This is a genomic window from Halomonas sp. WWR20, assembly GCF_054602495.1.
Genome location: NZ_JBTRHR010000002.1, coordinates 226,638 through 283,441 on the forward strand (window position 1 = coordinate 226,638; position 56,804 = coordinate 283,441).

At 59.1% G+C, this 56,804-nt stretch carries 54 protein-coding genes and 1 pseudogene (2 of these 55 cut by a window edge); 22 read left to right on the top strand and 33 right to left on the bottom strand.

What is annotated here, in order from left to right; genetic code table 11:
* Window positions 1-893 carry the 3' portion of a 15-cis-phytoene synthase CrtB gene (crtB, locus tag ACW4DH_RS04365; RefSeq protein WP_459635140.1) on the top strand. The gene continues 49 nt to the left of window position 1, outside the view, so only the last 893 of its 942 coding nucleotides appear in the window; its start codon lies beyond the left edge, outside the window; it ends in the stop codon at window positions 891-893.
* Here crtB and ACW4DH_RS04370 read toward each other — a convergent pair.
* The 13 genes and pseudogenes from ACW4DH_RS04370 to ACW4DH_RS04430 all read right to left on the bottom strand — a co-directional run bounded on the left by ACW4DH_RS04370 (window position 890) and on the right by ACW4DH_RS04430 (window position 12,144).
* Window positions 890-1,399 carry a sterol desaturase family protein gene (locus ACW4DH_RS04370; RefSeq protein ID WP_459635141.1) on the bottom strand — a complete coding sequence of 170 codons (510 nt, stop codon included), beginning with the start codon at window positions 1,397-1,399 and terminating at the stop codon, window positions 890-892. The genes crtB and ACW4DH_RS04370 overlap by 4 nt on opposite strands.
* Complete coding sequence (locus ACW4DH_RS04375) at window positions 1,396-1,872, bottom strand: hypothetical protein (protein WP_459635142.1); 477 nt, start codon at window positions 1,870-1,872, stop codon at window positions 1,396-1,398. Before ACW4DH_RS04375 ends, ACW4DH_RS04370 begins: the two co-directional genes overlap by 4 nt.
* A 44-nt stretch (window positions 1,873-1,916) precedes the next feature.
* Window positions 1,917-3,392 carry a protein adenylyltransferase SelO gene (locus tag ACW4DH_RS04380; RefSeq protein ID WP_459635143.1) on the bottom strand — a complete coding sequence of 492 codons (1,476 nt, stop codon included), beginning with the start codon at window positions 3,390-3,392 and terminating at the stop codon, window positions 1,917-1,919.
* 315 nt (window positions 3,393-3,707) lie between these two features.
* On the bottom strand, window positions 3,708-4,151 hold the full coding sequence (locus tag ACW4DH_RS04385) for a hypothetical protein (RefSeq protein WP_459635524.1): 444 nt from the start codon (window positions 4,149-4,151) through the stop codon (window positions 3,708-3,710).
* A 15-nt stretch (window positions 4,152-4,166) separates the two neighbouring features.
* Window positions 4,167-4,361: pseudogene (locus ACW4DH_RS04390) on the bottom strand (TetR/AcrR family transcriptional regulator); the annotation flags it as partial.
* A 117-nt stretch (window positions 4,362-4,478) separates the two neighbouring features.
* Complete coding sequence (locus ACW4DH_RS04395) at window positions 4,479-5,111, bottom strand: isochorismatase family protein (protein ID WP_459635144.1); 633 nt, start codon at window positions 5,109-5,111, stop codon at window positions 4,479-4,481.
* A complete protein-coding gene (locus ACW4DH_RS04400) occupies window positions 5,108-6,151 on the bottom strand; it encodes a M29 family metallopeptidase (RefSeq protein ID WP_459635145.1) in 1,044 nt (347 codons plus the stop codon). Before ACW4DH_RS04400 ends, ACW4DH_RS04395 begins: the two co-directional genes overlap by 4 nt.
* Before the next feature lie 18 nt (window positions 6,152-6,169).
* Window positions 6,170-6,970, bottom strand: a complete 801-nt coding sequence (locus ACW4DH_RS04405) for an alpha/beta fold hydrolase (protein WP_459635146.1) — start codon at window positions 6,968-6,970, stop codon at window positions 6,170-6,172.
* A gap of 18 nt (window positions 6,971-6,988) precedes the next feature.
* Window positions 6,989-7,741, bottom strand: a complete 753-nt coding sequence (locus ACW4DH_RS04410; protein WP_459635147.1) for a maleate cis-trans isomerase family protein — start codon at window positions 7,739-7,741, stop codon at window positions 6,989-6,991.
* A gap of 147 nt (window positions 7,742-7,888) precedes the next feature.
* Window positions 7,889-9,118 carry an FAD-dependent monooxygenase gene (locus tag ACW4DH_RS04415; RefSeq protein ID WP_459635148.1) on the bottom strand — a complete coding sequence of 410 codons (1,230 nt, stop codon included), beginning with the start codon at window positions 9,116-9,118 and terminating at the stop codon, window positions 7,889-7,891.
* A gap of 188 nt (window positions 9,119-9,306) precedes the next feature.
* On the bottom strand, window positions 9,307-10,596 hold the full coding sequence (locus ACW4DH_RS04420; RefSeq protein ID WP_459635149.1) for a TRAP transporter large permease: 1,290 nt from the start codon (window positions 10,594-10,596) through the stop codon (window positions 9,307-9,309).
* Complete coding sequence (locus tag ACW4DH_RS04425; RefSeq protein ID WP_459635150.1) at window positions 10,586-11,110, bottom strand: TRAP transporter small permease; 525 nt, start codon at window positions 11,108-11,110, stop codon at window positions 10,586-10,588. The genes ACW4DH_RS04420 and ACW4DH_RS04425 overlap by 11 nt, the downstream gene beginning before the upstream one ends.
* A gap of 11 nt (window positions 11,111-11,121) precedes the next feature.
* The gene (locus tag ACW4DH_RS04430) at window positions 11,122-12,144 is read right to left on the bottom strand and encodes a TRAP transporter substrate-binding protein (protein ID WP_459635151.1); all 1,023 of its coding nucleotides are present in this window, start codon (window positions 12,142-12,144) and stop codon (window positions 11,122-11,124) included.
* A gap of 523 nt (window positions 12,145-12,667) precedes the next feature.
* Here ACW4DH_RS04430 and ACW4DH_RS04435 point away from each other — a divergent pair.
* From ACW4DH_RS04435 to ACW4DH_RS04450, 4 genes are all read left to right on the top strand, one after another.
* Complete coding sequence (locus ACW4DH_RS04435) at window positions 12,668-13,621, top strand: siderophore-interacting protein (protein ID WP_459635152.1); 954 nt, start codon at window positions 12,668-12,670, stop codon at window positions 13,619-13,621.
* A 611-nt stretch (window positions 13,622-14,232) separates the two neighbouring features.
* Complete coding sequence (locus ACW4DH_RS04440) at window positions 14,233-18,087, top strand: hypothetical protein (RefSeq protein ID WP_459635153.1); 3,855 nt, start codon at window positions 14,233-14,235, stop codon at window positions 18,085-18,087.
* A 134-nt stretch (window positions 18,088-18,221) separates the two neighbouring features.
* The gene (locus tag ACW4DH_RS04445; protein ID WP_459635154.1) at window positions 18,222-19,445 is read left to right on the top strand and encodes a hypothetical protein; all 1,224 of its coding nucleotides are present in this window, start codon (window positions 18,222-18,224) and stop codon (window positions 19,443-19,445) included.
* A 27-nt stretch (window positions 19,446-19,472) separates the two neighbouring features.
* Window positions 19,473-19,925 (top strand): hypothetical protein, encoded by a 453-nt coding sequence (locus ACW4DH_RS04450; RefSeq protein WP_459635155.1) that lies wholly within the window; start codon window positions 19,473-19,475, stop codon window positions 19,923-19,925.
* Window positions 19,926-20,135: 210 nt separating this feature from the next.
* Here ACW4DH_RS04450 and ACW4DH_RS04455 read toward each other — a convergent pair whose 3' ends face one another.
* The gene (locus ACW4DH_RS04455) at window positions 20,136-21,551 is read right to left on the bottom strand and encodes a hypothetical protein (RefSeq protein WP_459635156.1); all 1,416 of its coding nucleotides are present in this window, start codon (window positions 21,549-21,551) and stop codon (window positions 20,136-20,138) included.
* A 108-nt stretch (window positions 21,552-21,659) separates the two neighbouring features.
* Here ACW4DH_RS04455 and ACW4DH_RS04460 point away from each other — a divergent pair, with 108 nt between their 5' ends.
* Entirely contained in the window at window positions 21,660-21,941 is a 282-nt protein-coding gene (locus tag ACW4DH_RS04460; protein ID WP_459635157.1) for a hypothetical protein, read from the top strand.
* 110 nt (window positions 21,942-22,051) lie between these two features.
* Here ACW4DH_RS04460 and ACW4DH_RS04465 read toward each other — a convergent pair whose 3' ends face one another.
* Complete coding sequence (locus ACW4DH_RS04465) at window positions 22,052-22,672, bottom strand: tyrosine-type recombinase/integrase (RefSeq protein ID WP_459635158.1); 621 nt, start codon at window positions 22,670-22,672, stop codon at window positions 22,052-22,054.
* On the opposite strand from ACW4DH_RS04465, the gene ACW4DH_RS04470 reads away from it, so the two are divergent.
* The 3 genes from ACW4DH_RS04470 (at window position 22,671) to ACW4DH_RS04480 (ending at window position 25,431) form a co-directional block, all read left to right on the top strand.
* Window positions 22,671-23,489, top strand: coding sequence for a GIY-YIG nuclease family protein (locus ACW4DH_RS04470; protein WP_459635159.1), 819 nt, complete (start codon window positions 22,671-22,673; stop codon window positions 23,487-23,489). The genes ACW4DH_RS04465 and ACW4DH_RS04470 overlap by 2 nt on opposite strands.
* A 688-nt stretch (window positions 23,490-24,177) precedes the next feature.
* Window positions 24,178-24,402 (top strand): hypothetical protein, encoded by a 225-nt coding sequence (locus ACW4DH_RS04475; RefSeq protein ID WP_459635160.1) that lies wholly within the window; start codon window positions 24,178-24,180, stop codon window positions 24,400-24,402.
* Between the two features lie 159 nt (window positions 24,403-24,561).
* Complete coding sequence (locus ACW4DH_RS04480) at window positions 24,562-25,431, top strand: sirohydrochlorin chelatase (RefSeq protein WP_459635161.1); 870 nt, start codon at window positions 24,562-24,564, stop codon at window positions 25,429-25,431.
* A gap of 44 nt (window positions 25,432-25,475) precedes the next feature.
* Here ACW4DH_RS04480 and ACW4DH_RS04485 read toward each other — a convergent pair whose 3' ends face one another.
* On the bottom strand, window positions 25,476-25,820 hold the full coding sequence (locus tag ACW4DH_RS04485; protein WP_459635162.1) for a hypothetical protein: 345 nt from the start codon (window positions 25,818-25,820) through the stop codon (window positions 25,476-25,478).
* Window positions 25,821-25,827: 7 nt separating this feature from the next.
* Complete coding sequence (locus ACW4DH_RS04490) at window positions 25,828-26,124, bottom strand: YciI family protein (protein ID WP_459635163.1); 297 nt, start codon at window positions 26,122-26,124, stop codon at window positions 25,828-25,830.
* Between the two features lie 287 nt (window positions 26,125-26,411).
* Between ACW4DH_RS04490 and ACW4DH_RS04495 the strand changes: the two genes are divergently transcribed.
* Both ACW4DH_RS04495 and ACW4DH_RS04500 read left to right on the top strand, forming a co-directional pair.
* On the top strand, window positions 26,412-26,987 hold the full coding sequence (locus ACW4DH_RS04495) for a hemerythrin domain-containing protein (RefSeq protein WP_459635164.1): 576 nt from the start codon (window positions 26,412-26,414) through the stop codon (window positions 26,985-26,987).
* 168 nt (window positions 26,988-27,155) lie between these two features.
* The gene (locus ACW4DH_RS04500) at window positions 27,156-28,127 is read left to right on the top strand and encodes a YihY/virulence factor BrkB family protein (RefSeq protein ID WP_459635165.1); all 972 of its coding nucleotides are present in this window, start codon (window positions 27,156-27,158) and stop codon (window positions 28,125-28,127) included.
* A 144-nt stretch (window positions 28,128-28,271) separates the two neighbouring features.
* Here the strand turns inward: ACW4DH_RS04500 and ACW4DH_RS04505 are convergent, their stop codons facing one another.
* Genes ACW4DH_RS04505 through ACW4DH_RS04525 form a run of 5 tightly spaced genes read right to left on the bottom strand, consistent with a single transcriptional unit; the run spans window position 28,272 to window position 33,724 of the window.
* Entirely contained in the window at window positions 28,272-29,099 is an 828-nt protein-coding gene (locus ACW4DH_RS04505; protein WP_459635166.1) for an HpcH/HpaI aldolase/citrate lyase family protein, read from the bottom strand.
* Between the two features lie 10 nt (window positions 29,100-29,109).
* Window positions 29,110-30,315, bottom strand: coding sequence for a CaiB/BaiF CoA transferase family protein (locus tag ACW4DH_RS04510; RefSeq protein WP_459635167.1), 1,206 nt, complete (start codon window positions 30,313-30,315; stop codon window positions 29,110-29,112).
* A complete protein-coding gene (locus tag ACW4DH_RS04515; RefSeq protein WP_459635168.1) occupies window positions 30,312-31,712 on the bottom strand; it encodes an MmgE/PrpD family protein in 1,401 nt (466 codons plus the stop codon). The genes ACW4DH_RS04510 and ACW4DH_RS04515 overlap by 4 nt, the downstream gene beginning before the upstream one ends.
* A gap of 12 nt (window positions 31,713-31,724) precedes the next feature.
* On the bottom strand, window positions 31,725-32,888 hold the full coding sequence (locus tag ACW4DH_RS04520) for an acyl-CoA dehydrogenase family protein (RefSeq protein WP_459635169.1): 1,164 nt from the start codon (window positions 32,886-32,888) through the stop codon (window positions 31,725-31,727).
* Complete coding sequence (locus ACW4DH_RS04525) at window positions 32,888-33,724, bottom strand: HTD2 family dehydratase (protein ID WP_459635170.1); 837 nt, start codon at window positions 33,722-33,724, stop codon at window positions 32,888-32,890. Before ACW4DH_RS04525 ends, ACW4DH_RS04520 begins: the two co-directional genes overlap by 1 nt.
* Before the next feature lie 141 nt (window positions 33,725-33,865).
* On the opposite strand from ACW4DH_RS04525, the gene ACW4DH_RS04530 reads away from it, so the two are divergent.
* From ACW4DH_RS04530 to ACW4DH_RS04565, 8 genes are all read left to right on the top strand, one after another.
* Window positions 33,866-34,810 carry a LysR substrate-binding domain-containing protein gene (locus ACW4DH_RS04530; RefSeq protein ID WP_459635171.1) on the top strand — a complete coding sequence of 315 codons (945 nt, stop codon included), beginning with the start codon at window positions 33,866-33,868 and terminating at the stop codon, window positions 34,808-34,810.
* Window positions 34,811-34,940: 130 nt separating this feature from the next.
* A complete protein-coding gene (locus tag ACW4DH_RS04535; protein WP_459635172.1) occupies window positions 34,941-35,939 on the top strand; it encodes a TRAP transporter substrate-binding protein in 999 nt (332 codons plus the stop codon).
* Window positions 35,940-36,010: 71 nt separating this feature from the next.
* On the top strand, window positions 36,011-36,568 hold the full coding sequence (locus tag ACW4DH_RS04540) for a TRAP transporter small permease (RefSeq protein ID WP_459635173.1): 558 nt from the start codon (window positions 36,011-36,013) through the stop codon (window positions 36,566-36,568).
* Entirely contained in the window at window positions 36,565-37,947 is a 1,383-nt protein-coding gene (locus ACW4DH_RS04545; RefSeq protein ID WP_459635174.1) for a TRAP transporter large permease, read from the top strand. Before ACW4DH_RS04540 ends, ACW4DH_RS04545 begins: the two co-directional genes overlap by 4 nt.
* A gap of 267 nt (window positions 37,948-38,214) precedes the next feature.
* Window positions 38,215-38,619 (top strand): hypothetical protein, encoded by a 405-nt coding sequence (locus tag ACW4DH_RS04550; RefSeq protein ID WP_459635175.1) that lies wholly within the window; start codon window positions 38,215-38,217, stop codon window positions 38,617-38,619.
* Window positions 38,616-40,862, top strand: coding sequence for a pyrroloquinoline quinone-dependent dehydrogenase (locus tag ACW4DH_RS04555; RefSeq protein WP_459635176.1), 2,247 nt, complete (start codon window positions 38,616-38,618; stop codon window positions 40,860-40,862). Before ACW4DH_RS04550 ends, ACW4DH_RS04555 begins: the two co-directional genes overlap by 4 nt.
* Before the next feature lie 78 nt (window positions 40,863-40,940).
* Window positions 40,941-41,936, top strand: coding sequence for a complex I NDUFA9 subunit family protein (locus ACW4DH_RS04560; RefSeq protein WP_459635177.1), 996 nt, complete (start codon window positions 40,941-40,943; stop codon window positions 41,934-41,936).
* Window positions 41,937-42,023: 87 nt separating this feature from the next.
* Entirely contained in the window at window positions 42,024-42,569 is a 546-nt protein-coding gene (locus tag ACW4DH_RS04565) for a YgjV family protein (protein ID WP_459635178.1), read from the top strand.
* A gap of 118 nt (window positions 42,570-42,687) precedes the next feature.
* Here ACW4DH_RS04565 and ACW4DH_RS04570 read toward each other — a convergent pair whose 3' ends face one another.
* From ACW4DH_RS04570 to ACW4DH_RS04585, 4 genes are all read right to left on the bottom strand, one after another.
* Window positions 42,688-44,193 (bottom strand): c-type cytochrome, encoded by a 1,506-nt coding sequence (locus ACW4DH_RS04570; protein ID WP_459635179.1) that lies wholly within the window; start codon window positions 44,191-44,193, stop codon window positions 42,688-42,690.
* Window positions 44,190-45,848, bottom strand: a complete 1,659-nt coding sequence (locus ACW4DH_RS04575) for a GMC family oxidoreductase (protein WP_459635180.1) — start codon at window positions 45,846-45,848, stop codon at window positions 44,190-44,192. Before ACW4DH_RS04575 ends, ACW4DH_RS04570 begins: the two co-directional genes overlap by 4 nt.
* Window positions 45,845-46,558, bottom strand: coding sequence for a sugar dehydrogenase complex small subunit (locus tag ACW4DH_RS04580; protein ID WP_459635181.1), 714 nt, complete (start codon window positions 46,556-46,558; stop codon window positions 45,845-45,847). The genes ACW4DH_RS04575 and ACW4DH_RS04580 overlap by 4 nt, the downstream gene beginning before the upstream one ends.
* Window positions 46,559-46,878: 320 nt before the next feature.
* Entirely contained in the window at window positions 46,879-47,331 is a 453-nt protein-coding gene (locus tag ACW4DH_RS04585; protein WP_459635182.1) for a DUF2501 domain-containing protein, read from the bottom strand.
* Window positions 47,332-47,899: 568 nt separating this feature from the next.
* Here ACW4DH_RS04585 and ACW4DH_RS04590 point away from each other — a divergent pair.
* Complete coding sequence (locus ACW4DH_RS04590; RefSeq protein WP_459635183.1) at window positions 47,900-49,648, top strand: sensor domain-containing phosphodiesterase; 1,749 nt, start codon at window positions 47,900-47,902, stop codon at window positions 49,646-49,648.
* A gap of 32 nt (window positions 49,649-49,680) precedes the next feature.
* Here the strand turns inward: ACW4DH_RS04590 and ACW4DH_RS04595 are convergent, their stop codons facing one another.
* From ACW4DH_RS04595 to ACW4DH_RS04615, 5 genes are all read right to left on the bottom strand, one after another.
* Window positions 49,681-50,148: a COG4315 family predicted lipoprotein gene (locus ACW4DH_RS04595; protein ID WP_459635184.1), complete on the bottom strand. Its 468-nt coding sequence runs from the start codon at window positions 50,146-50,148 to the stop codon at window positions 49,681-49,683.
* 89 nt (window positions 50,149-50,237) lie between these two features.
* Complete coding sequence (locus tag ACW4DH_RS04600) at window positions 50,238-50,660, bottom strand: YqaA family protein (protein WP_459635185.1); 423 nt, start codon at window positions 50,658-50,660, stop codon at window positions 50,238-50,240.
* A 140-nt stretch (window positions 50,661-50,800) separates the two neighbouring features.
* Window positions 50,801-51,742 carry a DUF808 domain-containing protein gene (locus tag ACW4DH_RS04605; RefSeq protein WP_459635186.1) on the bottom strand — a complete coding sequence of 314 codons (942 nt, stop codon included), beginning with the start codon at window positions 51,740-51,742 and terminating at the stop codon, window positions 50,801-50,803.
* Window positions 51,743-51,802: 60 nt separating this feature from the next.
* Window positions 51,803-52,420 (bottom strand): cyclodeaminase/cyclohydrolase family protein, encoded by a 618-nt coding sequence (locus ACW4DH_RS04610; RefSeq protein WP_459635187.1) that lies wholly within the window; start codon window positions 52,418-52,420, stop codon window positions 51,803-51,805.
* A gap of 26 nt (window positions 52,421-52,446) precedes the next feature.
* Window positions 52,447-53,421, bottom strand: a complete 975-nt coding sequence (locus ACW4DH_RS04615; RefSeq protein WP_459635188.1) for a ribonuclease Z — start codon at window positions 53,419-53,421, stop codon at window positions 52,447-52,449.
* Window positions 53,422-53,600: 179 nt separating this feature from the next.
* On the opposite strand from ACW4DH_RS04615, the gene ACW4DH_RS04620 reads away from it, so the two are divergent.
* On the top strand, window positions 53,601-55,319 hold the full coding sequence (locus ACW4DH_RS04620) for a putative bifunctional diguanylate cyclase/phosphodiesterase (protein WP_459635189.1): 1,719 nt from the start codon (window positions 53,601-53,603) through the stop codon (window positions 55,317-55,319).
* Window positions 55,320-55,328: 9 nt separating this feature from the next.
* Entirely contained in the window at window positions 55,329-55,781 is a 453-nt protein-coding gene (locus ACW4DH_RS04625; RefSeq protein WP_459635190.1) for a BLUF domain-containing protein, read from the top strand.
* 2 nt (window positions 55,782-55,783) lie between these two features.
* On the opposite strand, the gene ACW4DH_RS04630 is transcribed toward ACW4DH_RS04625, so the two are convergent.
* Together ACW4DH_RS04630 and ACW4DH_RS04635 are read right to left on the bottom strand one after the other, a co-directional pair.
* Window positions 55,784-56,401: a TPM domain-containing protein gene (locus ACW4DH_RS04630; protein ID WP_459635191.1), complete on the bottom strand. Its 618-nt coding sequence runs from the start codon at window positions 56,399-56,401 to the stop codon at window positions 55,784-55,786.
* Between the two features lie 37 nt (window positions 56,402-56,438).
* Window positions 56,439-56,804, bottom strand: partial view of a TPM domain-containing protein gene (locus ACW4DH_RS04635; RefSeq protein ID WP_459635192.1) — the final stretch only. It continues 396 nt past the right edge of the window; only the last 366 of its 762 coding nucleotides appear in the window; the start codon falls outside the window, past its right edge — the gene reads right to left on this strand; its stop codon occupies window positions 56,439-56,441.

Sequence of the window (56,804 nt, forward strand, 5' to 3'; positions counted from 1 at the left end):
CCATCCAGGCCGGCTCGAAGAGCTTCGCCACCGCCTCGCGGCTGTTCGATCCCGCCACGCGACGCAGCGCCGTGATGCTTTACGCCTGGTGCCGGCATTGCGACGACGTGATCGACGGCCAGGAACTGGGCTTCGGGCAGATTGACGGCGAGCGTGCCGACGCGGCCAGACTGGCCGAGCTGCGCGAAAAGACCCGCCGCGCCTATGCGGGCGAGGCGATGGACAGCCCGCCCTTCGCCGCCTTCCAGGAAGTCGCTCTCAAGCATGACATTCCCGAGCGCTATCCCATGGATCACCTCGACGGTTACGCCATGGATGTGCACAGACACCATTATGAGACGCTCGAGGACACGCTGACCTACTGCTACCGCGTTGCCGGCGTGGTGGGCGTGATGATGGCCATGGTGATGGGCGCCCGGGACGAACCGACCCTGGACCTCGCCTGCGACCTGGGGTTGGCCTTCCAATTGACCAATATCGCCCGCGATATCGTCGAGGATGCCGGTATTGGGCGCTGCTACCTGCCTGCCGAGTGGCTGCGCGACGCGGGCATACCGACGGAAGAGATTGCCGCGCCGCGCCATCGCGACGCTCTGGCCGACCTGGCCGCACGTCTGATCGACCTGGCGGAGCCCTACTACCGGTCAGCCAGGGGTGGACTCAGTGCACTGCCGCTACGCTCGGCCTGGGCCATCGCCACGGCACACGGCGTCTATCGGGAAATCGGCATCAAGGTGAAGGCACAAGGCGCCAGAGCGTGGGACTCACGAGTTTCAACTACCCGGGCCGATAAGCTGCGTCTTCTGACTCAGGGTTCGATGCTGGCGTTGCGCTCACGGAATGGCACGCCGGAGCCGCGACCGGCCGGATTGTGGACGAGGCCTGGAAACTAACGCTCATCATTACGCTTCAAGGGCCCGCCATGCAGCTCGTGCAATTGGCGCTTGAGAGTGCTCACCGAGGGCGCGAGCAGGAAGCCGAACGACACGCAGCCCTCCTTGCCACTGACGGCATGATGCATGCGGTGGGCCTGATAGAGGCGCTTGAGATAACCGCGACGCGGCACGTAGCGGAACGGCCAGCGCTGATGCACCAGCCCGTCGTGGGCGAGGAAGTAGAGAAAACCATACGCGGTCATCCCGGCGCCGATCCACTGCAACGGATACCTCCCTGCCGTGCCCAGCGCGATCAGCGCGATCGCCACGCCGGCGAACACCACGGCATACAGATCGTTCTTCTCGAACCAGCCCGTGCGCTCGGGTGAGGCGTGCGGTTCATGGTGCGAGCGGTGCCATGCCCAGCCCCAGCCATGCATGATGTACTTGTGCGCGAACCAGGCGAACGCCTCCATGCCGGCCACCGTCAGCAGCACGATCAGCGCGTTCAGTACGAGGCTCATGGCGACAGCGCTTCCAGGGCATCACGCAGGGTCTCGGGCGAGGCGAAGAGCCGGCGCTCCTGCACCTGCCGGTCATCCAGTTGCAACCAGAGCACGGTATCCTTCATCCCCAGGCGCTCCGGTGCGACCTGGCTGTCGCGATCGAGCAGGATGCGGTAGTTCGCCGAGCGCATCGCGGGAATCGCCATGAACCTGGCTATCAGCCCGGGCATGCGTGAGATATCCGCGACATACAGGGTATCGCGCGCCTCGAGGTAGCCTTGGGGAAACGCCTTGATCGCGTTATCCACCAACTCGGCCGCCTCACGGCTGCTGGCCACCAGGAGCACGCGCGTCTGCCCGTCCAGGGTCGCGGCTTCACCGAACTGGTCGTCAAGCGTCCATGGCTCCAGGCGCTCGCCAACCGAGATGGCCTGCGCCGTGCCGCTCATGAAAAGCCATGCCAGGCCGATCACCAGAATGCGCTTCATCATGTTGCGTGCTCTCTTATGTTGAAAAGGTGGACGCTGCCGCTCGCTCAGGTTCCGCAAAAAGTACGAAAAACCGCCGCGCTGGGGTCCGCCGGCAGGGTATAGGTCTCGCGGCCAGGCTGCTCTTCATAAGGCCGGGCGAGAACCTCGCGCAGCGCTTCAAACGGCGCGAAGTCACCTTCGTAGGCGGCGGCCAAGGCTTCCTCGACCCGCAGGTTGCGCGGGATATACAGCGGATTCACCGCCCGCATGCGCGTGGCGATGATCTCGATATCGGCCTCCTCCTGCGTCAGCCGCTCGCGCCAGCGTGCTAACCATGCCTCGATGGCGTCGGTGCGCTCGAAGAGTTCGAGTAGCGGTGCCTGTGCCTGCGGTGCCTCGGCGGCGGCACACAGCTCGCGAAAGGTCAGAGTGAAATCGGCTTTCCCGGCGTGCATGGCCTCGAGCAGTGCATCGACCAGCTCGCGGTCGCCCGTCTCTTCGCGCTCAAGGCCCAGCTTGGCACGCATCACCGCCAGCCACTGCGCCTCGTACTGCTCGGGGAACGCCTCGATCAACGCCGTGGCCCGTTCGACTGCGCGCTCCTGGTCGGTATCGATCAGTGGCAACAGCGTCTCCGCCAGACGCACGAGATTCCACTGGATCATTCGCGGCTGGTTGGCGTAGGCGTAGCGTCCGCCCTCGTCGATGGAGCTGAACACCGTGCGCGGATCATAGGCTTCCATGAAGGCACAGGGACCGAAGTCGATGGTCTCGCCGGAGATCGCCGTGTTGTCGGTATTCATCACGCCATGAATGAAGCCCACCCCCATCCACTGGGCGACCAGCGCGGCCTGGCGCGCCATCACCGCCTCCAGCAGCGCCAGATAGCGCTCGTCTTCGGGCAGCGTAGCGAGCTCGGAGTAGTGGCGCTCGATGACATGGTCGGCCAGCACGCGCAGCGCTTCAAGATCGCTGCGGGCGACGAAGTACTGGAACGTGCCCACACGAATGTGGCTGGCAGCCACGCGGGTCAGCACACCGCCGGGTTCGAGCGTGCGTCGGGCGACCCGCTCGCCGGTGGTGACGGCAGCCAGGGCCCGGGTGGTAGGGATGCCCATGGCGTGCATCGCCTCGCTGACCAGGTACTCGCGCAGCACCGGCCCCAGCGGAGAGCGCCCGTCGCCGCCGCGCGAAAAGGGCGTGCGCCCCGCCCCCTTGAGGTGGATATCGCGTAGCCGTCCGTGGCGGTCGGTGACTTCTCCGAGTAGCACCGCGCGGCCATCGCCCAAGCGCGGCGAGAAGCCTCCGAACTGATGCCCGGCATAGGCCATGGCCAAAGGCTCGGCCCCCGGCGGCACGGCGTTGCCGGCAAACCACGCCGCCGCCTGCTCTTCATCGAAAGCGTCGAGATCGAAGCCCAGCTCCTCGGCCAGGGGGCGGTTGAAGGCTACCAGCTCGGGCGCCTTCACCGGCACGGGATCGAAACGTTCATAGAAGCGCTCCGGCAATGTCACGTAGCGCAGGGAAAAATCGGGAAACATGGTGACTCCAGCGGCATCGGGCCGAATGACGAATGACTGTCCTGTCCCGACAAGGGTAGGCCATGCCGGGTATCGATGCCGGTCCAGGACCATTCAGAAGGGGGCTTAACACTTAAAACCTGTCCGAAAAGTGCCTGTGCTCGCCTGCTTTCAGGCAGAAGGTCGAGGTAATGATCAGCTCTCAGAGCAAGTAGTTAGCCGCATGGACCATTATCTTTTAGGCTAAAGGCGTCTTAAAGCTTCTTGAGGCTGATTTACTGCTAATAACTTGGATGAACCTGGCCTTTTCCTAGTTATTTATTGTCCTGCGTTCTCTTAAGACTGCTGTGTCATCCCTGCCGTAAAAAATGAGACCATTTCTTCAAGGTCATTATCATCTTTTACATGGATACTCGGCGTTAGCTCTTCTAATCTATTTGTTCCGGAAAATGCATATAAGTATGCACCGATAATATAAGATAGTCGCCGCATGACGGCTATCTCGTCTAAACGAGGCAGTGCCTTCTGAAACGCTTTTGCATAGGCTTTTGTCGACTCATCATATACATCCCGTCGAAGCTCAAGAGAGAATTTCTCGGGCTCCATATGCAACCGCGCATGTAGCCGAAGAAAAGCTCGCCCCTGCTTGGTTTCGCGCAGCTTGCTCGAGGGGGCTAAGAAAGCTCTCACCAAACTGTCTACTGAGAGTTCACTGCCGGAAGCATTCAGTGCGTTAAGAGCCACCATCCTAGCATCTGCCACCTCACAACCTTTACGCATGAAAACTTCTCGGAAAAGGTTCTCCTTTGTATTGAAGTAATACGTGATTAAAGCGGTCGTAGCACCGACGGCCTGTGCAACATGCCTCATTGAGGCACCAGCGTACCCCTGCTCAGCAAACAAAACCTCTGCAGCGTCTAGGATCTGTTCGCGGAGTCCAGTTTGCCCAGCCGGCCGCCCGGGGCGCTTTTTGCTACTGCTGCCTGCCATAGGACATTACCATATATTAATTAGTCGAATGGTTAATAAAGACAGCATGTTACCTTAACCTGTCAGGAGCAGCTAGCGAATCAGGGCGCGACTGCTCCTATGAATGGACTAATCGCCTTAAGGGGTTTGTTGCTCGTATCGTTGCAGGAAGTTGTCTTTCGTTTCGACAGAGGCATATTTCTGGCGCATATCGAACAGGTTGGCCTCATGCGGACCCAAGGCTCTATCGCCGACACAATCTTCTAGTACTACCGGGTAGAAGCCATACGACATGGCATCTACCACACTGGCACGAACACAACCGCTGGTTACGCAGCCCGCCACTAACAGGGTGCCGACACGCTTCTCCGTAAGCCAAGCTGCCAGAAGCGTCCCAGCGAAGGCGGAAGGATTGCGCTTGCATACTACCAATTCGCCTGTGACGGGTGCCAGTTCCGATACGATCTGGCTGTTTGGATGCGTCTCGGTCAGCCTACCCATGCTCGGCACTTTCTTGGCAAACACGTTGTGATCGCTGCCGTCGTCGGCAAAGACGATACGTGTATGCACCACTGGCCAACCATGTCCCCTCGCTTCTGCCAGCAGCGGTATGGTGGCTTCAATCGCCGAGCGGATGTTGCCACCGCCCAAGATGCCGGGGTCTGCAAAACCATTGACAAAATCAATGATCAACAACGCAACGTTATCCACGATCGGCAATGCCCCACCGAAGCCTTGGCTCTCGTAGACCGCTTCTTCGGTGTGGTTCATGTCAGGGTCTCTTCTACGACTACACCATCGTTCACCATCGGCTCGCCATCGAGGTAGACGGAGCAGTGACGCAAGGGAATATCGATATGGCAGGTCGTGGTCCGGCTGCCGCCCCCTTCATTATTGGGCCCCAGAGAGAACAGGAAGTTGCCATCGAAGGCGCGGGCATCCATTCCCAAAGTTGCCTCGCGGTCGTAGAGGCCCAGGGTCGACCAGCGGGCTCGCTTCTGCAAACCCCAGCCAATGTGCGAGATGGCGTAGGCTTCGGGATCCTCGAAGGCTGCCATGTAGTCCTTGAGCAGATCAGCGTCGACGCCCCCATCGATGGCAGTGACATAGCCAGCCTCTACCTTCATCTCGATGGGAGAACCCAGGTAACTTTTTTGCGGCAATAAAATATCGCCGCGGTCGAGCACGATTGTGCCGTTGGCACTGCCCTCGTTGGGAAAGGTAAAGGCGAAACCACTCGGCCAGTGATCCCAACGGCCTGGCTCGTCGACAAAGCCATATTCGCTGACGGCCGGAAACTCGCCCAACGCGAAGCGCACGTCCGTCCCGGTGGACGATGTAACCGCCATCTCCTTGGCCGCCGCAATGCGGGCAGAGGCCTTAAGCACTCGGCTGCGGTCGGCCTGGGTCGGCACCATACGTACCAGTACCTCGGGGGGTTCCACGGCGAGCAGAATTTTAGTGCCGGATTTCAGAATGTCGATCTGCTCCGGCGAAAACAGCAACGTCATAAGGTCGAGAACCAGATCGCTCTCTTTTAATGCGGCGATAGCCGCCTTGTTACCGGTCAGCGGCGTGGTGCCCAAATAAGCCAAGGCATCTCGGCTATGGGCCTTGTCCGCATTCACGGGCGGCAAGTCGAGACGAATCACTCGCGCGCCTTTCAGCGAGGCGGCAATCTGGGCGGTGGCTAGGGTCTGGGGATGCGTGTTCTGACTGGTTAACAGGGTGACAGTCTGTCCGGGCTCAAGCTTGGACAGTGTCAGTACTTCGCTCCAGGCGTTGATCATGTCGCTATCGCTGACGGCCATGGTAGCCTCCTTTATAGTTCAGATGCGGGTTTCGAGAACACGAGATAGCGCGGCATAAAATCCTTCTTCATTGTCCCAAGGAATCATATGCCCAGCGTTTTCCACGCGAGTGATGGCCAAATCCGGTTTCAGTGAAAGCATTTCTTTCTCATCCTCCGGCAGAATTACGCCCCCCCTGCCTGCGACTAGCAGCGCGGTCCGGGCATCGATCCGACCAAGGTCCTGATGAAAATCGTCGTCATGGAAGTCATTAAAAGCCCTAACCACAGCGCCCTCGTTACAGGTGTGAAGCCACTCGGCGCGAAGCCTGAGTTGCTCGTCGGTCCAGGTCGGGCAGAAGTCCCGCATGGCTTCGGCATCCATGCCCCTGAGCGCGGCACGGATGGAATCAACATACCAGGGCAGCTTGGAGGGATAGGCCCGGCGACCGGGGCCAGAGACCGGCGGGTCAACCAACACCAACCTTTCGGGAGAAAGCTGGAAGCGCGCCGTGGCACGACTAGCGATACGTGCGCCCATGGAATGGCCGATGAGCAGATAGTCATGCAGCCCTAATGCGTTGACGAATGCCGTTAGATCTTGCGCTAGAGTATCAATCCCGTAGTTCAGCTCGTCCCCTGCCGAGGAGAGTCCGCGTCCACGGATATCCAAAATGTAAGTCTGAAACTGTCGACCCAAGCGTTCACCGACAAATCCCCAGGTGATGGCGGGGCTTGTGATACCGGGAACGATAACAAGCGGCTTACCGCTATTTCCGTAACAAAGGTAATGTTGCCGAATGCCGTTGGCCTGGATGTTCGCACCGTAACCGTAATTCACGTTATTCCTCCTTAATACTTAATATGCTCCAGATAACAGCGCGCCTGCACCGGGCACGATGGGCTCTAGGTCAAGAGCCTTGAGCAAGGCATACGTGGTAGCAATGGATGCAGTGATAACAGGTTTTCCCGTTTGGGCTTCAACCTTGGCTACAGCAGAAAGTGATGGCATCTGTACACAAGCCGAAAGCACAATGGCATCCACATTCGCAATATCTAGATCGGCAACAATATTTGGAAGGTTATCTGGATTATGGCGAGCTACCGCAAGGTTGTCGGGAATTTCTAGGGCATGCCAGACTTTGATCTCCACTCCTTCATTCTGGATATAGTCTACGACTAGCTCAGTAAGCGGTTTCATATAGGGTGCGACTAGCGCGATACGCTTGGCGCCTAATACTTTTAATCCTTCCACCAAGGCGCCAGCGCTGGTAATAACCGGTGCAGGAGCGTCATTATCGATGGTGACTTGGCGCAAACGCTTCTGGGACTCACGATGATAACCATGCCCCATCGCCATAATTGCCACAAGACAGGCATAGCCCAACACATCGACATGCGCGTCGGAGAGTTCCAGGGCGCAGCGGTCAGACTCAGCGTCCATTGCGGCTAATTCTTCTTTTTTCACATGCTTCATGCGCATTCGGCTGGAATGGAAAGTGAAGCGTTCAGGCCGAATCAGCTGGCGAGCATTAAGCATTGCTGGGATTTCGGTTTCCATTGTGGTGTTGGAACTTGGCACAATTTGTCCGATCCGATAATTTCTCTGCATAGCGCTTTTTCCTGATTAAGCTTTCCGAAAGCCAACTTTGATCGCTAAGAGAAAGCTCATGATGATTAATAAACGGTAGAGCCGTCTATCCTCTTGTACTTAAGGTAAGTCTTGGCGACTGGGCATCGTTGGTCGGCGTGCCATTACTCATGCCTTTAATTGCTCTGTCTCGAAGCGCTCCCGACAATTCGTGGCATCGTATTCATATATCCACTCCGCACGGATACCCACAGCGTTGGGGTTCCTGGCCTGCTCTTGCTGATAAGCAAGATCTCGCTTGCGCAGCTCTTCAGGTGAAGACAAGTGGAAAGTCCGGCCACGCTCGCGAGCCTGTAGTTGGACCTGAGAGGTGCGTGCACGGCGCTCATCCTCATACGCTACTAGTGCAGCTGGAACGTCTCCTTCAAAGTGCGAAAGCGCCTGCGCTAGTACATAACTGTCCTCGATGGCCATGGCGGCCCCCTGGGAAAGGAAAGGCAGCATGGGGTGTGCTGCATCACCTAGAAGAGTGGCATGACCGACGGACCAGCGTGCCATAGGATCATGATCGAACAGCCCCCATTTAAACGTCTGGCTGGGGTCCGTACGTTCGAACAGCTGAGTTAGGTTAGAGTGCCATCCCGTGTATGCATCAAGAAGCTCTTGAGTTGAACTGGGTTCGGTCCAGGATTCTTTAACCCATTCATTAGTCTCAGTAACTGCTACAATATTTACGGCCTTACCCCCTTTCACATAGTAAGTCACTACGTGAGCATTAGGCCCCATCCAAAAGGATGCATCTGGACTTACAAAGGGGAGCGGATGCTCTTCAACTGGCACGAGTGCACGCCAGCACATATGACCTGTGAATTTAGGGTCATATTCCCCCCATAGCGCTCCTCGCACCGCCGAGTGAATACCGTCTGCACCAACAATTAAGTCTGCTTCGAAACGGGTACCATCAGCAAAAATAGCGGTAGAAGATCCTGAATTCTGGACCACATCAGTACATTGGGCACCGAAGGTTACACGATCCTCAGGGATATCTTGGGTGAGGATGGTGTGAAGATCAGCACGGTGAACATGGAAGAATTCAGCACCATAAGCCTTCGGCGAGCTGTCCTTGAGAGGCGTTCTGAACAGTTCGGCAGCTGTTTCCCAGTTTCGGCCAACCATTGCCTCTGGTAAAAAACCAATATCGTACAGCTCATTTTTTAAACCGAGCGCCTTTAGCACTTTGACCGCATTAGGCGTCATCTGCACGCCAGCCCCTACTTCGCCGAAAGCCTGGGCACGTTCGAAGAGGTGGTAATCAATACCCTGTTCCTGCAATGAACGGGCTAAAGCTACCCCTCCGATGCCCCCACCGATTATGCCCACGCGAAACGTTTGGTCCATGCCCTTCTCCTTATTAAATTACCGTACAATTAATTTAACACCCGCACAGAGGCTCATGCTGCAGGAACCCTCCTCTGGCGCTTTTAGCCGACCTTCCGCAAGCCGGTAACCGCTATTGCTATACAAGGCAATCGTACAGCTGATTAGTTTAAAAATTATAACACCGCATCTTCTAACGCAGGCTTCATCTATATGATGATAAATGTCACGATAGCAGGAAACATAATAATCAGAGATAGCCGCACCAGATCAGAAACAATAAACGGCATCACTCCCTTGAATATTTCCCCCAGTCCAACGTGCGGCGCCATCGCCTTTATCATAAAGACGTTTAACCCTACAGGCGGCGTAATCAACCCAAGCTCTACAGTAAGAACCGTTACGATACCGAACCAAATAGGATCTATGCCTAGTGTGCTGATAATAGGATATACTACAGGCACAGTTAAAAGGAGCATGGCGATCGCATCCATAAAGCATCCAAGTACAAAATACAACAGAATGATGCACAACAGGACACCAAGATTAGACAGCCCCAGTCCCATTACATAGTTGGCAGCTTCGAAAGAGATACGCGATACAGAGATGAAGTAGCCCAATGCCTCAGCGCCGGCTATCATAAAGAAAACCACCGAGGAAAGTGCAACGGTTTCAAAGATGGCTTCACATAGTTTTTTTGTTCTAAGCCCTTTAACCACAGCATAAATCATGGTTATAAAAGCACCAACTGAGGCAGCTTCTGTTGGAGTAAACAGCCCTGCATAGATACCGACCACTATTATGAGGAAGACACCTAGAAACGGAATCAACCCTAAAGCCGCCAATATTTTATCCTTTAGCCGATTAGGAGTGCCAGCAGAGGCAAGCCCAGGACTAATTCTAACGACTATGGCTACGGTTAAAGCGTAGAATACCAGCCCCAAAATACCCGGGACCAAACCGGCCAGAAACATGTCTCCAACAGGCTGTTCAGTCAATATTGCATATAAGAGAAGTGCAATGCTAGGTGGAATCATAATGCCAAGTGTACCACCTGCTGCTAATACACCAGTGGCGAGTGAGCTAGCATACCCATTTTGTTCCATTTCAGGCAAAGCTACCCGGCTCATGGTACTGGCTGTAGCCAAGGAAGAACCTGAAATCGAGGCAAAAGCACCGCATGAGGTTACCGCGGCTAGTGCCATTCCGCCCCGCCAGCCGCCAAACATGCTTTTAGAGGCGACAAACAGTTTCTTAGCCATGCCGGAGTACGAGGCTAACACGCCCATTAAGATGAACATGGGGATAGCGCTAAAATTATAGTTTGAAAGCACCTCGACAGGTACAGACTTCACCATTGCTACAGCCGCACCCCAAGTGGTGACTTGAGAGAAGCCGACCACCCCCACCGTCAGCATGCTTAACGCTATTGGTACGCGAAGAATCATAAGCGCTAGAAGCGCTAATAAGCCTACTCCTCCGAGAAGCTCAGAGCTCATGGACTTTTTCCCCTTCAAGACTATATACCATCCCGAGCACTGCCTGGATCAGGCATCTCAGCGCGAAGGCCATGCTTAGCACAGCAGAAGCCTTGTAAATAGGCCCCATCGATATTGCTAGATCCTGCGTTACCTCTCCAAACTGAGCGGCGCTTACACCTTCTTCCCATAAGCCCCAGGCAAGTATTAATCCCACCGCAAAGAAACCTAACAAATATAGCCCAGCTATTCTTCGCTTGATGCTTTCTGGGAGTTTATGAGTAAAGGCTTCGACCACGACTTGGCTTTTCTCTACGTTGGCGGCCATGGCCGCCAACAGAGAAATAAGCAACAAATAGCTTACCAGCTCAACACTTCCGATAATTGTTAAATCTATAGATCCGGAGGTTAGCTTAAAAAGGTAACGCGTCCCTACATCAGCCACCGTAACTAGCATAACGGAGAACAATCCCAAGCCAGCAGTATAGCGACATACTCGCTCTAGCAATTTGCTTGTAGCCTCTAACCAGCTCATGGCATACTCCTTCAGCTAGAAGCACAATGAGTTTGTGCTTCCTTAGCCGCCGTATAGACTCGATCTACTCCGTCAATCCCTCTACCTTCTAGGCTGGTTAGATAGCTCTGTATGCCTGCCTTAAGTAAAGCTGACCATTCTGGATTTTCCAAGGGATTATCTATAACATTAATATTATGTCCCGCCTGAACAGCCTCCTGCTTCCCTGCCTTGTCAATTTGATCGAAGACCTCACCAGCTATGCTTGTCCACTTCATACCGCTATTATTATCAATAGCTTCACGTGCTTTGGGCGAAAGCTTCTGATAAGCATGCTCGTTCATGGTTGCAACAAAGGTGAGCGTATAGAGGGGCACCTGGGTATGGCTATTTGTAATATCATTTAATCCAAATACCTTTACTCCTTCCCAAGATGTCGTCAGGCCATCCATTACTCCACGTTGAAGGGAAGTATAAACCTCAGGCATGGGCATACCGATAGGCTGCGCTCCCATGCTTTCGAGCATGCCGCCTACAACAGCTGTTGGACGCCGAACGCGTAGTCCCTCAAAATCTTTTGGTGTCTTTACTTCGACGTCCTTTAAGTGCAGGTACCCTGGCCCGTGCGTAAACAGAAAGAGAACATGGGAATCCTTGTATTCTTCCTTAATGGCTCCCTCATCATAAAGCGTCTGAACCATGCATGAGCCCTGCTGCGCGCTGTTGACCATGCCAGGCAGTTCTACTATTTGCGTCAGAGGGAAGCGCCCCGCCGTATACCCCTGTGCCGTTATAGCAATATCGGATATACCTTTGACTGCACCTTGATAAGACTTGTCTGCTTGGCTCAGTGTTTCTGAAGGGAAACTCTGAATCTTAATCTCCCCCTCTGAGTCTTCTTCAACAGCGTTCGCCCAAGCTTCGAAAATTTCCTTGTTAATTTTGGACTCAGCAGGCCAGAAATGGGAAAGCCGTAGAGTTGTCGAAGCATGAGAGTTGAACGTAGCGCCAGCAATAGCGATAGCCAACATACTTTGCATAATTTTTTTGTTCATGGTTTCTCCTTATAATTATTGATCTTGTTAAGTATTCAGCAGACGGGCATCAACCGACCATATGCACCGTCCACCAAGCTTTTTGTATTATTTGTACGACCATTTAATTCTATTCAAAATTATCGCATCATTCATGATTCTGCAAGGGACGAGAGAAAATAAAAATTTATCTTTTAAAACAAAAAGTTGAAAGCTGAATATCGCGATAGCCTAGGATAGCAAAGCGAGTTTCGTTCGAGATTATGTTCGTTCACTAGCGGGATGACACCCGCTGTCAGCACTGCAAGTCGCTCTTCGTAGCCCACATTCTGCCAACATACCGACTCTCCAGCCATGGAGCAGATTCGCCTACCGAACCATAAAGTGCGCGGCCGCTAGGAAGCTTTCCCGCTTGGCGAGCTGACACCCTCCTTCCAGGTGCGCTTTCGGTTGGCCAGGCAATAGGCAAGCGTTAATTGAGAATGCTTATCAGGAATGATAGCCTTCTCCCACCGCAACGGGGGACAACGGGGGAATACACGCCATGGCCGCACAGCAAAGCTACCGAATCTTCGACGTCACCCTCTCCCGGCGTACCCAGGTCAGCCCGTCGCTAGTCAGGTTCACCTTCACCGGCCCCGAGGTCGGCCAGATGGCTACCCATGCGCCGGATCAGCGCATCAAGCTGTTCTTCCCCTGCTCCGGCCCCGGCAACGAAGGCAGCCTCGAGGCGCTTTTCGAGATCGCCAGACTGAAAGAGCATGACTGGTACGGCGCCTACCGTGCCCTGCCCGATGCCCAACGCCCGCCGATGCGCACCTATACCATCCGCGAGCTACGTCCGGCCCGCGCCGAGGTCGACGTCGAGTTCGTGCTCCACGGCGACAACGGTCCCGCCTCGCGCTGGGCAATGCATGCCCGCCCCGGCGACCGCTTGGCGATGACCGCCCCGATAGCCGACACCGACGCTGCCCCGGTGGGGTTTGAATGGAAGCCACCGCGTGGGGTACGGCGCATCCTGGTCGTGGCCGACGAGACTGCCCTGCCGGCGGCAGCCGGGATTCTGGAAGCGCTCGCCGCACGTTCCGACCGCCCATTGGTACAAGCGCTGGTCGAGGTACCGAAAGGCGGTGATGAGCAGACGTTGACGCCTACCGCCCAGGTACGCTGGCTACCACGTGATGCCGCGCCCGGGTGTGCCCAGGGCGAGCGACTGCTGCGAGCGGTGCGCGACCTCGACCTGGACCAGGAGATTCACGCCCTGGGCTGTCGGCCCGGAAGTGCAGCCGGAAGTATAGAGAGCGCCGATGACGCCGCCGACGACGGCCTGTTCTGGGAGGCCGCAAGCATTGATGACAGCGCGCCCTTCTACGCCTGGATCGCCGCGGAAACCAAAGTGGCGCGCGGCATTCGTCGCTATCTGGTCAATGAGCGCGGGCTGCCCAAGCGCTACGTCACCAGCATGGGCTACTGGTGCGAGGGCAAGGTGCTGGGCTAGCGCGCGGCGATACGGTCACCATTCCCTAACCCTCGGCACTCTTCTCGCCCAGACACACCCGCAAGCCCGAGCAAGCGCGCGCTGCGCGTCGCCCTCCCCGCTGCCAATACCGACAAGCCCCTCAAGTGGATGCTGCCCAGCCGCCTGCAAGCGGTGGACAGCGTATTCGCCATGGCCGAACACAAGTCCCAAGGTGCAGAATTTACCCACACCGCGCTGGTGCTGCCCTGGCGCGCCTAACCCGGTCCTGACTAGAGAATTAGTCTACTCGAGCATTACTCGAGCCAAACATTGCTTTACATTGATGTAAAGCGGGCATAGGAATTAGATGAAGCGGTGTTAAGGGAAGTGATGCGGATGAAGGGGCTGGCATGAGCCAATTAAAGGCAGCTTACGACCCTAAGCGGACCTTCTTGTCTGGCGCACCGACAAGAAGGGCGGGAAGCTGCCGTTCGCTGCAGTGGCCATTCCGACATAGTACAGAGTGAAAAGCCGACATTGATATTTTGGAAACTTACGTCGCGATCTAGCTACTGAGTGATGCATCGGTATTCCTAAATGTCGTGTGATCAATCATATGGACCTGCAATATATTATGCTGCGGTGCTACGATGGCGATCTTTGAAATCGAGAAAGATGACCTACTTCGCTTGTCCGATACTCTTCTAGAAGAATTGATTGCACGTCTTGCTGAGGCGGAGGTTGCTGCAAACGGGTATAGCCCAGCGAGCGTCAGTTGGTCGGGCTCGATCAAGGCTCCTGACGAAGGCATCGACATTCATGTGCAGGTAAATGCTTCCGAAATCGACACAGGCTTCTTAATCCGTCCAGATACGATTCTTCAGTCCAAAAAGGACTCTATGCCGAAATCCGCGATCTCTGCAGAGATGGCGAAAGATGGCGACCTGAACCCAATACTGGCAAACCAAGCGAAGATCGGCGGCAGCTATATCATTGTGAGCCTCTCCGACGATTGTTCGCCACCAATGAAAAAGGACCGACTCGACGCCATGCAGGCGGCTGTCGCGAATGATCCCAACAAAGATAACATCCACCTCGACTTCTTCGACCGTTCCAAGCTGGTTCAATGGTTGCGACAGCACCCATCGGTTTTGCTCTGGGTGAAAAGCAAGCTCGGTCAAGGATATTCGGGCTGGCAACCGTATGGGGCGTGGAGCAACCCTCCAAATGGATCACCTGACACGCTAATCTCCGCCCCAGGCGTCATAGTCCATGTGCCGACAGAGCGAGGTCAGGAGCTTTCAATTGAGGACGCCATTGAACCTATGCGGCGTCTCATCCACACCTCGAACAAAGCGATCCGCATCACGGGGCTTTCCGGTGTTGGTAAGACACGGATCGTTCAAGCACTCTTTGACGAAACCGTAGGAGACGATCCTCTAGATAGGACAATCGCCGTCTACGTGGACACAGGACAAGACCCTAATCCCTCTGCATCTTCAATGCTTGACCGGCTTATTGCCGAGGGGCGTCGCGCGGTAATGATCCTCGACAACTGCCCGTCCGATCTGCATTCGGCATTGGCAAGCAAGGTGTCGGCTGCAAGAGGTGATGTCAGCCTGGTCACTGTCGAATACGATATCAGGGACGACAAACCGCAAACTACAGAAGTAATACACATTGAGGCCAACGGGCCAGAAGTCGCCGAAGAACTTCTTCTGCGGCGATTCCCTACAATTGGACAAGGCAATGCTCGGCGAGTAGCCGAGTTTGCCGACGGTAATTCCAGGGTGGCCTTGGCCATTGCAGAACGGGTCGAACAAGGTGAGAGCCTAGCCGAACTTTCCGACGCCGAGTTGTTTGATCGTCTTTTCCAGCAACGGAAGGGGCCAGATGGTGATCTTCGCGAAAAAGCCGAAACTCTGTCTCTCGTTTTTTCATTTTCGGTTTCTGATCCTGAGGTTGGTCAGGATGAACTAGAAGCCTTGGGCTCGATTTCAGGGTACACACAAGCGCAACTGTTCCGAGCCACGAAGAAGCTGGCGGACCGCCATGTTGTCCAAAAGAGAGCCTTTTGGAGGGCTATACTGCCCCATGCTGTAGCAAACAGGCTGGCAAGCTCCGCGCTTGAGAGCGTTCCTGTAGAGACCCTGAGATCAACATTTGAGGCGCCTGGAAACAGTCGGCTTCTCATGTCATTCGCACATAGGCTTGGTCTAATGCACGATCACCCTGTGGCACGAGAAATTGTAGAGGCATGGCTTCAGCCAGACGGTCTCTTGGGTCGCATTTCGGACCTCGATAAGAATGGATCGAGGATACTGAACTATATCGGACCAGTCGCACCAGATGCACTGCTTGACCGGATCGAAGCCGAACTCACCGCTCCAGGCTTTCAGGGAATGGAGCCAAAGCATAACCCTCGAAGGACCACTATCCTAAACCTGCTTAAATCGTTGGCATACGAGGCACATGCATTTGACCGCTGCATGTCACTTCTGATCCGCGTTGCGGACCATGAAGACGAGAGCAACAATTACGATGCGGTTAGGGACAAGATTTCGGGGTTCTTCCAACCCTATCTGTCCGGCACACATGCTTCGATGCAGCAACGTCTTGCCATTGTTGAAGAATGCCTGGGCTCTGAAGATCAGGGGCGGCGTTCGTTGGGTATCAAGTTGCTTTCAACAGCATTGGATGGGCCGCCTTGGACAGGCTTTGGGCTCAACGAGTTCGGGGCACGTCCCAGGGACTACGGCTACCGTCCGACCCATGATCAGCTCGTTGAGTGGCGCACTGCTTTCATGAATTTGGCGGTGCGGCTGGCAAATTCAGACGACGAGGACATCAAGAGCCGTGCACGATTGGTTCTGGCGAATGAGTTTCGCGGTCTATGGCGCCATGAAGCAATACGGGACGAACTTGTCGCAGCAGCACGGGCGATCAATGATCACCAGCCATGGGGCGAAGGCTGGAAGGCGGTTCGCTCGATCATCTATTTCGATCACACAAAACAAAAAGACGAACCTGAACCAGAACCGCTTCCCCAGGACCTCGCCGATCTAGATCGGGACCTGGAGCCTCGCGACCTGATTGCAAAGATCAAGACATACGTTCTGGGCAAAGGGCATGACTACTGGGCACTGGATGACGAGTTCGACGACAGCAGCGATGATAAGTATCGGGATGCTGAAGATCGGTTAGCCACAAAGGCAACAGATTTAGGTGAGAGCTTTGCAGCCTCTGACCATGAACTCGATGAGTTGGGTTCTGAATTGTTTTCCAGAGAATGGATGCCCTATCGCAGGGCGTTCGGGATCGGCCTTGCTAAGGGGTCCCACAATTATCGTGAAGGTTGGCAAGACTTGCTGGAACACCTCGCTCGGTCATCCGGTTCGAACCACGACTTTGCGGTGATTGGTGGCTTCATCGAAGAGGTTGCCGCCAATGACAATGCGCTTTCGAGAGAACTCTTGGATGAATGTGCGGAACACTCGGAACTTCGGAAAGTCCTTGTAGGCCTGCATTCATGGGATGACTTCACAGAGAGCGATCTGGATCGGTGCATGGCCCTGCTCGACAATGAAGAAACACGGACTTGGATGTTCGGGCCTATTCTTTGGCGGGATAACTACGCACACCTTCCGTCCGAACGTTTGTTGGAGCTTGCACAGAAGCTACTGGCCAAGTCGGACGGTGACGACACACTACTCGAAGCACTCAGTATGAAACTGCACGGGAAGAACCCTGCGGACGATACGTTAGGACCTGAACTAAGAAAACTTGGTTTGAAGGCGGCAACCAAATCCCTGTTGGCCGATCACAGTGACCCTGGTGGCAGCAAAGACTACCGCATGGAAAATGTCATCAAGGCCGCACTTAGCTTCGACGGCAACGACGCCGAAAAGATAGAGTGGGTGGATACCATATTCTCTGTCGTGGACGAGCGCTACGGCTACATTCATTCGTTCGAGAAAGCGATTGAAACTACAGCAGGACTGATGCCCAAGGCATTTCTGAATCGTGTTTTCCAAGGGACAGAGGACCAGCAGCATCGACGCACCTTTTTCATTCGTCACGGGGGTATACGGCGCTGCCCGCTCTCCAAGATCGATGTGGCCGACCTGATTGAGTGGTGTCAGCAACGGAATGAAGCGGATGTCTGGGGTTTGGTCGCGTCAGGTATCAGGCTTTGGGAGAAAGGCGATGGGAACAGGGATGGCTCTTCCATAACGTCATCCGGTGTTGAGTTTCTTGAAGCCGCCCCAGAGCCCGAGCCAGTCCTTCACGCCTACGCGGATCGTGTCACACCATCGTCTTGGTCTGGGAGCCGTGCAGATGTCATGCAGCCGAGGACCGATGCCATTGCCGAACTGACGCAGCATAAGCGGGAAGAGATAGCCAAGGCCGCTGGATCAGTGTCCGATCGACTGACCATGGAAATCGAACGCGAACGGATGCGTGACAGACAAAGAGATGAGGAACGCGAACAGCGTTTTGAGTGATATCGCGCAATGAACTCGACCGCTTTTTTGTGGAATGTCATTTTAGTTAATGGGTCGAGGAAAAAAGTCCGATTTACCTGCAGCTAATCCACCAGAAGTCGCCGTAGTCGGCAATGAACGGAGACCGGTTCAATATGCTTCAGATCAATACTGGCAAGTTGTTTACCCGTGGCGTAGGACGCACCAACGCTCTTCGAGGGGTACTGTATTCTAACGGATGGTTTCACCTCAATGATGTTGAAACGGCAGCCGGAACGCTTCGTGCTACTGGAGGCGAACGCGGCGATCTTGCAGTGGTCTATGAGCTGGAAGAACGGATCGAGGAAGCGAAAGTGGAGCCTGGCGTTCTAGTCTCGCACGGCGTCAGCCCTTACCTGCGCGACTTTGCAGTTCTGGCCTCTTTTGGGTTAAACCTCATCGTATCAACAGACGTAAATGTGGTTCAAAGACTTACAAACAGTCAGTTCAGATTTTCATCGTACAGCCCACCCAAGGATTTCGTTAGCCGGTTCTTTGACCCCCAAGTGGTCGCTGGTCCCGATGAATGTGAAGAGTTTGCCGATCTAGTGGACAGTCTTCTGGCTCTCGAAAGACGGCATTTTCTCGCAGCGACGCGAGCAGTCAAGACCTACGTCGCGGCGCTTCACAGCATCCCGGATGATCTAGGATTGTCATACACATTAATGGTCTCAGCCGTTGAAACCCTTGTAAAGGATTTCGATGGTTTCCAGTCTAATTGGACTGATGTCGACGAACGAAAAAGAATGGCCGTGGACACAGCTCTGTTAAACGCATCCACCGAGACAGCGGAAGCGGTCCGCGCTGCGATTATGAAAGCCGAGCACAATGCGATGGTACGGCGTTATCGTGAGTTCATCATGTCCAAAATTGGAGCTTCGTATTTCCGGACTGTCGGTGTCTCCTCCAATCGTGCGGTATCCCGACGCGAGCTGCCTTTTGCTCTACGGCAAGCTTATAGACTGCGTTCTCAGTACATACACTCCGCAATGCCATTGCCGGACGCGTTGACCATGCCGCATGGTCACAGAGAAGTTGCTGAAATCGAACGCAGACCGGTACTTACAATACAGGGTCTCGCAAGGGTCACTCGACACGCCATTCGACGCTTTATTGCTGACGGGCCGAAAGTTGAAACCGAAGAGTATGACTACAGCTTAGAACGCGCGGGTGTTGTCAGCATGCAGATGGCACCTCAATATTGGGTCGGGCGCCCGCTCACGGATGCTCTACAAGCTCGCAGACGACTCGAAGGATTTCTCGGTCAATTGGCGGCTCTTGAGCGCGGCGATGCCAATGCGATGCTTACTGATCTTAGAGAGGTGTTGGGTGACATATAGAAGCTGTTACCGCAAGCTCGTAATAGTGTGAAGCCCGCTCTTTACGTGCTCTATGTCGTCTTTAACGCTGTGGTTTCCAAAGAATCCCAGCGACCCGACTGGCAGCTTTTTATGGAAAGGCATGCAGCAGTAGCTGAAGCACCATCTGGAGATGTTCTGATTGGCCGCACCCTACTTGGGTCGACAGACGGCTGGTCTCTCTCAACGCATCAAGTGGCGTACGACCAATACTGGAGTGAACGTTTAACGAAGTCTGGATTGCATGCACCTCGCATCTTTGAAGCTGCTGCAGCACTCGTCTTGGCGGAGCGATATAGGCAGGGTGGCGATGACGATCAGTGCAGAAAACTCATTGCAGAGGCGGTTGAGTGTCATCCTGGTCACGAAGGCTTGCAGCAGTTCGAATCTCATCTAAAGATCGACAAACCCATCAATTGGCGGGAAATTCTTGCGGAGAAAACCACCGTAGATAAAACATAGTCGATGAATGTCTGCTCAGGGCGCGCTGCGCCGCGGCACTAGGATTTATAATGAAGGTTCGTTAATGGCCGATAGCGTGAAGTGACCCAAACCCGCCCTTCGCAGATGACTACTACCGGCCATAAAAAGGTATCCGGAACGAGCAAGGGGTAGTATCACACCGGAGGTGCCCCAGCAGCCATCCATAGATACCGTCAGGCAGCTGAAGGATTAGGCATCGCCAAGGCCAAATATTTCCGGCACGCGCTCAAGGAACTCCCTGCGCCACTGGGATCGCTTCCTGCGCAGGGTTTCGGCGCTGTACTGGAAACCATGCTCTTTCAACAGTTCTGCGACATGCTCGTCAATATCTGCTCTAGTGCATATTCCCTTGGCCTCCAGCGATTTTTTGTGTTTGTATCGGTATCTATAAACGTTCTCAGCTATAAGTCCTGCCAAGCAGAATAGAAGAGTCTTTTTTGTCCTTATGACCTTCCGGCGCATGCCATGACTCACTACGAGATCACGAAGGGTGGCTGGTAGGTTCTCAAGGAACCTTGCGCACTCCACCAAGTCAACATTGCGTTTTCGCCACTTGGAGTCGAGCTTAAGGAGCAAAAGCGAAAGTTGTTTCTCGATATCGTGAGCTTCATCATTGATAGGAACGATCAGCACAAGCGAGTCCAGTACCTGCTTGCCATATACGCGAACATCCGCTCGCTCCGAATCAACAATACTACGCCGAAGTATCCGAGTCTCTCTGTCATCCCCGCTATACATGAGAGTCGAAACTCGCAAAAACCAAATCGTCATTTCTTTATGAAATACATCGGCTGGAATTATCGGCGTTTTTACAGCTTTAGGTGAGAAACGGGCGTCACTGACTAGGCCGTAGTAGTTTAGTTGTGTATATGTTCCAAGTGCGCTTAGGCTTGTCATTGTTCTCGCATTAATCGCAAGGTCACCCCACGAGTAGCTTTGGTCTATCTGTAGACAGATACGCTCTGCATCAGGTAACAGCTCAGCTACGAGCTCATTCTTCTTGATCCGTTGCTTGTCCGCCGCTATTCGCTCAGCCTCTTTTTCATAGCGTGTGACTTCAACTGTTATCTCTTCGTCAGTGACATGCCCCGGACGCCTAGCCAGCCCCATAATGCATGCAGCTAGAGCTGGTACATGAAACGGGAATTGCTCCTGCTTTCCAAGCGCGCTAATACACCTACGCAACCTTGCCGCTATCGCTCTACGGTCAGCTCGAGCCTCAAATTCTCTCTTAGCCTCTGTCACTAAAGTCCTAGCTATCAGGTGAGGCGCTGCCGTTTCCCGGTGTAACCGGGCCAGGTTTGTATTCGCAGGCAGCACCGCCCAGCCACCCAAGAGATGACCGACTCGCTCTGCCTCAGGCAGCCGGCGAGTCTCCTGAAGCGCATCGAGAATTTGTAGTCCGGCAATCTCCTGGTCTCTTTCTGATTCGAAAATGTCCGAGCATTCGGCAACCTTCTCCTTGACCGACTTCGCCAAGTCGTCAAGACGTGTTAGCCCATCGCCTTCCTCATGCTGCCAAGTAATCGCTAACAGAAATTGGAGCTTTGCGTCCATCAAGCTGATGGCAGCTGACTCTAATTCTGATTCTCTATATTTTGTCAAGGGTATCTTCTCGCGCCGTAATCATGAGATTTTAACCCCTATCTTACACAGGCAATATCCTCATCGGTGGCATCACCAACAACCCAAACGAATGTAAGGAGGTCAACCATGTTGACGAGTCTCACGAAGAAAGTCTCCGGAACCGCTGGCGAAGCGCTTGAAATAGCAGCGTACAACCGATTGCATGACCGTTACGACAACGAGGAGGTGGTGGCGGCGATCATTGAGAGCGAGCTCCACACTGCAGGCGAAACTATTGAGTCCTTCGGTATCTATCTGCGCGTGAAAACGAAAGTCCAAAATGACGAGATCAGCATCGTAAGGGCGGCGAAGGAAACAGAGTCGCTTGCAAAAGACTATCTATGCGCTACCGGATTTACCGAGGAATAGCCTTACGGCTGAAGCCTGAATACCTGACAGCCACAGTCGACGCATAGAGGACGGCGACTGTCCCCTTCTGGCCGGTAGAGGCGGCCTGATTCAGGCCGCCTCTGCTCTTGCTATGCTTCTGTTTGTTCAGCCATCTCCAAAGCATCATCTACCTCTATCCCAAGGTATCGGACAGTACTTTCCAGCTTCGTATGACCCAAGAGCAGCTGAACGGCTCTCAGGTTTTTCGTCCGACGGTATATCAGCGATGCCTTGGCACGGCGCAGCGTATGCGTGCCATAGATTGAAGGATCTAGGCCAATAGAGATTACCCAAGCTTTGACGATACGAGCATACTGTCGTGTCGACAGGTGCACTGAGCTACTGAGGCGGCTCGGGAACAAATAGTTCTCGCTTCGAAGCCGGGCGCGCTGAATCCAATCGGCCAAGGCCTCGCGTGTCTGCTCGGTTATCTCAAATTGCACTGGCTGTTGTGTCTTCCGCTGCATAACGATGGCCCTTGGTGATACGCGCTCACCATGAGCAATATCACGGACACGTAAAGTGACCAGGTCGCAGGCCCTCAGCTTGCTATCTATCGCTAGGTCAAATAGCGCTAGATCGCGTGTCTTCCCGGCGAGCTGCAGCCGAACACGAATGGCCCAGATGTCTTTTAAGCGAAGTGGTGTTTTTTGACCGACCAGCTTGCCTTTGTTCCAGGGCTCACGAATTGCAGTTGTTGAAGCATTCATGGCATGGTTCTCCACAGGTGGAGAGGAAAGTGTGGCTCAACCCATGCCTAGCGAGGACTCGACCACGCTACCAGTCGCGGGGCGACCTAAAGCGGGCATGGCGGAAAAGGCGGCATGCGCGTTCAAGTGTGGTGGTTGTCATAAATCAGCTGATAAGATATCCCTTACTGCGATGAAATTCATAGACATCATTCGGTTGATACTACGTGAGCGCCCCAGCGGGATGACCCCGCAGGAGATTCGTGACCAGATCAAAGCAGAGTATCCCGACCGGTATGGAACGGAGGCTCATGTCCGGAACGTTGACAAGGGTCACTACAACAATCTTGATCATGCCCTCTTGGCGGAAATTTACATCACTACGCGTCAGGCTTCCGACATATACTCTGATAAGTCAACCAGACCTATGACGCTTTCGCTGGAGCCAGCCTCGACCATTGATAATTCAATTGAGGCCGAGGCCTCGGATTCAATCGAGAATGAAGACCTCAACCGATTGGAGAAGGGGGTCGGTACCGTCTACGTTTTAGGTAGCAATCTATTTACGGAAGCTGGTGCTGAAATCGTGAAGATCGGCATCACCACTGGAAACGTTGATCAAAGAATTCAGCAACTCTACACTACCGGAGTTCCAACTAAGTTCCGAATACTGCAAACCTATGAAGTTCAGAACTACGCTGAGCTTGAGCAGGCACTTCACAAGCTTCTAGATCCTTATCGCATTAATCGGGCAAGGGAGTTTTTCATCGATCAATGCATTCCTTACATTGGAAGAGTCGTGGCTATTCATACTGAAATCCAAGGTGCTAAATCGTAGAGAGCGTGATGGACAACTAGTCGCTGCACGTGACGATTGATCCATCGCGTACTTTTGATATCGAACAATCACGCATCTCTTCAAACGCACCTGAGCTCAAGTGTTACATCAAAATCAGAATCGTATGAATGACCGCTTTTGGCCGAGAGCGGACTTCCTCTAAACTCCCATGGGTACAATATAAGGTAAAAGACATCTAAAAGATGCCAAAGAGAGCAAGCCCCATGGTCGGTAGTGAGCGAAAAGCTGCATCGGCTATGCCTTGTTGGGCAGTGAGCCGAATAGCGATTCAATTCGACTCAAGCGTCAAGCAAAGCGTCTCTCGTAGTCTCGCTACCTGCCCCGAGAACAAATGTGCCCTTTGTAGTTTTACTACAACGACTCATGCAGCTAATGGCGCTTTGTGGCGCATGTCGCTCTGATCCATAGTGAAATCACGGCGCAGGGCAGGGTTTCGCTACCCCCGACTCACTGACCTGACGCTCTGCTAACGCTGAGTGCCATGCATTTCTTGATCCAGGCGCCAGAAGCGCAGGTCTTGAAACGCTTACGACCTTGCCACAGTGCAGCCTTGGGCGCTTATCCGGCCCGGCATACGTCACTAAAGGCACCAGAACGCCATCACGGATGGCAGCCCCAAGGCGGAAACTCCCTTGGGGGTGTGATGACCTAGCATGAGGAATGAAACATGAACTGCACCGAACTCGCCCAGCAAGCCGAACTTCTCGCCAGTAGTTTCAGCAAGCAGGACCTTGCCAAGCTGGTGGTGGCCCTGAAAGCCAGCGGCGACTCCCTGCAGCATGCCGTCGAAGTGATCGACACCATCAATGCGTGTCAGGGCTACACTCTCGATCAGGCCTGGGAAGAAGTACTCACCGGCGAGACGCGCGTCATGGTCGCCAATGACGATTGATGTGATTGTTCTGGCATGAGCCCTTATCCTCGGGGGGTAATTTCCGAGGGCAAGGACTCATGCCGTCTGGAGCCGAGGCTGCACTCGGGCTTGCGACTTGACCGGTGGACTTCACGGTAGTGTGATGGGGGCCATAGTCATGCCCGCCCAGAGGCCCCCATGCGAAAGATACTGCTCGTCGACAACGGTTCCCTGCGCCCTCAGGCCACGCTCAATCTGCGTCGTCTTGCCCACGCCTTGAGCCAGGCCACCGGCGAGTCGGTCGAGGCGGCTTCCCTGCTGCACTCCTACAAGATTCCTCCCGAGAAGCTCGACGGCCAAAAGGCTATAACGTTGGGGCCGTTGGCCGAACGACATGCGGCACAGGGCGTGACCGAGTTGCTTATCCTGCCGTTCTTCTTCGGCCCCAGCCAGGCGTTGACCCAGTACTTGCCGGAGCGTTTGGCCGAGGTACAGGCCCGCTACCCACGGTTAAGCGTCAAAGTGGCCCTGCCCTTGGTCGACAGCCAGGCAACGGTGGACTTGCGCCTGGCGCAGTTGCTGGCGGACAACGTGCGTGAACGGTTGGCGGGCCTGTCGCGGCCCAAGGTGGTGCTGGTCGATCACGGCAGCCCGATCCCGGAGGTCACTGCGGTACGCAACTACCTCGCCGGGCAGCTGAGCGTGCTGCTGGCCGATGAGGCCGGCTGCGTCACCTTTGCCTCCATGGAGCGCCGCGACGGCGAGGCCTACCGGTTCAACGAGCCGCTGTTGGAAGATCTGCTGACCTCGCCGGCACTGACCGACAGCGACGTGATCCTGTCCATGCTGTTCCTTTCCCCGGGTCGTCATGCCGGCGAGGGCGGCGATATTGCGGAAATCTGCGAACAGGCGATGTCACGATCTCCCGGCCTGAACGTCACCAAGACGCGGCTGGTGGGCGAGAACGACGCTATCGTGGATATCCTCGCCACCCGCCTGCAGCAGGTCCTTGCCGGCGGGCCGCTACTGGCGGAACTGCCAGCCACTGGCGCCAACGCCGTCACATGACCCCCAGCCCCGGCATCGGCCGGTTGAAGTCGCGACGCGTGCACCTAGCCCAGGGTCTCCAGCACACGTCGAAACTCCTGCCGCCAGGCCTCGGCATGGCGTGCCGGATCAGCGGGAAATCGCCCCAGTGCCACCGCCAGATCGAAGAAGCCCTGCGCCGGCAGGCCCTCCCCCTGCCGGCTGACGACCAGCGCGGCGACAAAGAGCCGGCCTTGTGCCGCGTCCTCGCGCATCAGGGTTTCCAAGGCCTGGGCCACGCGCTGGATGGTCCGCGGCGGGCGCAGCGCGAGTGCCTCGGCGAGCTGTTGGTAGGTCATCGGCAACGTCTCGCGAGGTGCGGTTTCGAGGAGATGCCGGGCCTGGGCGGGCAGTGGGGGGTTATCGGTCATGATGCACTCAGGCGTTCGGATCGAAGAGCTTCACTTCGCGAATGTCGACGCGCTCCCAGACCCGCCCGGTCATGTAGGGCTCAGTCTCGAGCCAGGCGTCTAGAGCCTGCCGGTCGGTAAAGCGGAAGTGGGCATTGGAGCCGATCATCTTGCCGTCGTCGTTGAGGATCGCCCCGCCACTGAGGAATTTCCCTTGTCTGGCGAGTTCGCGCACGCCTGCCAGATGCGCGTCGCGATTGGCCAGGCGGCGCTCGAGCGCCTCCTTGTCCGTATAATCGTAGGCCACCACGGCGTACTGTTTCATGCTCTACTCCTGTCATTCATGCGTTATCAAGGATGCATCGCATCATGCCTCAGGCCTGCTGACGAAATAAACCGACATTGGCGGCATACCCAAGGACGCTTGTAACGTTCTGGTCTGGCAGTTGCTGGTGGCTCTGCCATGCCTGGGGTAGGTGAGCCAAATAACTCAGGAATGGCACCGCCCGGTCATCGAATCGCGCCAGGCTTGGACCTGATTGCCGAGCGCGACTATGTTGAAAACTGAGCGCTGAATCGACGCTCAGGAAGAAAATCCCAAGGAGGGACACAATGACGACCGATAACGTGACTAGACTGAACGCGGATGTCGTTGACATCCTGACTGCTGACCACCGGGAGATGACGGAGCTGCTCGGCCAGGCCTCGCAGACCCCCGATGCCAACCAACGCCGGGACTTGGTCGAAACGGTGATTGCCGAAGTGATGCGTCACGCCGTCGCCGAGGAGATGTACGTCTACCCGGTGATGGAAAAGGAGCTGCCGAACGGCAAGGAAGAAGTCGAGCATGACAAGCAGGAGCACGACGAGATCGTCCAGGTGATGAAGAAGCTGGAAGATGCCGATGCTGCCGATGCGAAGTTCCTGGGGCTGGTCCAGGAACTGGACAAGCAGTTGCGCCACCATGCGGACGATGAAGAATCCGACCAGTTCCCCAAACTGCGTGCCCACCTTTCCGGCGAACAGCTCGTGGACATGGGTAACAAGGTACAGAAGGCCAAGCAACTGGCACCGACCCGCCCGCATCCCAGCGCCCCGCATTCCGAACTCTTCCATAAGAGCGTCGGGCCAGGTGTCGGCATGATCGACCGGCTGCGTGACAAGCTCACGGGACGTCAGACCGGCTGAATGGAGAAGCCTTCTCGGAGGTTATATCCGCGAAGCGCTTTAGACCGACTCTGTACAAGCACTTCACTTCGAGACGGGACATTCATCCCGTCTCGCATATTCGCCAGCCCAGGCATGGCTTAGCTACAGTTTACCGGAAGGTATCTGCAGACGAGCATGGAAGGGCTTATGGCGATCCGAAAATCATCGCAGTCTCGGCGTGGCCGTCAGGCCGAGCGACCGACACAAATTCCCTGGGCGGGCTGGCTGGATGTGCTGTGGCGAGTCAAGGATAACGTCGGCCGCGACTATATTCCCGTCCTGAGTGCCGGCATCGCATTTTATGGCTTACTGGCCACTTTCCCGATCATTGCGGCAGTTATTGCCGTATGGGGATTATTGTTCGACCCCAGCCAGATTGCCCAGCAGATTTCATTGATCAGTCAATTACTTCCGCCCGAGGCAACGGACATTATCGGACAACGAATCGAACAGACTCTCGAAAACCTGGGAACGAGTATCAGCCTGACTGCGGCCGGCGCTCTTGCACTGGCTATCTACAGCGCCTCCCGGGGCATGTATTGGCTCATGCAGGGACTGAATTCCGTTTACGGGGAACAGGAGCGCCGGGGTCTGATCAAGAAGATTGCCGAGACGCTGGCGCTGACCACGGGTGCGATATTCATGACGATAATTGCGCTGGGGTTGATCGCACTGATCCCCATCATCACGAGCGTACTCCACATGAATGACACCCTTGCCATGGCTATCGGGCTCTTGCGCTGGCCGCTCTTGATGATCATGGTCATGCTGGCCGTGGCGATCATTTATCGCTATGCCCCGGATCGCCAGGAACCGCGCTGGCAATGGATCAGTGTTGGGTCGTTGCTCTCGGTCACATTGTGGATAACGGGATCTATCGGCTTTTCCCTTTATGTCAGCAACTTTGCCAGTTTTGGCCAGGTTTATGGATCGCTGGGTGCCGTCGTCGTCCTTCTCATCTGGTTCTGGCTGTCTGCCTTTACCGTTCTGCTGGGGGCAGAAGTCAACAGCGAAATCGAGCATCAAACGAAACGCGATACGACAACTGGCGAAAGAGAGCCGATGGGAGAGCGTAATGCTTACGTTGCAGACACGGTAGGTGAAGATAAAACACGCTAACGTCAGGCGGCTAACGGTTATGCGACGGGTATTGCTGGACGAGGGGCATTGAGGCACCTGATGTCGATAGGATGTTTGGCGATGGGTCCGGACAAGCGGTCGCATCGCTACCGGGCTGCCATCTCTTGTTGCCGGTGGGGTGCGTCATGATGTGCCCCCCTTGGCCTTGGCAATGATCCTCTGGGCGCGCGCTACGACAGGGGCATCGACCATCTGCCCTTCGATGCTGAAGGCCCCTCCATGCTGATCCGCCCCTTCCATGACTCTTCTTGCCCAGGCGACCTCAGCTTCGGAGGGAGTAAACGCTTGGTTGATCGGTGATAGCTGTTTGGGGTGAATGCACAGCATCCCCGAAAAACCCATTTCCTTGGCCCGTTTGGCTACCTGCCCTACCGCCGCAGTATCTTCAATCGAAGGATGCACGCTCTCGACCGGTGGCAACAAACCTGCCGCAAGCGAGTGAACCAGCAGCGCATAGCGGCTCTGGTCCAGGATTTGCTGCGCGCCCGGTGTCCCAGGCTCCAGCCCCAGCTCCGCACACATGTCCAGCGCCCCGAAGCTCAGCCGCTCCACTCCCGAGGCATAGACCAGCGCGGGCAGTGCCAGGAGCCCTCGGGCCGTTTCGATCAGGGGCCACAGGGGTTTGTGGCATGCCGCTGCCGCCTCTAGAGACTGACAGGACTCTGTCTTGGGAATGACCAGATGCGTGATAGCGTCATGGTGTGAACACAGCGCCAGATCGGGCTCGTAATGCTGGGTACCGGGGGCATTTACCCTCACCAGGATCCTGGCCTGCGGATTGCGGTTCAGGAACGTGTCGAGCGACTCCCGGGCAGCCGCCTTGTCGCTCTCGGCGACGGCATCTTCCAGATCGACGATGACGGCATCGGCCTCACTCGCCCACGCCTTGGCGATACGTTCCGGCCGGGTGGCCGGAACGAAGAGAATGGAGCGCAGGGCATCCGGACTCATAACAGCTCCATCAAATGACGTTGTTTTCTTTCAGGTGGTGGATGGCTTCGCGGTCGTACCCCAGCTCGGCCAGGATCCGCTCGCTATGCTCCCCCAATGCGGGTACCGGCTGCATCTGCGGAGCGAATGCGCTGTTGCGCCCCGGTGGCAGCAGCGCCGAAATTTCGCCGGCGGGACTGCCGACGCTCGCCCAGCGCTGGCGCGCCTTGAGCTGCGGATGCGCCCAGACGCCGTGCATGTCGTTGACATGGGCATTGGCGATCTGCGCCTCGTCGAGCCGGGTCAGCACGTCATCCGCGCTCAGCGCGGCAAACGCCTGTACGATGAGTGCCCGCAGTTCGTCACGGTGGGCGGAGCGCCGGGCGTTGGCGGAAAAGCGTTCATCCTCGGCCAGCTCGGGCTGTTGCAGGACCTTCTCGCAGAACACCTGCCACTCGCGCTCGTTCTGCAGGCCCAGCATGACGGTTTGGCCATCGCCGGTGGGAAACGGCCCGTAAGGGTAGATGGTGGCATGCGCAGCACCCGCCCGCGGCGGCGGCTCGGCGCCCTCGAAGGCGTAGTACATGGGGTAGCCCATCCACTCGACCAGGCTCTCCAGCATCGAAACGTCGATGTGGCTGCCGATGCCGGTGCGTCCGCGCAGCAGCAGCGCGGAGAGGATGTTGCTGTAGGCGTACATGCCGGCGGCAATGTCGGCGATCGAGCAACCCGCCTTAGCCATGCCCTCCGGCCCCGGGGCGCCGGTCGTCGACAGGAAGCCACCCTCGCTCTGGATTAGCAGGTCATAGGCCTTCTTGGCGTGGTAGGGGCCATCCTCGCCGTAGCCCGAGATGTCGCATACGATCAGGCGCGAAAAATCGGCGTGCAGCGCTTCGAAGGACAGTCCCAGCCGGGCCGCGGCCCCCGGCGCCAGATTCTGCACCAGCACGTCGGCCTGGGCCAGCAGGCCGTCCAGGATCGTACGGGCTTCGCCGTGCTTGACGTCGAGCGTCAGGCTCTCCTTGGAGCGGTTGGTCCACACGAAGTGGGACGACAGGCCGTGGACCCGTTCGTCGTAACCGCGGGCGAAGTCGCCGACTCCGGGGCGCTCGACCTTGATGACCCGCGCGCCCATGTCGGCCAGCTGCCGGGTACAGAAGGGCGCGGCGATGGCATGTTCCAGGCTGACGACGGTGATGCCGTCCAGGGGGCGCTGGGGAGGGACTGGTGCGCTCATGCGTCGGCCCCCTTGTTTTCACGAGTGTTCTCGCGCGCCGGGATCTGGAGTAGCGGCGCGACGCGCGGCTGGTCCCGCAACCGCCAGGCCCAATCGATCAACTGGTGGGCTTCGGTGGCCGACGCCGCGCCGGAAAAGGCCGCCAGGCGCCGGAACTTGTCTTCAAGCTCAGCCCTCGACAGGGTATTGCCAGGGTCGCCCTTGGGATCGTCGATCGCCTGGCTGAATGTCTGCCTGTCCCGGGTGGTCACCGCGACGCGCCCCAACCACTTCTTGGGGTAGGCAGCGTCGACCTCCGGGTCGAGCTGCATGCTCACCCGCTCCATGAACGCGATGACCTGGTCATCCTCCAAAGCATGGTGCTGGAATTCTTCGAGACCCGCCTGGCCATGCACGGCGATCAGCCCCAGCACCGTGCCCATCGAGAACTTGGCCTGGTGGATCGAGGTGGGCCGGGTCACCGGACCCAGCACGTCGATGGCCGCCTGGTGCACGCGGGCGCTCACGCGTTCGATGTCATCATGCCTCAGGCCATGCGCCTGCATCAGCTCGAGCAGCGCATCGGCGGCGGGATGGGTGTGCCGGCACGAGGCATGGAACTTGAACGAAGTCTCCTCGAGCGCCCAGCGCTCGCCGAGGCGATCCGTCAGGTACTGGGCATCGGCATCCTGCGACATCCCGGCGGCCATGCCCTGCTTGCCATCCAGGATGCGCTGCGCCCCGGTCAGGCCCTCGGCGGTCAGGTAGGCGGCCAGCAACCCATCGGAGGCCGCCTTGGCGGTGTGCAGCTGCTTGGAGTGCGCCCCATCGCGCAGGAATTCCCACAGCCCGGCGGCCTGCGTGCCGGCACTGCCCAGCACGTGGACGAAACGCGCCTCGTCGAAGCCGAGCAGCTTGCCGACCGCGACGGCGGCGGCCAGCGTGCCCACGGTACCCGTGGTGTGGAACGTGGCGTAGTGCGAGCGGCCGAGGAACTCACCGATGCGAATCCCGGCCTCGTAGCCGGCCACGGCGGCCACGATCAGCTCGCGGCCCGAGGCGCCGATATCCTGGGCGGCCGCCAGCGCGGCGGGAAAGACTACGGTGCCCGGATGCAGCACCGAGCTGTTGTGCAGGTCGTCCTGCTCGACGACGTGCGAGGCGGCGGCGTTGACCAGCGCGGCGAAATGCGGCGACGTCAGCCGGCGGTCGGTCAGCGACTCGCTGGCGCCGCTCGCCGGCCCCATGCGCTGGGCATAGCGTTCGAACAGCGGGATCGGCGGCTGGCCCTTGCCGGCCAGCGCCGAACCCAGCCAGTCGAGGCACAGCTCCTCGCAGCGCGCCACGACCCGCTCGGGCAGGGCCGGGTAATCGAGATCGGCCAGGAAAGCGGCCAGGATCCGGGTGGGATGGCTCATCGGGCGTCTCTCCTAGAAGGACCGCGGCAGCTCGAGCAGGTGCTCGGCGACGTAGGACAGGATCAGGTTGGTCGAGATCGGCGCGACCTGGTAGAGCCGGGTCTCGCGGAACTTGCGCTCGACATCGTATTCGCTGGCGAAGCCGAACCCGCCATGGGTCTGCAGGCAGACGTTGGCCGCCTTCCAGGACGCCTCGGCGGCCAGGTACTTGGCCATGTTGGCGCTGGCCCCGGCGGGCAGACCGTTGTCGTACTCGTGACAGGCTCGCCAGCGCATCAGGTCGGCGGCCTCGACCTCGATGTGCGCCTGGGCGATAGGGAACTGGATACCCTGGTTCTGGCCGATCGGCCGGCCGAATACCTCGCGGCTGCGGGCATAGTCGCTGGCTTTCTCGATGAACCAGCGTCCATCGCCGATGCATTCGGCGGCGATCAGCGTACGTTCGGCGTTCAGCCCATCCAGGATGTAGCGAAAGCCCTTGCCCTCCTCGCCAATCAGGCTGTCCACCGGAATCTCCAGATTGTCGAAGAACAGCTCGTTGGTCTCGTGATTGACCATGTTGGTGATCGGCTGCACGGTCAGGCCGTTGCCGATCGCCGCGTGCAGGTCGACCAGGAAGATCGACATGCCTTCCGACTTACGTTGCACCTGGTCGAGCGGCGTGGTGCGCGCCAGCAGGATCATCAGATCGGAGTGCTGAATGCGCGAGATCCACACCTTCTGACCGTTGATGACGTACTTGTCGCCCTGTTTGACCGCGGTGGTCTTGATCTTGGTGGTGTCGGTGCCGGTGGTCGGCTCGGTGACCCCCATCGACTGCAGGCGCAGCTCGCCCGCGGCGATCTTCGGCAGGAAGTGGCGCTTCTGCGCCTCGCTGCCGTGGCGCAGCAGGGTGAACATGTTGTACATCTGGCCGTGCACGGTGCCCGAGTTGCCCCCGCAGCGGTTGACCTCCTCGAGGATGACCGAGGCCTCGGTCAGGCCCAGGCCCGAGCCGCCGTACTCATCGGGGATCATCGCCGCCAGCCAGCCGGCCTCGGTCAGTGCAGAGACGAACTCCTCAGGGAACGCCTTGCGCTCGTCGACATTGCGCCAGTAGGCCGCATCGTAGTGACTGCACAGGCTGCGTACGCCGTCGCGGATGGCCGCCAGGGCCTCGGTGTCATGCGTAAACATCAGCCATTCTCCTGGTAGTGGATTTCCGCCTCGTGAGCCGGCCCATCCTCGTTGAAGGCCCACAGCGAGGCCCGGCCGGCCGCTTCATGGCGACCGGCGACTTCAAAGTCGCCGTTGGCGATCAGCGGACGCAGACCGCGATAGGTCAACCGTGTCGGCACGGCATGGGGATGAGCGTTGCGGAAGGCCTGGACCATCAGTGTGGCGATCATCGGGCCATGCACCACCAGCCCGGGGTAGCCTTCGGTCTCGGTGGCATACGGCCAGTCGTAGTGGATGCGATGACCGTTGAAGGTCACCGCCGAATAGCGAAACAGCATGACCGGCGTGGGCCGCACGGACTCCGTCCACTCGGGCTCGGGCAGCGGCGTGTCCAGCGACAGGCGCGGCGGCGAGGGTTCCCGATAGACGATGTCCTGCTCTTCCTGAATGCAGGTCTCGCCCTGCTGGGTGTAGTGATGACGCACCGTGACGAACAGCAGCTTGCCGGTCCGGCCCTGCTTCTCCTTGATGGACGCGATGGTCGAGTGTCGCGTTGCGGGTGTACCCACGCGCAGCGGCTGGGTGAAGTCCAGCCGGCCACCGGCCCACATTCGGTTGCGTCCCTCGGCGGGCGGCAGGAAACCACCGCGCGCGGGATGGCCATCCCGGCCCAACTGCGCTGGTGCCACCGGTGCCTGGAAGAAGGCCCAGTGCCATAGAGCAGGCAAGGGCTGCCCGCTGGCGGGGCATGGCAGGTCGAACGTCGCCGCGATGCGTGTGACCAGTGCTTCACTCAGCGTGTCTTCACTGTGCTCCTGATGATTGATCCAGTCGCTGATAGCCGCGTCTGACATATCCTGCCCTCCGGTGATTGTCACCTCAGGATGCGCAGGATGGGACCTTTAGAGAATTTGCTTTTGCATAAGGCCGTGTTCTGCTGAGCCGAAGGCCCGAACTACGGCCTGCGTTTCAGCCAGCCCTGCGAGTCATATGCCATGCACTTCGATCTACAGGACCTGCGGCTATTCACTCATGTCGCCGAGGCGTGCAGTCTGACTGGCGGCGCCCAGCGTGCCCACATTTCCACGGCAGCGGCCAGTACCCGCATAAAAGCGCTAGAGGGGCAGTTGGGCAGCCGCCTGTTCTATCGCAGCAGCCAAGGCGTGGAACTCACTCCGGCGGGTGACCGTCTGCTGCGCCATGCCCGCGCCATCCTGCGCCAGGTCGAGCACGTCAAGAGCGACTTTTCGGGCTACGTCGATGGGGCGGCAGGACATTTACGTATCTTCGCCAATACCACGGCGGTGACCGAGTTCATGCCCGAGGTGCTGGCCCGCTTCTTGGCCACCCGACCCGGCATCACCGTCGACCTGCAGGAGCGCCTGACCCGAGACATCGTGCGCGGCGTGCTGGATGGCACGGCGGATCTAGGCATCGTGGCCGGGGTGGTCGAGGCTCAGGGACTCCAGCTGTTGCCGTTCAGCCTGGATAGGCTGGTGCTGGTGGTGCCCCAAGGGCATACCTTGGGGAACAGGGTCCGGGTCAGCTTCCACGAGACGCTGGCTTACCCGCATGTCGGTCTACACGATGGCAGTACCCTGCTGCAGTTCCTTCGGGATCAGGTCAAGGACATGGGCAAGAACCTGCCCCTGCGGATTCAGGTGCTCGGCTTCGAGCCGGCCTGCCGCATTATCGAGGCGGGGGTGGGCATCGGCATCCTGCCCGAGTCGTGCGCGCTTCGCTATCAGCATACCCTGTCCATCCAGTTGGTCGCGCTGGACAATGCCTGGGCCCAACGCGAGCGCAGCATCGTGGTGCGCGAACTCGAGGCACTGCCCAGTTGCGGCCGGGCACTGGTCGAGGCGATTTTCGGCCACGAGGGGTTCTCTCCCCCCGCCTCCTTTACAAACGACACGACCGACCCGGCTGAGCCGGCGTAGCGTTCACCTGACGCTAACCCCGGTTTGCTCAAATACGAATACGCCTCTCCATGAGGCTGTGCCAGCATCGAGAGAATCTGGTCCGGCGGGACTGGATGCAACAACCATTACAATGACAAGGAGTTGCCTCATGCCAACGCTCAAGCTCGCTTCACTCACCTCGCTTGCCGCCGGGATCATGCTGGCCGGCTCGGCCTTCGCCGCTGATCCAATCACCATCAAGTTTTCCCATGTGGTCGCCGAGAACACGCCCAAAGGCCAGATGGCCGAGAAATTCAAGGAACTGGTCGAGGAGAGTTCGGTCGGCGATCAGGTCGAGGTCGAGGTCTATCCCAACTCCCAGCTCTACGGCGACGATCAGGTCCTCGAGGCCATGTTGCTGGGCGATGTCCAACTCGCCGCGCCGTCGCTGTCGAAGTTCCAGAAATACACCGACCAGTTGCAGGTCTTCGATCTGCCGTTCCTGTTCGAGGACATGGACGCGGTCGAGCGCTTCCAGAACAGCGAGACCGGCCAGCAATTATTGGCGTCCATGCAGGACAAGGGGCTGTTGGGACTCGGCTATCAGCACAACGGCCTCAAGCAGCTCTCGGCCTCCGAGCCGCTGCGCGTGCCCGAGGACGCCGCTGGCAAGAAGTTCCGCATCCAGACCTCCGATGTCCTGCAGGCGCAGTTCGAGGCCATCGATGCCGCACCGCTCAAGAAGCCATTCTCCGAAGTCTTCATGATGCTGCAGACCGGGGCCATCGATGGTCAGGAGAACACCTACTCGAACATCTACTCCCAGAACTTCTACGAGGTGCAGCCCTACATCACCGAGTCCAACCACGGCGTCATCGACTACATGGTGGTCACTTCGGATCGCTTCTGGAATGGCCTGCCGGATGATGTGCGTCCCGTGCTGGAAAAGGCCATGCAGGAAGCCCTCGACTATGGCAATTCGATCGCCGCCCAGGAGAACAAGGAGGCCAAGCAGGCAATCGTCGATTCCGGCAAGTCCGAGATCGTCGAGCTGACCCCCGAGCAGCGCCAGCAGTGGGTCGATGCCATGAAGCCGGTATGGGAGCAGTTCTCGGATGCCATCGGCCAGGATGTGATCGACGCCGCCCAGGCCGTCAATCAGGGTTGATGCAGCGACATCGTGAATGGGCCGGCGAGCCCTGGGCTCGCCGTCTTGCTGATCGAGCGAGGTGAAACCCTATGATATTGCGCTGGCTCAACAAGCTGGAAGAGACGATCTTCTGCGCGCTGCTGGTGGCTATGGTGCTTCTGGTATGTGCCGAGGTGTTCTATCGCTTCGTCCTCGCCGAGGGCATCCACTGGGCACAGGAGGGTGCGCTCTACCTGTCCGGCTGGTTCGTGCTGTTCGGCGTATCGTGGGGCGTCAAGCATGGCGTGCATATCGGCGTCGATGCGCTGGTCAAGAAGTTGCCGCGCGGCGGTCGGCGGATCGTCACGCTGATCGCCCTAGCGGTGTGCCTGAGCTACTGCGGCCTAATGCTGATAGGCAGCTATGAGTACCTGTCGCTGACCCGCATGATCGGCATCGAACTCGAGGATATCCCGATTCCCAAGTGGCAGGCGACGCTGATTCTGCCGGTCGGCATGGCCCTGCTGGTAGTGCGCTTTCTCGAACTCGGCTGGCGGGTGATCAAGGACGAGGCCGATGGCTTCGGCTTGGCCGACGAGGGGCAGGAGAGCATGCATCTTGCCGAGCAGCGCGCCCCCGACGATTACAGTAAGGAGGGGCGACCGTGACTATCGCGACCCTTTTCATCCTGCTGATTGGCGCCATTTTCCTGGGCATGCCGATCGCCTTCGCGCTGGGGTTTTCCAGCGTCACGACGATCCTGCTGTTCTCCAACGACTCGCTGGGCTCGATCGCCATCAAACTGTTCCAGGGAGTCGCGCACCATTACACGCTGCTGGCGATCCCCTTCTTCATCTTGTCGAGCGCCTTCCTGTCCACCGGTGGCGTGGCACGTCGGCTGATCAACTTCGCGACCGACGCGGTGGGCCACGTCAAGGGCGGCCTGGCGATGGCCTCGGTGCTGGCGTGCATCCTGTTCGCTGCGGTGTCGGGCTCGTCGCCGGCCACGGTGGCGGCGATCGGTTCGATCGTGATCGCCGGCATGGTGCGCCAGGGCTATCCCGAGTCCTACGCCGCCGGGGCGATCGCCAATGCCGGCACGCTGGGTATCCTGATCCCGCCTTCGATCGTCATGCTGGTCTATTCGGCGGCCACCGAGGTCTCGGCCGGCAAGATGTTCATGGCCGGCCTGATCCCGGGACTGCTGATGGGCGCCATCCTGATGGTCGCCATCTACATCTCGGCACGAATAATGAAGCTGCCGGCACAGCCATTCCCCGGTGCGCTGGCGGTGCTGCGCTCAGGCGGCAAGGCCTTGGCCGGACTGATGCTGATCATCCTGGTGCTGGGCTCGATCTACGGCGGCGTGGCCAGTCCCACCGAGGCGGCAGCAATCGCCGCGCTCTACGCCTGGCTGGTGGCGGTGGTCGGTTATCGCGACATGGGGCCACTCAAGGGTGACCCGTGGAAGCGTCCCGGCGAGAGCCTGGGCGCGGCCTTGGTGCGCAGTCTGTGGCAGATCCCGCTGGCAATTGGCGGCTCATTCATCAATCGCGAGGTGCGCGGCGTGGTGCTGGATGGCGCCAAGGTCTCGATGATGCTGCTGTTCATCATCGCCAACGCCATGCTGTTTGCCCACGTGCTGACCACCGAGCGCATTCCGCACACCATCGCCGAGGTGATCATCGACTGGGGGTTGCCCGCCTGGGGCTTTCTGATCGTGATGAACCTGTTGCTGCTGGCGGCGGGCAATTTCATGGAGCCGTCGGCGATCCTGCTGATCATGGCACCGATTCTGTTCCCGATCGCCATGCAGTTGGGCATCGACCCGATCCATCTGGGCATCATCATGGTGGTTAACATGGAGATCGGCATGCTCACCCCACCGGTGGGGCTCAACCTGTTCGTTACCGCAGGCATCACCGGGCGCTCGATCGGCTGGGTGATCAAGGCCTGCCTGCCATGGTTGGCACTGTTGCTGAGCTTCTTGGTATTGATCACCTACGTGCCGGTCATCTCGCTATGGCTGCCTGATCTGCTTTCCTGAGCCTAAGCACTCTCCCACCCAAGCGGATCATGCACAGTGGGGGCTTATCCGATGCCCCCTAGCTTCGTAATGCTCCTTCAACTCGTTGCGCTTTTTAACTCGTTGCACTTTGCCAAGCTGGCCGCGGCGTATTTTGCCCTCTCTGAATTCATCAGAGTTCATGGGTAATGCCTATACTTCCAAACGTGGCAGTCGTAACGGGAGGTGCAACCTCCAGCATGATTGCTACGCCTCGTTCCACATTCGTTCAAGGGAAGGGACGCAACAATGGCTAGACAATCCCGCCGCGGCGTCGCTTATGGCGCTTGGCTGCTACTGGTGATTTCCATCGTCGGCTTGATCATAGCGGCCATCAATACCTTCAACGAAGGCAACGGCATTGCCTACACCCCAGGCACTTACCTCGTGCTGTTCACGACCGCCATGCTGGTGGTGGGCTCGCTTTTGATCACGTTTGTCCGCAGCATGCCAAGGTGGCTGAGTGGGATCATTGCCTTTTTGTTGCTGCTCGACCTGCTGGGTACGGGCTTTGCCGCCTACCTGCTCCAATCCTACATCCTGGTTGCCGTCATGGGCGTGGGCCTGATCGCCTGGCTCATTCACGTCTTTGCCGACCCCGCCAGCGGCAAGAAATCCAGCCATACGACCCACCGGGAGGCGATGACCTCATGAGCCGCAATCCTACAATCGCAATCACCATCGCGTTGCTCCTGGCAGGTTCAGGGGTTGCCCTGGCACAAGACAATACCGACGCGGAAACGGAAACTGAGCCGACCGGCGGTCAACCTCAGGGAATCACCGGGGTTCAGGGCAAGCAGTCGGAGGACGCTCAGTCCCAGGGAGAAGAGACTGCCGAGACCGGGGGCCAACCCCAAGGTATCGGCGATACCCAGGACGAAAAGCAGGAGCAGACCTCGGGAGGCGGCGACTCCGAGGTGCCACGTGAAGGCGGCCAAGCCTCCACCGCCGAGCTACCCACGACACAAACCGGTCCGGGCGGGCGAGTCACGACGGGGCCAGCCGGCACACCGCCTTCGGGGTCGGGCGGTACGATGCCCACTCAGTTGAGCCCCGATGCCTGGATGCAGGACCCGAACAGCTGGGCCACCTTCAATGGCGACCTGCGGGCGCAGAAGTATTCGCCCGCCGACCAGATCGCGCCGGAGAATGTCGGTGATCTCGAGAAGGTCTGGGAATACCACACCGGCGATGTCTCGGACGGCAGCGGCGATATTCCGATGACGGTCTGGTCGGCGACGCCGCTGTTCGTCAACGACAGTCTGTATATCGGCACGCCCTTCTACCGGATCATCGCGCTGGAACCGGACACCGGCGAGGAGAAGTGGACCTTCGATCCGGACGCCAGACTCGAAGCGCTTACGCAGCCGGACCTGAAGAATCGCGGCGTGGCCTACTGGCAAGCCGACGAGCCCCAGGAGGGTCAGGCGTGCCAGAAAATGGTCTACATCGGCACCATGGATGCCAAGCTCTACGGGGTCGATGCCGATACCGGCGAGCCCTGCAACGGTTTCGGCGATAACGGCATGGTCAACGTCAATCAGTGGAACACGATCAATGACCAGTGGCCGCTCTCGCTGTTGCAGCCGCCGACGGTCTACAACGATACGCTCTATCTCGGCTGGGCCGGCAAGGACTGGACGGATTCGGCGGCGCCTCCGGGCACGGTCTTCGCGCTCGATGCCCGCAGCGGCGAACTGAAGTGGATGTTTCACGCCCTGCCGGAAGACGTGATCGATCGCACCGGTACCGCCAACGTCTGGGCCTCGATGTCGGTTGACCCCGAAACCGGCTTGGTCTACCTCCCGATCAGCTCGCCCAGCCCGAACTATTATGGCGGCAACCGGACCGAGGAGCTGCCGCTGGCGACCTCCGTGACGGCACTCAATGCACAAACGGGAGAAGTCGTCTGGAGCCGCCAGCTCGTGCATCACGACATCTGGGACTACGATACCGATGCGCCGCCGACCCTGGTGGACATCCAGAAGGATGGCGAGACGATTCCCGCACTCGTGCAGACCTCCAAGCAGGGCTTCCTCTACGTCCTCAACCGCGAGACGGGCGAGCCGATCTATCCCATCGAGGAACGCGAGGTACCTGCCTCGGATATCGAGGGTGAACAGGCCGCACCGACGCAGCCTTACGTGCCCAAGCCCGAGCCGGTGATTCCCGACGAGTGGCCGGGCGTGTCGACCATTGCCGATCTCGTCGGCTTCGGCGAGTGCAGCCAACGGGCCGAGGAGTACCGCTACGAGGGCCGTTTCACCCCGCCGAGCCTCGAAGGCACGATCGCCTATCCACCGACCACCGGCGGCACCCAGTGGGGCGGCGGCGCCGTCGATCCCAACACGGGCATCTACGTGGTCAACTCCAACAGCGTGGTGCAGATCTATCAGCTCATCCCCCGCGAGGAGTTCCAGCAGCGGGAACAATCGGGCGAGACCGGCGGCTACTACGCGCAGGGCGACGTGCCTTACGGCTTCCACCTGCAGACCTTCCTCAACTGGGCCGGCATGCCGTGCTGGAAGCCACCCTACGGGACGATTGCCGCCTACGACATGAAGACCGGCGAGCGCTTGTGGAACCGGCCGTTCGGCCAGGTACAGAAGTATGGCTTCTACATGCCGGAGTCGTGGGGCTCGGTGACCATCGGGGGCCCGGTACTCACCAAGTCGGGACTCATCTTCATCGGCGCCTCGATGGACTCGCGCGTGAGGGCTCTGGATGTCAAGACCGGCGAGGAAGTGTGGCGCAGCCAGGTGGAGGCGCCTGCGGTCTCGATACCGGCGACCTACATGTACCAGGGCAAGCAGTACGTGACCTTCATTGTCGGCGGCAACTCGATCCTGCTACCCAAGGTCAGCGATCAGGTCGTGACCTACGCCTTGCCCGACTGATCCCCATGCCAGGGTAAAATTCTCCCCTGTCAGGGCAAGCCCGCAACGCCATGGACCGGCATCAGACGATGCCGGTCCATGGTCGTTTGCCCCTGTCAGTACCGCGTTCGAGGCGCCATCACGGCGTTGGGGACGCTCTCAACCGCAAGGACTTCGTTTATGGCCAAGCGCATCGTGACGGTTTTCGGCGGCACCGGTTTCCTGGGCCGGCGTGTCGTGCGCCGTTTGGCAGAGGCGGGGATCGATGTGCGGGTCGCGGCCCGCCATCTCCGCCACGTGGATGTGCCCGACGCCACCGGTACCGTCGAGTTCCGACGTACCGATGTGCGTGACGAGGCATCCGTGGTGCAGGCCCTGCAGGGAGCCGATGCCGCGGTCAATGCCGTCAGCCTGTATGTCGAACGCCGAGACCTGCGCTTCGAGGACATTCATGTCGCCGCCGCCGAGCGGATCGCGCGCCTTGCCACCCAGGCCGGCGTGTCCATCCTCGTACACATCTCCGGCCTTGGCGTCAGCACGACATCCGCCTCTTCCTACGTGCGTGCCCGCGCCCAGGGCGAGCGGCAAGTGCGCGCCGCGTTTCCGGAGGCGGTCGTCCTGCGGCCCAGCGTCATCTTCGGTCCGGGCGATGCGTTTCTCAGCGCCCTGGAGGGGATCACCCGGCTGCCAGTCATCCCCCTGTTCGGCGACGGCAGAGTAGAACTGCAACCCGTTCACGTCGGCGATGTCGCCGCCGCCGTCGAGCGTGTGCAGGGATGGCCCGCCGCCGCGGGCAGGGTCTTCGAGTTGGGCGGAGCCCGGGCGTACCGCTACCGCGACATCGTGCAGGCGGTACTGAAGAGCCGTGGCCGTCGACGTCCGCTGCTGCCGATACCGTTTGCAGTGTGGCACCGACTCGCCGCCCTGGCATCGCTGCTGCCGAATCCACCACTGACGCGGGATCAGGTCACTCTCATGGAGAATGACAACGTCGTCGGAACCGATACCTTCGCGGCACTGGGCATCACGCCACGCAGTCTGGAAGCGGCACTGGGCACAACGGGCGTGAGCAGGCATTTTTCAGATAGCGCGTAGTGTCATTGTGTTCTGCTAGCGTGAACGTTTTCAGGCGTTGGCATCGTCGCTTTCGGCCATATGCCTTTCCGATAACGGAGCCGTTTCATGGAAGATTTCAGCCTGCGACTGATCGCCGGTCAGGCCGTCAGCCTCGTGGCCCTGGCGTTATGCATCGTCGCCTTCGCCAGCAAGCGCGACGACCGCCTGCTGGTCATTCTGATCTTCGCCAACGTGGCCTTTGCGCTGCATTTCGTGCTGTTCGAAAGCTGGGTCGCCGCCGGTCTGACCGCCTTGATCGTGCTGCGTATTATCCTGGTGCGCCACTTCAAGGGCAGCTGGCCGATGATGCTGGCGATCCTCACCGCCAGCCTGGCCATGGCTGCGCTCACTTGGCAGCGCCCGCTCGATCTCCTGCCATTGATCGCCACCGTGCTGGGGACGGTGGGCATGTTTATCCTGCGCGGCATTCCCATGCGCCTGTTCCTGGCCGGCGCAGCCCTGGCCTGGACCCTCAACAACCTGTTTATCGGCTCTATCGGCGGCACCCTGGCCGAGGCGCTGATCCTGATCACCAATTTTGTGACCATTGCCCGGCTGGCGCGCGACCGACGCTATACCGCCGTGGCCCAGGACTCGACATCCAGTTCCTGAGCCGGCTGGATGGATTTATTTCGCCAAGGCGACGACCTACGTTTCAAGCTCAGGCCGACTCCCCTTGCCCCCTACTTTCTGCTGAGCGTGAGGGGTTACCGCATACGGAACCGTCCCCTCAAGCCCGCGTATTGCGCCGGCGCTGACGATGCCTGTACGTGGCGAAAACGATCAAGGCCACGATCAACACCGCCATCGCAATCACGATCCAGATGACGAACGGCTGCACCTTGGCCAGTAGCGGCTGCGGCCCTCCCTCCCGGGCTTGGGCGACATCGGCACTGGTAACCTGCAGCTGCGCGTTGCCGTACTGGTCGAGCACGTAGTTGGAGATGTCGGCGACCTCCTCGTTGGAGAGCGTATTGACCCTCGAGCCCTCGGAGAAGTGCGGCATGAAGACTTCCGTGTCGCCGACGTTACGCTCCACGCCGTACACGATGGCCGCGATCAGGTTCGACGCATCGGGACTCCCCGTGGCGGTGTTATGGAAGAGTTCGGGATAGCGTTGCTGCTGGCTCCCGCCGCCATCGGGCTGGTGACAACTCGCGCAATTGGCGCTGAACAGCGCAGCGCCCGAATCCAGGCTGTCCTGCTCACTGTGGCCCGCTTGTCCACGCCACTGCGGCTCGAGGTCGTGGGCTTCACCCCGGGCATAGGCCGGCTGGGTCTGCCCTTCGTTGCGGATTGCCGGCACCGTTCTCAGGTAGGCGACTATCGCCGTTATATCCTCCTCCTTGAGATGCTGAAAACTGTTCTCGATGGCCTCGGCCATCTGTCCACCGGCCTGGCTCTTGCCTTCCACATGGCCGGTGCGCAGAAACTGAATCAGCTCCGCATCGCTCCAGCCGCCGGTGCCGCTCACCTCATCGGAGGTGATGTTGGGAGCATACCAGGCACCCAGTTCGGAGCCGCCGAGGAATTGGCTCTCGTCTTCCGCCATCAGCATGTTGCGCGGCGTGTGGCAGGTGCCACAGTGCGCCGGCCCCTTGACCAGATAAGCCCCCCGGTTGACCTGCTCGCTCTGCGACGGATCGGGCTCGAACGGCCCGTCATCGAGAAACAGCATGTTCCAGACGGCCATGGTCGTGCGGATGTTGTAGGGAAACGGCAGCTCCGTTGCGGTGACCTGCTCATCCACCGGCTCCACACCGTGCATGAAATAGGTGTAAAGCGCATGGACATCCTCATCGGTCAACTGCGCATAGGCCGTATAGGGCATCGCCGGGTAAAGATGCGCGCCATCGGCGCGGATTCCCTGGCGCAGTGCGCGGGCAAACTGCGCTTCGCTGTAATGGCCGATGCCGGCCGAGGTGGAGGGGGTAATGTTGGTGGCCCGAATCGCCCCCAGCGGCGAAATGATGTTGTAGCCCCCCGCAAACGGCTTGCCGCCATCGGGCATCGTATGACACGCCGTGCAATCCGCGGCAGTGGCAAGGTAGCGGCCCTTCTCGATCAGGGCCGCCTGGTCCGCCGCATTATCGCTTTCCTGCGAGGCAGGCTGGGCATGGGCCGGGAACGCCACCAGCCAACAAACCCCCATCAGCAGAATGAGTAACGCGAGCCTGCCCGGCGACGATGCAGACACGGGCAGATATGGGGAGCGAAGTGCCTTGGAGCTATTCATGCCGTCCCCCGTTCCAGCGTCCGAGCGACGGAATCCGCGGCTTTCAAGCCCAGCGCCACCATGGTCAGGGTGCTGTTGACGACGCTCGCAGAAGGCATGGCGCCGCCGCCCGGTAACCACAGGTTGGGATGGTCATGCGTTCGGCAGTCGCCGTCCACCACCGAACTCCTGGGGTCATTGCCCATGATGGTGCCGCCCATGATGTGGTTGTTCGCGTTGAGTTTTTCGGTGATATGAAACTCAGCCGCCCCGAAGAGCTTGCCGATGAACTCCAGTTGGCGATGCGACGCTTCGGCCCCCTTGCGTACGTATTCGCCCACGTCGTAATGAATGTCGGGACAGGGCAAGCCCAGGGCATCACGCCGGGTCTTGCTCAACGTCACGCGATTGTTGGGATCGGGCAGCGGCTCCAGGCTGATCGAAAGATCCACGCCGAAAATCGTGCGGCGGCGGATTTCATCGTCGAGCTCCTGGCCCACCAGACCGAGCTTGAGCGCCTCGGTCGTCGCCGGGCCCACACGGGTGATATTGTTGAGGATGATCTTGTTGGAGGAGTATTCGGAGCGAAAGTCGCCATCCCGCGGCCCGACCATGCAACTGCTCTGCGCCGGGCCCCGTCCGATCCATAGCGGCTCGTTGGCCAGGAAAGTGCAGTGAAACCCCGAGTGATCCATCATGTAGCGCCCGACCTGGTCGGTCGAGTTGGCAATTCCCTTCGGGTTGCGCTCATTGGCCGCCATCAGCAGTAGACGCGGCGTTTCCATGGCATTGCAGGCCAGCACGAACATCTTGCCACTCGCCTTGTGCGACACCTTACCGGCATCGTACCAATGCACCGCCGTCACACGGTTGTCCTCGTCGGTATCGATCTTGTAGACCACGGCCTCAGCCACCACCTTGGCACCCTTGGCCTCGGCGCTATCGACATGATGGATGCCGTTGTACATGGCGCCGATCGGGCAGATCGGCATGCAATTGTTGTTGCCGCAACAGGCAGGCCTGCCATGCCAGGGACGAACATTGCGCCCCTGGGGAATCGGTACCAAGCGATAGCCGTAAGGATTGACCACCTCGGCGAAGCGCTTGTCGCCGTAATTCCAGGGGATCATATCCATGGGATAGGGCCGGCTACGCTCGGAGGGCGACTGCAGCTCCGGGTCGAGAGGGCCCGCCACGCCCATCTCCTCCTCGGCCAGACAGTAATAGGGCTCCAGCTCATCGTAGGAAAACGGCCAGTCCCGCCCGACGCCGTAGGCACTCTGCATGCGCATGTCCACCGGCAGGTGTCGCCAGCACGAAGCCGCCCAGTGCCAGGTGGTACCACCCACGACACGTAAGTAGCCCTGGCTGAAGCTCCCGGCGCTCGGGCCGGTCTGATGCACGTAATCGTTTTCCGGAAAATACAACGGCGCGGGGGCCAGCGGCGACTGGGGATAGAGCCCCTGATAGTCGGAGCCGACCCGATTCTGAAAAGGCATGTTACGCCAGTTCTCGACGATCTGGCCGCGGTTGATGCGGGGGCCGGCTTCAAGGATCAGCACGGAGTGTCCCTTGGCGGCAAGCTGATCGGCCATCATCGCCCCAACCACGCCGGAGCCGACGATGACGACGTCGGCGGAAGCATCGCCATTGGGCGCGAAGGTGGGAGTTTTCATGACGATGGCTCCGTATCGTTGGCAGACGTTGTGCTCTCTGGCGCCGCATTCTGGGGGGTCGTCTGAGGCGTTTCGGGAGGCTCGTCCGGTACCGGGAAGCCGGTGGTGGGAGGCTCTTCTCCGGTCTTCGTGACGGGAGGCGACACATCCGCGGCCGGTGGTGGCTGCGTCCACCAGGCGGGCCCATAGCGGCAATAGGTGGGCACTATCTGGCCATCCGCCACGGGGCGGTACATCAACGACTCGGGATAGGCGACAACGGTGGGGTTGTCGTCATTTTCAACGGTGCCGGTATACCAGGCGGCCACGACCGCCAGTGCCGTTTCCCGCAGGCCCGCCTCGGATGCACTTTCGAGAAGCGGCTTGGGCTCCGTGCCGTCCTGCACTAACGCGGCCAGGCGCTCCGCCTGTGCGGCGAAATCGGCAGCGGCTTCGTTCATGGCCTGGTAAATGCGACGGGCGGTTAGCGGATGGAGATCCATGTGCCCGGTGATGGCCTGGGAAAAGCGCAGGAACGCCTGCTCTTCAGGCGTAACAGCAGCGACGGCGGAAGCCGCTGGCGTGCTCTGGGCAAGACTGAGCGGCCACCGGCATAGCAGGTACGTCCCTGCAGCGGCGGCCATGGCGCCGGTCATCACCTGACGTCGGGATAGCTCGGTCTCATAGTAGCCTGATAAGGGTTCCTTAAGGCCTCTCGCGTCTTTTGTCATGGGAGGTTCCTGACAGGTGGCGGACAAGCGCTAGCCCAAGTTCGATATGCGTTGGCAGATACCTCAAAGCCCGGCCGATCGACTAGCGACTCATGACGGTGCTAATTAAGACATGCTCAATAAAATAGACGTTAATAGCGGCTGTTGCGATGAAATGAACTACCGATTCGCTAGGCACAGCACGGTTTCCTGGGCGCATAGGCCACGGCTCAGGGTGTTATTGTGCATGATGCGGGCTCAGGAAGGAGGACAGACAGGGGTTGCCAAGCGGATTCGCATGTCTTCCGCCTGACCGAGTGAATTCGATACGGAGCCGGCGATCAACCGCCCAGAAACGAGGACATGGCCTGATCCGCTACAGCGTTGCAGGCCCTTTCGCCTACCTGATCCTTGAGGCCGCTCAGGTTGAAGCTCTTGCCATCTCCGCCTTGCAGGATACCGCTCAGTCCCTGCTGGTAGACACTATCTTGAGACGCTTGCTCTTGTCCGCCCATCTGGCCCAGCAATTTGTCCTTGATTCTTTCGGTCGCACTGGCGGTATAGCCTTGTTGCTGGCAATAACTCAGCACTCCGGCCACGTTGCGCATGCTGGCCAGCTCGAACGAGCCGGATCCGAGAGCGCTGAGCAACGAACTCCCCGACGCCGACGCCCCATACCCCGAAAGAGCGTTGCCGGCTTTTTCTCTCAGGCTGTCCAAGCTCTGCGCCGAAACTGTGGGCGTCAATGCGAGTGTGACGCTCAGCACGACCAGATGAACGCAGCGAATATTCATGAAAGGCCTCCTTGGGAAGCTCGACAGCAGCGGACGGAGAGTACGCGGATCGCGCCGTCACTGTACTACTGTCCGGATGGATGACAAAAAGCTAGTCCAGGGGCCTTCAGGGCGCCACTCGCAAGGGCGGGTAACCGCTACTGCTGATCCAGAATCCATGCTGCGAGGATGCGCGCCTCCTCTTCAGTGACACGATTAGGCGTCATGGGAACGGGGCCCCACTTGCCCTGACCTTTGCGGCGATTTGCCTGTAGAGGTGGCGCGATTTGACCTATGGACTGGCGCTAGCCCTCAAGATGGATACATTCGTGCCGTTAAAGATTATAGAGCTACGGGCGGACCTGACTCTGGCTCTAATTATTCTAAGAGTCGTGATGGTGAGCTGTAGTCGCTAACGATATCCGCGCCCTGCATTCGAACAGTGGTGCGGCATTCGAAAGCACCGAGGCAATGAGTGCCGGATCTGCTGAGTAGACAGTTTTCTGGGAAATTTAATGATGCGAGCCGTCGATAAGGTCTCCAGCAGCGTGACGTTATTCCCGTTTGAACGACTGCCGGGTGGCCTGTAATGCATGACCATGAGCAGGCGCGGCTTTATGCGTTACGTCAACTCAACCTGCTGGATACGCCGCCCAGCGAGAGCTTCGATCGCATCACGCGGATGGCCAGCCAGCTCTTCAATCTGCCGATTGCCGCCGTATCGCTGACGGACAAGGACCGGCAGTGGTTCAAGTCGCGAGTGGGTGTCGAGCATCATGAGATCCCGCGTTTCAAGGCGTGCTGTGCCACAGTCAGCGATTCTTCCCAGGTGCTGGTGGTGCAGGACCTGCTCGAGTCCAGCAGTTTCAGCGACAGCTATCTGGCCGAATCGGGCATCCGCTTTTACGCTGGCGCGCCGCTGTTGACACGCGAGGGATACACCTTGGGAGCCATGTGCGTACTGGGCACCGAACCGCGGGAGATTACCGAACAGGAAACCGCAGTACTGAAGGACCTGGCGGCGATGGTCATGGCCCAGATCGAAATGCAACACGCCTTCGGCCGCGTCGATTCGCTTACCGGTCTGCCCAATCGCAGCCAGTTTGCCGAAGACGTGGAGGATATGGCTCGTGATGCCCCGGACGCGCAGCGGTTCGCCCTATTCACCGATCTGGTCGATGCCACGCAATCAGGAATAGTCCATCGCGTCATGGGCCCCGCGCATCTGGACGACCTGGCGCGCACTGCGGCCCGACAGTTGCAACAGGCGCTACCAGCGGGGACGACGCTGTACCATATCGGCCCCTGTCAATATATCCACCTGTGGCAAGCGGGCGACGACACCGGGCTGCTCGACGAAGCGTTACGTTTGCGCCAGGCGTTGATGGAGCTCAATCCGGGGGCGGTACTGGTACGGCCGGTAGTTGGCATCGCACCGTTTCGCCTCGGCGACGCGACGCCGGAAGACATCCTGCGCACCGCCCACAGTGCCTGTCTGGATGCCCGCCAAGCCGAAACGGGGGCCGGCATCTACTCGACGACGCTCGATGCCCGCTATCACCGTCGCTTCACGCTCCTCTCGGATTTCCCCAGTGCCCTAGAGGCGGACGACCAACTGCGTCTGGTCTATCAACCGCGCGTGGCGTTGAGCTCGGGCACCTGTCTGGGCGCGGAAGCGCTGCTGCGCTGGCGTCATCCGACCCTCGGCGAGATCTCCCCCGCCGAATTCATCCCGCTAATCGAGCATACTCCACAGGCCCGTCCATTGACGGCTTGGGTGGTGCGCCAAGCCATCGCTCAAGCCGTCACCTGGCAGCGACAGGGCTTGGCGCTGCGCATTTCGATCAATATCTCGGCAGTCAATCTCGAGGAGGAGGACTTCGCCATACGCCTGCTGGCGTTGATGGAGCGCTCGGCACTGCCGCTGACCGCCATCGAACTGGAACTCACGGAGGGCGCTTTGCTCGGGAATCGCCGCGCGGCGCGCCAACAGCTGGATGCGCTGGTGGCTGCAGGCATCGAAGTCGCCATTGACGATTTCGGCACCGGTTACAGCAGTCTGGCGTATCTTCAGGATATTCCCGCTCAGGTGGTGAAGATCGACCGTTCGTTCATTCACGGGCTCGAACATCAGCCGCGCAGCCAGACGCTGGTCAAGGCAATGGTCACGCTGGCGCATGATCTCGGCTACCGCGTCGTCGCCGAAGGCGTGGAGACCCAGCAGGCGTATCACTACCTTAAGCAGTTGCGCTGCGACGAGGGACAGGGCTATCTGATCGCCAAGCCCCTGTCACCGGAAGGCTTCGAAGCCTGGCTGGCGGCGTCGATAAATGCCTGACTGTCCAAGCGGCCAGCCAGGCGGCGTGGTGGCTATTGTTCCTGCTTCTGCTGCTCGTTCTTCGACCCCTCCGGGGTGACCAGATACCACTCCCCACCGAAGCCGTGGACGTCCTGGCCGTTGACGTCTCCGGCCTGCTGGTCCTTGACGAAGTAGTAAAGCGGCCAGCCACCGTAGGTGACCTGCGTCTGCCCATCCTCGCGCTGGAAGCTGCCCAGCAGTTCCTGCTTTAACTGATTGCCGGCCTGGGGTTGCCCCTCGGTGGTCAGCGGCGGCCACACTTCGGCGCACTTGTCCTGGCAGCTACTGCTGGCCTGGGAATCGCCCTGGCCTTGGGTGTCGGTGGTAAAAAGATACAGGGTACGCCCCTCGGCATCGGCCACGTACGTCCCATAGCCTTGCGCCTGTTGCGCGGTCAGTTGAACCTCGCCGCCCGATTGGGCCAGGGCGGTTCCGGTGAATGCCATTGCAGCAATAACGGATAGTGATAGGGTTTTCATCGCGGCGGCTCCTCTTGAGGCGATAGATTCACCATAGCAGCTCGCCAGCACTCAGCGGACTCCGGTTACACAGCGTTTCGCGAAGATGACTAGAACTGCTGCATGGCCAACAGAATCACCGCGTAGCGCGCGCCCTTGCCGATCGCGGTAAGCAGGAAGAACAGCGGAAAGGAGACCCGCATCAGCCCAGCGATGAAGGTCAGCGCGTCGCCACCGATCGGCAACCAGGCCAGTAGCAGCGACCATACGCCGAAGCGGTTGAACCAATGCTGGGCTCGCCCCAGCTTGTGGGGCTTGAAGGGGAACCAGCGGCGCTCCTTGTAGTGTTCGAGATAGCGGCCCAGCACCCAATTCAATGCCGCCCCCAGCGTATTGCCGGCGGTGGCCACCGCCAGTAGCGCGTAGGCGTCATAGCCGGCATGCGCCAGACCGACCAGGGCCACCTCGGAGTAGAAGGGCAGCAATGACGCCGCCACGAACGAGGACACGAACAGTCCCAACAAGCCAGTCATCTTCTCTCCTTGCGTTCCGGTGAGCCTCTGGCTGGCCCGCAATGACCTCGCGCATGCGGGTCCTATAGGTTGAAAAATATCGGAAAGTTGCCGCCAAGAGGCCGGACACTGGCGACAAGCGCGTCATACACGGGTCAGATTCAGTGCCGAGCCCCGAATCCGCGCTTGAGCCTGGCGAAGAGCTTGACGCCCGCTAGCACCACCCCGCCGGCCAAGATGCCGAACAGTGCATTGAACAGCGTCGCACTAAGAGGCTGAAGGATCACGCCGATGCCGGGCAGCGCCGCGGTGGCATGTGCAAAGCCTTCCACCGCATGATGCAAAAAGGGCACGCCATGGGTCAGGATGCCGCCCCCTACCATGAACATCGCAGCCGTGCCGATGATCGACAGGCTTTTCATCAGATAGGGCGCAGTGCGCAGAATGCCTCCGCCAATGGCCCGCGCCGCGGAAGACGCCTTCTCGCTCAGGTGCAGCCCCAGGTCATCCAGCTTGACGATCCCCGCCACCAGCCCGTAGACCCCCACGGTCATGATCAGGGCGATACCGGTCATGACGACAACCTGCTGCGTGAGGCTCACGCCCGCCACCGTGCCCAGCGTGATGGCAATGATTTCGGCGGAGAGAATGAAGTCGGTGCGCACGGCGCCCCGGATCTTGTCCCGCTCGAACGCCACGATGTCGACCTGGGAATCCGCCAGGGCCTTTACCTGTTGCGAATGCTTGTCGGCGTCCTCGCCCTTGTCGTGCAGAAAGCGGTGGGCGAGCTTCTCGAATCCCTCGTAACACAGGAAGGCGCCACCCAGCATCAGTAGCGGCGTCACCAGCCATGGCGCAAAGGCACTGATCACCAGCGCCGTGGGCACCAGGATGACCTTGTTGCGCAGCGAGCCCTTGGCCACCGCCCAGACCACCGGCAGTTCCCGGTCCGCCCGGACCCCGGTGACTTGCTGGGCGTTGAGCGCCAGATCGTCGCCTAACACGCCGGCGGTCTTTTTCGCGGCGATCTTGGTCATCACCGACACGTCGTCGAGGATCGTGGCGATGTCATCAATCAGAGTCAGTAAGCTTGCACCGGCCAATAGGGTCACCCTTTCATGGAGTCGAATCGCAGAATGCCGTATAGCGGCGGCGTTGTCGCCTCACGATACATCGGCTTGCTTGAGCCACTGCAGCTTATCGTCAGCCGCCTGTTGCAACGCTTGGCGGGCATGCCGGGCCTGCTCGCGCTGGGCAGGATCGTCAAGGCTCGCCAGGTTGGCGTCGACATTCAACAATACCGAGCTTAGCCCCGAGTGCAGCAGGAAGGCGCCCGCCACGGTATCGCTGCGCAGTTTGACGGCGGTCAGCGGCAGGCACTCGGCCGCCAGCAACAATCCTTCGAGGCAGGCCTCGGCCGTTGCCAGCGGGATTTCGTTGATGCGGACTCCCGCTTCGGCGATCGCCCGGTCCCGGTATTGGCTTTGCGACTCGGAGTCCTGGGGCAGGCGTGCGGCCTGCAGAAAATCTTCGAAGGCCGCCATGTCCCGGTCGGCATACTCGCCCAGCGTGTCCAACAAGGGGCGTGCCCGCTCGATCAGCGCGGCGCGCTGCGCATCGTACTGCTTGGACTGGCTGATATCCAAGCCCTTCATCACCAGCGCCAGTCCAATGTCGGCGGCAGCAGCGGCAGCGGCACCGCAACCCGGCGCCGCGCGTGCCACAACGGCATTGCGAAACGCGCCCAATGTCATGTCCCACACACTCGAGGATATCGGCATCGTCGTTGGCTCCTGACGGTCGGCTCTCACGACCCTGGCGGCAGCTTGCGCAATTTGCCCTTCCGCGAGAGCTGGTAGGTATCGAAGTCGCTGGCCAGAAATAGGTTGCCCTGATAGTAGCACCTGGCTTCCTTCTCGATATCGTCGATGGAGGGGCTCGCGCCGCGGGCATACTGATAACGAGGGCTGAAATGCGTGAGCACCAGGTTGCTCAACTGCTGGTGTCGGGCAAAGTCCGCCACGCTGGCGGCGGTGCTGTGCTGATTGTGCGTGCCCAGGCGGGCCACGATATCCTGGGTATAGGTCGCTTCATGGATCAGCACATCGGCCCCCGCACAGGCCTCACCGAGTAGCCCGGGCCGATCATTGTCACCACCGACCACGATCTTGCGCGCGCGCCGCGCCGCCAATAGAACCGACTCGCTTGTAAGCAGCGTAGCGTCTTCCAGCATGACGTCCTCGCCCTTGAACAGGCGCCCCCAGTCGGGACCGGGCGGTATCCCCAGCGCCGCAAGCCTTTCGGTATCGAGCCGGCGTTCGATGCCTTGCTCGGTAAAGGCATAACCGTACGACGCGACACCGTGGGAAAGCGTGGCCGTTTCGATGGAGAAATCGCCGCTGTCGACAGGGCCGGTGAGCGCCTCGACGGCGAGAAACTCGACAGGATAAGTGAGATGCAGTCCCGTCGTTGCCCGCACGGCCTTCAGAAAGTCGTGGACTGCCTGCGGCCCGACAATCCGCAACGGCTTTTGCCGTCCCGCCAGCGAAGCACTGGCCAACAGTCCCGGCAACCCATAGCAGTGATCGCCATGGACATGAGTGATCAAAATGGTGTCGAGACGGTTCAAAGACAGCCGGGTACGCAGCACCTGCTGCTGCGTGCCTTCACCGCAATCAACCAGGTACCAGGCCTTGGCGTTGCGCTTCTTGATCGCCAGCGCCGACACGTTACGTGCCTTCGTCGGGACGCCGGCGGAGGTTCCCAGAAAGATCATCTCCATATAACCTGCCTTATAACATGAGATATTGGTATGCAGTACCGTTGTTATATGGGTAGCGTAGGTATTAATAACACCATGTATTCAGCCGCCTGGATTCATGCCACTCTCTACGTGACGATATTCATGAGACTATTTCTCTGCAGCGATAGCGAATCAGCGGCAAGGGGATAACCAACCATATGTCCAGCAAGACAAGAACAACCGACGCCCCACACGATCAGGCTGCCACCGTCGCAGTAGAAACGTTATCCGTTAACGCAGATTCGAACATCTTCGCTCAGGCTGCCAGCCTGGCGTCGGTCGGCCTGGCGATTACCGATGCCCATGATGGCGTGCTTTACGTCAATGAGGCGTTCGCCACGCTGCTCGGCATCGCGGTCCCCCCGGCCGAGGGCCATTCACTGTCGGAGTGGTTTGCCTCGATTATGCCGGGCGCGTATGCACCGCTTGCCCCCCTTCTCGCCCGTCCCGGGAATGCCTCGCTCAATGTCGAATGTCGCGACGGTCGTATGGTCACCCTGCATATCGGGGCGCGTGGCGCCGCTACCCGTCTGATCAGCGCCACACAAACGGCCAGGCCGGAAGCCAACGGCAAGTCACCGGTCTACTGCGATCCACTGACCGACCTGGGCAATCGCCAGTCCTTCGAAAATATCCTCAGCCAGTGGGCCCCCTTCAATTCTCAAGCCCAGCCGCTCGCGGTGATCATGATCGATCTCGACCGCTTCAGTCAGATCAACGACACGCTGGGACACGCCATCGGTGATGCGCTGCTCAAGCTCGTCGCAAGACGCTTGAATGCGGTGACACATGCTGAGGACACGGTGTTTCGACTGGGCGGCGACGAATTCGCCATTCTTCACCTGCCGTGCATGCAGCATGGCAGCACGGAGTCCCTGGCCAGACGCATCGTCGAACTGCTGAGCCGGCCGTTTCTGATCGAGGGCCAGCAGGTCAACATCGGTGCCAGCGTAGGCATCTCGGTACTGCACTTCGGCACCCAAGAGACCGATAACCTGCTCAAGCATGCTGAACTTGCCCTGTATGCCGCCAAGGCGGCAGGTCGTGGCACCTTCCGCTTTTTCGAATCTCACCTGGAAGCGCGCGCCCTCGAACGCCGCGAGATGGAGCTCAACCTGCGCCGGGCGCTGGGACTCAAGGAGTTCAAGCTGGTCTACCAGCCGCAGGTCTGTCTGGCGACTCGCCAAGTCTGCGGCTTCGAGGCGCTGATTCGCTGGGATTGCGCCCAAAGAGGCCTGATATCTCCTACGGAATTCATTCCTCTGGCCGAAGAGATCGGCGAAATCCATCATATCGGCGAATGGGTGCTGCGCACCGCCTGTCAGGAGGCCGCCTCGTGGGACAACGAGATGACCATCTCCGTTAACGTCTCGCCGCTGCAGTTCGAAAGCGATAGCATCGTAGCCACCGTGTGGGATGCACTCACTTCCACCGGTCTGGCGCCGGAACGCCTGGAGCTGGAGATCACCGAAGGCGTATTGATCGGTAACTCGGAGGCGATCATGCAGCGGTTGTGGGAGATCCGCGACATGGGGGTGGGGATCGCCATGGACGATTTCGGCACCGGCTACTCGTCGCTAAGCTACCTGAACAGCTTTCCGTTCTCGCAGTTGAAGATCGATCAATCCTTCATTCGGGGCGAGCAGTCGCAGAAATCCAGAGCGCTGGTCGAGGCCATCCTCACGTTGGGCTCGAGCCTCGGCATGGCCACCCTCGCCGAAGGCGTCGAGACACAGATACAGTTCGAGACCCTGGCCAGAAGCGGTTGCGAAAAAGCTCAGGGCTATCTCATTGCGCGCCCCATGCCACCGGAAGAGATCGGCGCGTTCTGTCTGACGCAACACTCCCGCCCCTGCCATCCGTCACTGCAACAGTGAGGCCCGCCCATGTCAGAGTCTCTCTACAAGCTGGTCTACCTGAGCCGTAACACCATCGGCGGCGACGCCGAAGCGCAACGCCGCGAAATCGAGCGGATTCTCGCCGTTTCGCGTCAGGAGAACCCGCGTGTCGACGTCACCGGGGCACTTCTGTTCAGCACTGCACGCTTCGCCCAGGTGCTCGAAGGACCACGCCAGGCACTCGAGACGCTCTTCGAGCGCATCCAGGGCGATCCGCGCCATGCCGATATCGTGGTGCTGCTCTTCGAGGCAGTCGCCCGGCGCCGATTCCCCAAATGGTCGATGGGTTGCATGATCGCCAGCCCCGAGGCTACCCGGCACTTCGCCACGCTGGATAACGTTCTCGATGACGAAACCCGCCAGCAGATCGGGGAACGCCTGTACACGCTGCTGCAGGAGCACCTGCTCGACACGCCAGATACTCCCGATACCGCCAGATGAGACTAGGGAAGGATGACCAGCCGATTGGGCAGCTCATTGCGTTCATGCGTGGCAGGCACGTGTTGCTTGAGGTGTGCCCCGCACGACTCGATGCATTCAAGAAAGCCCCTCAGGGTCTCGCCCTGTTTGACATGGCGCGTGAAGGTTTCGACCGATGCCTGCCACGTATCGTCACTCAGTCGGCTGGAAATGCCTTGGTCGACCAGGATCTCCACATAGCGCTCGGCTTCCGAGACGAAGATCAGCATACCGGTGCCGCCCTCGGTATGGTGCAGGTTATGTTCGAGGAACTGGCGCCGGGCCAGGTTCGCCGCCCGCCAATGGCGCACGGGGCGGGGAATGAGCCACGTGGTGATACTCGGGACACGGAAAATCAGACTCAGCACGATGAACGTGGCCCACTGCGCCAGTAACAGCCCCTGGGCGCTCAGCCAACCGGGGAAATAGTTGATCACACCGGGCACTACCAGGGCGATGATGCCCGCCCACAGCAGCGGAATATACGTGTAATTGTCCGCCTGGGCGGCCAGCACCGTAACCACTTCGGCATCGGTCTCGCGTTCGATGCGGGTGATCGCTTCTGCCACTTGGCGTTGATCGCTTTCGCTTAGTAAGGCCATGCGTTGTCTTTTCTCGTTGAATGGATCATGAATGGCATCACCAGCCGCCCGAGGCGCCGCCGCCGCCGAAACCACCACCGCCACCGCCGAAACCACCGCCGCCCCCGAAACCACCGCCCGAGCCGCCACGGCCGAGCGCCGAGCCCAGCAGTGCACCGGCGAGCAGTCCACGACCTCCGCCGCGCCCGCCTCGGCCTCCGCCGCCGCGCACCAGCGCCATAACGACGATGAACATCACGAAGAACAGAATCGACATCGGCCCTTCGGCACGTTCTGAGGCCTGATTCTGCTGCCCGGCAGCCTGCGCCTCGAAAGGATCGCCCCCGAGGACCTGAATGATGCCCTGCGTACCTTCGACGATGCCGCGCTCGAAGTCGCCCTGCCGGAAAGCCGGCGTGATGAT

Bases quoted from the DNA above. Each gene is read 5' to 3' on its own strand.
- ACW4DH_RS04440 (WP_459635153.1), top strand. From the start codon at position 14,233: ATGGCGATCTTTGAAATCGAGAAAGATGACCTACTTCGCTTGTCCGAT.
- ACW4DH_RS04610 (WP_459635187.1), bottom strand. From the start codon at position 52,420: ATGCCGATATCCTCGAGTGTGTGGGACATGACATTGGGCGCGTTTCGC.
- ACW4DH_RS04400 (WP_459635145.1), bottom strand. From the start codon at position 6,151: ATGGCCGTCAGCGATAGCGACATGATCAACGCCTGGAGCGAAGTACTG.
- ACW4DH_RS04435 (WP_459635152.1), top strand. From the start codon at position 12,668: ATGGCCGCACAGCAAAGCTACCGAATCTTCGACGTCACCCTCTCCCGG.
- ACW4DH_RS04510 (WP_459635167.1), bottom strand. From the start codon at position 30,315: ATGAGCGCACCAGTCCCTCCCCAGCGCCCCCTGGACGGCATCACCGTC.
- ACW4DH_RS04485 (WP_459635162.1), bottom strand. From the start codon at position 25,820: ATGACCGATAACCCCCCACTGCCCGCCCAGGCCCGGCATCTCCTCGAA.
- ACW4DH_RS04490 (WP_459635163.1), bottom strand. From the start codon at position 26,124: ATGAAACAGTACGCCGTGGTGGCCTACGATTATACGGACAAGGAGGCG.
- ACW4DH_RS04585 (WP_459635182.1), bottom strand. From the start codon at position 47,331: ATGAATATTCGCTGCGTTCATCTGGTCGTGCTGAGCGTCACACTCGCA.
- ACW4DH_RS04595 (WP_459635184.1), bottom strand. From the start codon at position 50,148: ATGAAAACCCTATCACTATCCGTTATTGCTGCAATGGCATTCACCGGA.
- ACW4DH_RS04525 (WP_459635170.1), bottom strand. From the start codon at position 33,724: ATGTCAGACGCGGCTATCAGCGACTGGATCAATCATCAGGAGCACAGT.
- ACW4DH_RS04415 (WP_459635148.1), bottom strand. From the start codon at position 9,118: ATGGACCAAACGTTTCGCGTGGGCATAATCGGTGGGGGCATCGGAGGG.
- ACW4DH_RS04385 (WP_459635524.1), bottom strand. From the start codon at position 4,151: ATGCGTAAAGGTTGTGAGGTGGCAGATGCTAGGATGGTGGCTCTTAAC.
- ACW4DH_RS04550 (WP_459635175.1), top strand. From the start codon at position 38,215: ATGGCTAGACAATCCCGCCGCGGCGTCGCTTATGGCGCTTGGCTGCTA.
- ACW4DH_RS04535 (WP_459635172.1), top strand. From the start codon at position 34,941: ATGCCAACGCTCAAGCTCGCTTCACTCACCTCGCTTGCCGCCGGGATC.
- ACW4DH_RS04555 (WP_459635176.1), top strand. From the start codon at position 38,616: ATGAGCCGCAATCCTACAATCGCAATCACCATCGCGTTGCTCCTGGCA.
- ACW4DH_RS04540 (WP_459635173.1), top strand. From the start codon at position 36,011: ATGATATTGCGCTGGCTCAACAAGCTGGAAGAGACGATCTTCTGCGCG.
- ACW4DH_RS04600 (WP_459635185.1), bottom strand. From the start codon at position 50,660: ATGACTGGCTTGTTGGGACTGTTCGTGTCCTCGTTCGTGGCGGCGTCA.
- ACW4DH_RS04410 (WP_459635147.1), bottom strand. From the start codon at position 7,741: ATGCAGAGAAATTATCGGATCGGACAAATTGTGCCAAGTTCCAACACC.
- ACW4DH_RS04470 (WP_459635159.1), top strand. From the start codon at position 22,671: ATGGCATGGTTCTCCACAGGTGGAGAGGAAAGTGTGGCTCAACCCATG.
- ACW4DH_RS04560 (WP_459635177.1), top strand. From the start codon at position 40,941: ATGGTCGTTTGCCCCTGTCAGTACCGCGTTCGAGGCGCCATCACGGCG.
- ACW4DH_RS04395 (WP_459635144.1), bottom strand. From the start codon at position 5,111: ATGAACCACACCGAAGAAGCGGTCTACGAGAGCCAAGGCTTCGGTGGG.
- ACW4DH_RS04380 (WP_459635143.1), bottom strand. From the start codon at position 3,392: ATGTTTCCCGATTTTTCCCTGCGCTACGTGACATTGCCGGAGCGCTTC.
- ACW4DH_RS04495 (WP_459635164.1), top strand. From the start codon at position 26,412: ATGACGACCGATAACGTGACTAGACTGAACGCGGATGTCGTTGACATC.
- ACW4DH_RS04590 (WP_459635183.1), top strand. From the start codon at position 47,900: ATGCATGACCATGAGCAGGCGCGGCTTTATGCGTTACGTCAACTCAAC.
- ACW4DH_RS04505 (WP_459635166.1), bottom strand. From the start codon at position 29,099: ATGAGTCCGGATGCCCTGCGCTCCATTCTCTTCGTTCCGGCCACCCGG.
- ACW4DH_RS04520 (WP_459635169.1), bottom strand. From the start codon at position 32,888: ATGTTTACGCATGACACCGAGGCCCTGGCGGCCATCCGCGACGGCGTA.
- ACW4DH_RS04430 (WP_459635151.1), bottom strand. From the start codon at position 12,144: ATGAACAAAAAAATTATGCAAAGTATGTTGGCTATCGCTATTGCTGGC.
- ACW4DH_RS04370 (WP_459635141.1), bottom strand. From the start codon at position 1,399: ATGAGCCTCGTACTGAACGCGCTGATCGTGCTGCTGACGGTGGCCGGC.
- ACW4DH_RS04425 (WP_459635150.1), bottom strand. From the start codon at position 11,110: ATGAGCTGGTTAGAGGCTACAAGCAAATTGCTAGAGCGAGTATGTCGC.
- ACW4DH_RS04475 (WP_459635160.1), top strand. From the start codon at position 24,178: ATGAACTGCACCGAACTCGCCCAGCAAGCCGAACTTCTCGCCAGTAGT.
- ACW4DH_RS04570 (WP_459635179.1), bottom strand. From the start codon at position 44,193: ATGAATAGCTCCAAGGCACTTCGCTCCCCATATCTGCCCGTGTCTGCA.
- ACW4DH_RS04500 (WP_459635165.1), top strand. From the start codon at position 27,156: ATGGCGATCCGAAAATCATCGCAGTCTCGGCGTGGCCGTCAGGCCGAG.
- ACW4DH_RS04420 (WP_459635149.1), bottom strand. From the start codon at position 10,596: ATGAGCTCTGAGCTTCTCGGAGGAGTAGGCTTATTAGCGCTTCTAGCG.
- ACW4DH_RS04575 (WP_459635180.1), bottom strand. From the start codon at position 45,848: ATGAAAACTCCCACCTTCGCGCCCAATGGCGATGCTTCCGCCGACGTC.
- ACW4DH_RS04615 (WP_459635188.1), bottom strand. From the start codon at position 53,421: ATGGAGATGATCTTTCTGGGAACCTCCGCCGGCGTCCCGACGAAGGCA.
- ACW4DH_RS04460 (WP_459635157.1), top strand. From the start codon at position 21,660: ATGTTGACGAGTCTCACGAAGAAAGTCTCCGGAACCGCTGGCGAAGCG.
- ACW4DH_RS04625 (WP_459635190.1), top strand. From the start codon at position 55,329: ATGTCAGAGTCTCTCTACAAGCTGGTCTACCTGAGCCGTAACACCATC.
- ACW4DH_RS04630 (WP_459635191.1), bottom strand. From the start codon at position 56,401: ATGGCCTTACTAAGCGAAAGCGATCAACGCCAAGTGGCAGAAGCGATC.
- ACW4DH_RS04530 (WP_459635171.1), top strand. From the start codon at position 33,866: ATGCACTTCGATCTACAGGACCTGCGGCTATTCACTCATGTCGCCGAG.
- ACW4DH_RS04375 (WP_459635142.1), bottom strand. From the start codon at position 1,872: ATGATGAAGCGCATTCTGGTGATCGGCCTGGCATGGCTTTTCATGAGC.
- ACW4DH_RS04445 (WP_459635154.1), top strand. From the start codon at position 18,222: ATGCTTCAGATCAATACTGGCAAGTTGTTTACCCGTGGCGTAGGACGC.
- ACW4DH_RS04580 (WP_459635181.1), bottom strand. From the start codon at position 46,558: ATGACAAAAGACGCGAGAGGCCTTAAGGAACCCTTATCAGGCTACTAT.
- ACW4DH_RS04480 (WP_459635161.1), top strand. From the start codon at position 24,562: ATGCGAAAGATACTGCTCGTCGACAACGGTTCCCTGCGCCCTCAGGCC.
- ACW4DH_RS04515 (WP_459635168.1), bottom strand. From the start codon at position 31,712: ATGAGCCATCCCACCCGGATCCTGGCCGCTTTCCTGGCCGATCTCGAT.
- ACW4DH_RS04565 (WP_459635178.1), top strand. From the start codon at position 42,024: ATGGAAGATTTCAGCCTGCGACTGATCGCCGGTCAGGCCGTCAGCCTC.
- ACW4DH_RS04465 (WP_459635158.1), bottom strand. From the start codon at position 22,672: ATGAATGCTTCAACAACTGCAATTCGTGAGCCCTGGAACAAAGGCAAG.
- ACW4DH_RS04620 (WP_459635189.1), top strand. From the start codon at position 53,601: ATGTCCAGCAAGACAAGAACAACCGACGCCCCACACGATCAGGCTGCC.